The sequence below is a fragment of the Geobacter sp. PheSNFMC genome, from assembly GCF_059620965.1.
This window is the reverse complement of record NZ_JCAMRN010000007.1, coordinates 1-56764: the sequence shown is the minus strand read 5'-3', so window position 1 is coordinate 56764 and position 56764 is coordinate 1. Positions and strand designations below refer to the sequence as shown.

55 protein-coding genes and 1 other annotated feature (1 of these 56 cut by a window edge) are annotated in these 56764 nt (G+C 59.5%); of the genes, 11 read left to right on the top strand and 44 right to left on the bottom strand.

From position 1 onward, the window contains the following. Positions 1-1017: the 5' portion of a GGDEF domain-containing protein gene (locus AC6CDK_RS02950; protein WP_066357326.1), read on the bottom strand. 42 nt of this gene lie to the left of the window's left edge; only the first 1017 of its 1059 coding nucleotides appear in the window; the start codon lies at positions 1015-1017; its stop codon lies off the left edge, out of view. Positions 1018-1273: 256 nt separating this feature from the next. Between AC6CDK_RS02950 and AC6CDK_RS02945 the strand changes: the two genes are divergently transcribed. From AC6CDK_RS02945 to AC6CDK_RS02935, 3 genes are all read left to right on the top strand, one after another. Further along, complete coding sequence (locus AC6CDK_RS02945) at positions 1274-3505, top strand: vitamin B12-dependent ribonucleotide reductase (RefSeq protein ID WP_039644325.1); 2232 nt, start codon at positions 1274-1276, stop codon at positions 3503-3505. A gap of 26 nt (positions 3506-3531) precedes the next feature. Next, positions 3532-4125, top strand: coding sequence for a DUF4410 domain-containing protein (locus tag AC6CDK_RS02940; RefSeq protein ID WP_039644323.1), 594 nt, complete (start codon positions 3532-3534; stop codon positions 4123-4125). Positions 4126-4197: 72 nt separating this feature from the next. After that, a complete protein-coding gene (locus AC6CDK_RS02935) occupies positions 4198-5988 on the top strand; it encodes a M3 family oligoendopeptidase (protein ID WP_192905005.1) in 1791 nt (596 codons plus the stop codon). A gap of 77 nt (positions 5989-6065) precedes the next feature. Here AC6CDK_RS02935 and AC6CDK_RS02930 read toward each other — a convergent pair whose 3' ends face one another. The 4 genes from AC6CDK_RS02930 to AC6CDK_RS02915 all read right to left on the bottom strand — a co-directional run bounded on the left by AC6CDK_RS02930 (position 6066) and on the right by AC6CDK_RS02915 (position 10237). Continuing rightward, entirely contained in the window at positions 6066-6815 is a 750-nt protein-coding gene (locus tag AC6CDK_RS02930) for a TIGR04219 family outer membrane beta-barrel protein (protein ID WP_226048182.1), read from the bottom strand. Between the two features lie 153 nt (positions 6816-6968). Further along, entirely contained in the window at positions 6969-8396 is a 1428-nt protein-coding gene (gene ahcY / locus AC6CDK_RS02925) for an adenosylhomocysteinase (RefSeq protein WP_039644318.1), read from the bottom strand. Between the two features lie 158 nt (positions 8397-8554). Beyond that, positions 8555-9013: a cache domain-containing protein gene (locus tag AC6CDK_RS02920; RefSeq protein ID WP_039644316.1), complete on the bottom strand. Its 459-nt coding sequence runs from the start codon at positions 9011-9013 to the stop codon at positions 8555-8557. Positions 9014-9151: 138 nt separating this feature from the next. Beyond that, a complete protein-coding gene (locus AC6CDK_RS02915; RefSeq protein WP_039644314.1) occupies positions 9152-10237 on the bottom strand; it encodes an NAD(P)H-dependent flavin oxidoreductase in 1086 nt (361 codons plus the stop codon). 125 nt (positions 10238-10362) lie between these two features. On the opposite strand from AC6CDK_RS02915, the gene AC6CDK_RS02910 reads away from it, so the two are divergent. Further along, a complete protein-coding gene (locus AC6CDK_RS02910; RefSeq protein ID WP_192905006.1) occupies positions 10363-11316 on the top strand; it encodes a sensor histidine kinase in 954 nt (317 codons plus the stop codon). Then, positions 11313-12053, top strand: a complete 741-nt coding sequence (locus tag AC6CDK_RS02905) for a response regulator transcription factor (protein WP_039644311.1) — start codon at positions 11313-11315, stop codon at positions 12051-12053. Before AC6CDK_RS02910 ends, AC6CDK_RS02905 begins: the two co-directional genes overlap by 4 nt. 95 nt (positions 12054-12148) lie before the next feature. Here the strand turns inward: AC6CDK_RS02905 and metK are convergent, their stop codons facing one another. The 17 genes from metK to kdsB form a co-directional block, all read right to left on the bottom strand. Continuing rightward, on the bottom strand, positions 12149-13312 hold the full coding sequence (metK, locus tag AC6CDK_RS02900) for a methionine adenosyltransferase (RefSeq protein WP_039644309.1): 1164 nt from the start codon (positions 13310-13312) through the stop codon (positions 12149-12151). Between the two features lie 102 nt (positions 13313-13414). Continuing rightward, positions 13415-15181, bottom strand: a complete 1767-nt coding sequence (gene ptsP / locus AC6CDK_RS02895) for a phosphoenolpyruvate--protein phosphotransferase (RefSeq protein WP_066357325.1) — start codon at positions 15179-15181, stop codon at positions 13415-13417. Continuing rightward, positions 15162-15428, bottom strand: a complete 267-nt coding sequence (locus AC6CDK_RS02890; protein WP_039644305.1) for an HPr family phosphocarrier protein — start codon at positions 15426-15428, stop codon at positions 15162-15164. Before AC6CDK_RS02890 ends, ptsP begins: the two co-directional genes overlap by 20 nt. Before the next feature lie 18 nt (positions 15429-15446). Next, a complete protein-coding gene (locus AC6CDK_RS02885; protein ID WP_039644303.1) occupies positions 15447-15839 on the bottom strand; it encodes a PTS sugar transporter subunit IIA in 393 nt (130 codons plus the stop codon). A gap of 4 nt (positions 15840-15843) precedes the next feature. Further along, positions 15844-16701, bottom strand: a complete 858-nt coding sequence (gene rapZ / locus AC6CDK_RS02880; RefSeq protein WP_039644302.1) for an RNase adapter RapZ — start codon at positions 16699-16701, stop codon at positions 15844-15846. Between the two features lie 2 nt (positions 16702-16703). Beyond that, positions 16704-17663, bottom strand: a complete 960-nt coding sequence (gene hprK, locus AC6CDK_RS02875) for an HPr(Ser) kinase/phosphatase (RefSeq protein WP_066357324.1) — start codon at positions 17661-17663, stop codon at positions 16704-16706. Positions 17664-17834: 171 nt separating this feature from the next. Then, entirely contained in the window at positions 17835-18380 is a 546-nt protein-coding gene (gene hpf / locus AC6CDK_RS02870; protein WP_039644298.1) for a ribosome hibernation-promoting factor, HPF/YfiA family, read from the bottom strand. Between the two features lie 129 nt (positions 18381-18509). Next, positions 18510-19955 carry an RNA polymerase factor sigma-54 gene (gene rpoN / locus AC6CDK_RS02865; RefSeq protein WP_039644296.1) on the bottom strand — a complete coding sequence of 482 codons (1446 nt, stop codon included), beginning with the start codon at positions 19953-19955 and terminating at the stop codon, positions 18510-18512. Positions 19956-20042: 87 nt separating this feature from the next. Then, positions 20043-20783, bottom strand: coding sequence for an LPS export ABC transporter ATP-binding protein (gene lptB, locus AC6CDK_RS02860; RefSeq protein ID WP_039644294.1), 741 nt, complete (start codon positions 20781-20783; stop codon positions 20043-20045). After that, a complete protein-coding gene (lptA, locus tag AC6CDK_RS02855) occupies positions 20764-21267 on the bottom strand; it encodes a lipopolysaccharide transport periplasmic protein LptA (protein WP_039644292.1) in 504 nt (167 codons plus the stop codon). The genes lptB and lptA overlap by 20 nt, the downstream gene beginning before the upstream one ends. Position 21268: 1 nt before the next feature. Next, positions 21269-21844, bottom strand: a complete 576-nt coding sequence (lptC, locus tag AC6CDK_RS02850) for an LPS export ABC transporter periplasmic protein LptC (RefSeq protein ID WP_192905007.1) — start codon at positions 21842-21844, stop codon at positions 21269-21271. A gap of 87 nt (positions 21845-21931) precedes the next feature. Beyond that, positions 21932-23071, bottom strand: a complete 1140-nt coding sequence (locus AC6CDK_RS02845; protein ID WP_039644288.1) for an HD domain-containing phosphohydrolase — start codon at positions 23069-23071, stop codon at positions 21932-21934. 161 nt (positions 23072-23232) lie between these two features. Then, positions 23233-23748, bottom strand: a complete 516-nt coding sequence (locus AC6CDK_RS02840) for a KdsC family phosphatase (RefSeq protein WP_192905059.1) — start codon at positions 23746-23748, stop codon at positions 23233-23235. A gap of 20 nt (positions 23749-23768) precedes the next feature. Beyond that, positions 23769-24734, bottom strand: coding sequence for a KpsF/GutQ family sugar-phosphate isomerase (locus AC6CDK_RS02835; RefSeq protein WP_039644286.1), 966 nt, complete (start codon positions 24732-24734; stop codon positions 23769-23771). A 42-nt stretch (positions 24735-24776) separates the two neighbouring features. Beyond that, positions 24777-25595, bottom strand: coding sequence for a 3-deoxy-8-phosphooctulonate synthase (gene kdsA, locus AC6CDK_RS02830; protein ID WP_039644284.1), 819 nt, complete (start codon positions 25593-25595; stop codon positions 24777-24779). 33 nt (positions 25596-25628) lie between these two features. Continuing rightward, positions 25629-27239, bottom strand: a complete 1611-nt coding sequence (gene pyrG / locus AC6CDK_RS02825; RefSeq protein ID WP_039644282.1) for a CTP synthase — start codon at positions 27237-27239, stop codon at positions 25629-25631. An 18-nt stretch (positions 27240-27257) separates the two neighbouring features. Further along, the gene (gene kdsB / locus AC6CDK_RS02820) at positions 27258-28010 is read right to left on the bottom strand and encodes a 3-deoxy-manno-octulosonate cytidylyltransferase (RefSeq protein ID WP_039644280.1); all 753 of its coding nucleotides are present in this window, start codon (positions 28008-28010) and stop codon (positions 27258-27260) included. Between the two features lie 272 nt (positions 28011-28282). Here kdsB and AC6CDK_RS02815 point away from each other — a divergent pair, with 272 nt between their 5' ends. Next, the gene (locus tag AC6CDK_RS02815) at positions 28283-29107 is read left to right on the top strand and encodes a phosphorylase family protein (RefSeq protein WP_192905008.1); all 825 of its coding nucleotides are present in this window, start codon (positions 28283-28285) and stop codon (positions 29105-29107) included. Here the strand turns inward: AC6CDK_RS02815 and AC6CDK_RS02810 are convergent. The 6 genes from AC6CDK_RS02810 to AC6CDK_RS02785 form a co-directional block, all read right to left on the bottom strand. Beyond that, positions 29065-29937 carry a carotenoid biosynthesis protein gene (locus tag AC6CDK_RS02810; RefSeq protein ID WP_039644276.1) on the bottom strand — a complete coding sequence of 291 codons (873 nt, stop codon included), beginning with the start codon at positions 29935-29937 and terminating at the stop codon, positions 29065-29067. The genes AC6CDK_RS02815 and AC6CDK_RS02810 overlap by 43 nt on opposite strands. An 83-nt stretch (positions 29938-30020) precedes the next feature. After that, entirely contained in the window at positions 30021-31070 is a 1050-nt protein-coding gene (locus AC6CDK_RS02805; protein WP_039644273.1) for an MlaD family protein, read from the bottom strand. Positions 31071-31110: 40 nt separating this feature from the next. Next, positions 31111-31884, bottom strand: a complete 774-nt coding sequence (locus AC6CDK_RS02800; protein ID WP_039644272.1) for an MlaE family ABC transporter permease — start codon at positions 31882-31884, stop codon at positions 31111-31113. After that, complete coding sequence (locus tag AC6CDK_RS02795) at positions 31884-33407, bottom strand: hypothetical protein (protein WP_192905009.1); 1524 nt, start codon at positions 33405-33407, stop codon at positions 31884-31886. Before AC6CDK_RS02795 ends, AC6CDK_RS02800 begins: the two co-directional genes overlap by 1 nt. A gap of 155 nt (positions 33408-33562) precedes the next feature. Continuing rightward, the gene (locus tag AC6CDK_RS02790; RefSeq protein ID WP_039644268.1) at positions 33563-34090 is read right to left on the bottom strand and encodes a 3-isopropylmalate dehydratase small subunit; all 528 of its coding nucleotides are present in this window, start codon (positions 34088-34090) and stop codon (positions 33563-33565) included. Positions 34091-34120: 30 nt separating this feature from the next. Continuing rightward, a complete protein-coding gene (locus tag AC6CDK_RS02785; RefSeq protein ID WP_039644267.1) occupies positions 34121-35404 on the bottom strand; it encodes a 3-isopropylmalate dehydratase large subunit in 1284 nt (427 codons plus the stop codon). Positions 35405-35567: 163 nt separating this feature from the next. Here AC6CDK_RS02785 and AC6CDK_RS02780 point away from each other — a divergent pair, with 163 nt between their 5' ends. Further along, positions 35568-36596 carry an LOG family protein gene (locus tag AC6CDK_RS02780; protein WP_039644265.1) on the top strand — a complete coding sequence of 343 codons (1029 nt, stop codon included), beginning with the start codon at positions 35568-35570 and terminating at the stop codon, positions 36594-36596. A 220-nt stretch (positions 36597-36816) separates the two neighbouring features. Further along, positions 36817-37017, top strand: a complete 201-nt coding sequence (locus AC6CDK_RS02775; protein ID WP_010942550.1) for a cold-shock protein — start codon at positions 36817-36819, stop codon at positions 37015-37017. Between the two features lie 152 nt (positions 37018-37169). On the opposite strand, the gene AC6CDK_RS02770 is transcribed toward AC6CDK_RS02775, so the two are convergent. The 16 genes from AC6CDK_RS02770 to rpsB form a co-directional block, all read right to left on the bottom strand. Further along, on the bottom strand, positions 37170-38708 hold the full coding sequence (locus tag AC6CDK_RS02770) for a 2-isopropylmalate synthase (RefSeq protein WP_039644263.1): 1539 nt from the start codon (positions 38706-38708) through the stop codon (positions 37170-37172). 106 nt (positions 38709-38814) lie between these two features. Then, positions 38815-39085 (bottom strand) — a binding site (T-box leader). 118 nt (positions 39086-39203) lie between these two features. After that, positions 39204-39983, bottom strand: coding sequence for a CDP-diacylglycerol--serine O-phosphatidyltransferase (gene pssA / locus AC6CDK_RS02765; RefSeq protein WP_039644261.1), 780 nt, complete (start codon positions 39981-39983; stop codon positions 39204-39206). Then, a complete protein-coding gene (locus AC6CDK_RS02760; RefSeq protein ID WP_039644259.1) occupies positions 39980-40636 on the bottom strand; it encodes a phosphatidylserine decarboxylase family protein in 657 nt (218 codons plus the stop codon). Before AC6CDK_RS02760 ends, pssA begins: the two co-directional genes overlap by 4 nt. A 117-nt stretch (positions 40637-40753) precedes the next feature. Then, positions 40754-41770: a ketol-acid reductoisomerase gene (gene ilvC, locus AC6CDK_RS02755; protein WP_039644257.1), complete on the bottom strand. Its 1017-nt coding sequence runs from the start codon at positions 41768-41770 to the stop codon at positions 40754-40756. A gap of 60 nt (positions 41771-41830) precedes the next feature. Beyond that, positions 41831-42322 (bottom strand): acetolactate synthase small subunit, encoded by a 492-nt coding sequence (gene ilvN, locus AC6CDK_RS02750; protein ID WP_010942555.1) that lies wholly within the window; start codon positions 42320-42322, stop codon positions 41831-41833. A 70-nt stretch (positions 42323-42392) separates the two neighbouring features. Next, the gene (gene ilvB / locus AC6CDK_RS02745) at positions 42393-44093 is read right to left on the bottom strand and encodes a biosynthetic-type acetolactate synthase large subunit (RefSeq protein WP_192905010.1); all 1701 of its coding nucleotides are present in this window, start codon (positions 44091-44093) and stop codon (positions 42393-42395) included. Between the two features lie 32 nt (positions 44094-44125). Beyond that, entirely contained in the window at positions 44126-45787 is a 1662-nt protein-coding gene (gene ilvD, locus AC6CDK_RS02740; RefSeq protein WP_192905011.1) for a dihydroxy-acid dehydratase, read from the bottom strand. 140 nt (positions 45788-45927) lie between these two features. Next, positions 45928-46620: a tRNA (adenosine(37)-N6)-threonylcarbamoyltransferase complex dimerization subunit type 1 TsaB gene (gene tsaB, locus AC6CDK_RS02735; RefSeq protein ID WP_039644248.1), complete on the bottom strand. Its 693-nt coding sequence runs from the start codon at positions 46618-46620 to the stop codon at positions 45928-45930. Between the two features lies 1 nt (position 46621). Beyond that, a complete protein-coding gene (rseP, locus tag AC6CDK_RS02730; RefSeq protein WP_039644246.1) occupies positions 46622-47689 on the bottom strand; it encodes an RIP metalloprotease RseP in 1068 nt (355 codons plus the stop codon). A 20-nt stretch (positions 47690-47709) separates the two neighbouring features. Next, the gene (locus tag AC6CDK_RS02725; protein ID WP_039644244.1) at positions 47710-48870 is read right to left on the bottom strand and encodes a 1-deoxy-D-xylulose-5-phosphate reductoisomerase; all 1161 of its coding nucleotides are present in this window, start codon (positions 48868-48870) and stop codon (positions 47710-47712) included. A 16-nt stretch (positions 48871-48886) separates the two neighbouring features. Further along, the gene (locus AC6CDK_RS02720) at positions 48887-49717 is read right to left on the bottom strand and encodes a phosphatidate cytidylyltransferase (RefSeq protein ID WP_192905060.1); all 831 of its coding nucleotides are present in this window, start codon (positions 49715-49717) and stop codon (positions 48887-48889) included. Positions 49718-49719: 2 nt separating this feature from the next. Next, a complete protein-coding gene (uppS, locus tag AC6CDK_RS02715) occupies positions 49720-50460 on the bottom strand; it encodes an undecaprenyl pyrophosphate synthase (RefSeq protein WP_039644240.1) in 741 nt (246 codons plus the stop codon). Between the two features lie 124 nt (positions 50461-50584). Next, positions 50585-51142, bottom strand: a complete 558-nt coding sequence (frr, locus tag AC6CDK_RS02710) for a ribosome recycling factor (RefSeq protein ID WP_039644239.1) — start codon at positions 51140-51142, stop codon at positions 50585-50587. A gap of 1 nt (position 51143) precedes the next feature. Continuing rightward, the gene (pyrH, locus tag AC6CDK_RS02705) at positions 51144-51863 is read right to left on the bottom strand and encodes a UMP kinase (RefSeq protein ID WP_039644237.1); all 720 of its coding nucleotides are present in this window, start codon (positions 51861-51863) and stop codon (positions 51144-51146) included. Positions 51864-51954: 91 nt separating this feature from the next. Then, positions 51955-52605 (bottom strand): translation elongation factor Ts, encoded by a 651-nt coding sequence (tsf, locus tag AC6CDK_RS02700; RefSeq protein WP_039644235.1) that lies wholly within the window; start codon positions 52603-52605, stop codon positions 51955-51957. Between the two features lie 75 nt (positions 52606-52680). Next, positions 52681-53436 carry a 30S ribosomal protein S2 gene (rpsB, locus tag AC6CDK_RS02695; RefSeq protein WP_039644233.1) on the bottom strand — a complete coding sequence of 252 codons (756 nt, stop codon included), beginning with the start codon at positions 53434-53436 and terminating at the stop codon, positions 52681-52683. A gap of 205 nt (positions 53437-53641) precedes the next feature. On the opposite strand from rpsB, the gene lptF reads away from it, so the two are divergent. The 3 genes from lptF to AC6CDK_RS02680 all read left to right on the top strand — a co-directional run. Then, a complete protein-coding gene (gene lptF, locus AC6CDK_RS02690; protein ID WP_039644231.1) occupies positions 53642-54808 on the top strand; it encodes an LPS export ABC transporter permease LptF in 1167 nt (388 codons plus the stop codon). Further along, positions 54805-55881 (top strand): LPS export ABC transporter permease LptG, encoded by a 1077-nt coding sequence (gene lptG / locus AC6CDK_RS02685; protein ID WP_039644229.1) that lies wholly within the window; start codon positions 54805-54807, stop codon positions 55879-55881. The genes lptF and lptG overlap by 4 nt, the downstream gene beginning before the upstream one ends. An 85-nt stretch (positions 55882-55966) precedes the next feature. Further along, positions 55967-56764: IPT/TIG domain-containing protein (locus AC6CDK_RS02680; RefSeq protein WP_496639706.1), on the top strand; the 798-nt coding region annotated here is incomplete at its 3' end.

Here is a 56764-nt window from a genome sequence, read left to right as displayed (position 1 = left end):
GTACTCCTTTGCCCGGTAGAGAAGATCATCGACCCGCTTGAGGAGTTCCCCGCGGCTTCCCCCGTCGCGGGGGAAGGAGGCAACGCCGACGCTGACCGTAATGCCGTGGGGAGCTATCCCCTTGAGCACGTCGAGGCTCTGCCGCTCCACCAGTTCACGCAGCCGCTCCGCCACTTGGAGGGCACTGTCGAATTCGGTTTCAGGCAGCAGGACAATGAACTCCTCCCCTCCGTAGCGGAAGGCAAAATCCGAGCTCCGCAGGGCCTCGCCGAGGAAGTCGCCCATGGCTGCCAGCACCTTGTCTCCGTGGGGGTGGCCGTAGGTGTCGTTGAACCGTTTGAAGTCGTCCACGTCAAGCATGATGATGGCAAGAGGCTTTTCGTACCGCTTGGCCCGGTTCAGCTCACGATTGAAAACCTGCTGGAAATATCTGTGGTTGTACAATCCCGTAAGGGAATCGGTGATGGCCATCAGTCGCGTCCGCGCGTGAAGCTGGGCATTGTCGATGGCCATGGCAGCGAAGGATGCGAGTACCGACAGGAGCTTCATCCGCTTCTGGTCGAACTGCCGGGGGACGAAATCGTCCAGGTAGAGGATGCCGACAATGCGGTTCTGGATCATGAGAGGAACGCAGATCAGGGATCGTATCCCCTCGTTGAGGGCGGTGGGATTGTGGAAGAAGCTCGTGTCGGCCGTGTCGTTGACAAAGAGAATCTCGCCACGGGTCAGCACCTGCTCCGTGAGACCGCCGGGCTGGACGTTCCAGCGCTCGGTCTTGACGAACTCCGGAGTCAATCCCTTGTGGGCATGGAGGGTAAGATCGTGACGGTACCCGTCGTAGAGGGCTATGCTGCCGGCCGGTGTTTCGGCGAAGCGCATGGCGCTCGTCAGGATGTGCCTGAGCACCGAATCGAGGTCAAGGGTGGAAACCACGGCACCGGCCACCTCGATCAGGTCCTTCAGCGCGCTCACCTCGGCTTCGAGCATTTCCCGCGTGCGCTCGGGGCTGCGTTCCATAGGGATCCTTTTCCTCCTGAAATGGTAATTAGTAGCACAGCAGGCCGGCAAAGTAAATCGGACAGTCTGCCAGGGCATACGGAACAGGGCCCGCGCACCTGCCTCGGCAGAGCATTGCCCCGTCGATTCAACCTGTTATGAGATTCTATTTTTACCGCTTGACACACCATATATATTGTGGCTATCTTTTCACCGCAACACAACATATATGGTTCCTACCAACAAGACATCCCCACGAACCAAGGAGAATGAAATCATGGCAGAAACGATGACAAAGGCCGCCGATATCCCCGGACTCTCGAAAAATGCAGTGACGGTCCTCGAGAAGCGCTACCTCAAGCGCGATACCGGGGGCAACGTGCTGGAAACTCCGGTGGACATGTTTCAACGGGTGGCCCGATCCATCGCCGAAGCCGACAAGAACTTCGACAAGAAGGCGGATGTCAAGGCTCTTGCCGCACAATTCTACGAGCTGATGACCTCCTTCGAGTTCCTCCCCAACTCGCCGACTCTCATGAATGCCGGCCGGGAACTGGGCCAGCTCTCCGCCTGCTTCGTGCTGCCGGTGGGCGATTCCATGGAGGACATCTTCGACGCGGTCAAGTACACGGCCCTGATTCACAAATCAGGCGGCGGCACCGGCTTTTCCTTTTCCCGCCTCCGTCCCGCCCACGACGTGGTCCGCTCCACGTCGGGAATCTCCAGCGGTCCCATTTCCTTCATGCGGGTCTTCGATGCCGCCACCGAGACCATCAAGCAAGGGGGCACGCGGCGCGGCGCCAACATGGGAATCCTGCGGGTTGATCACCCGGACATCATGGATTTCATCATGTGCAAGGACGATCAGAAGCACCTGAACAACTTCAATATTTCCGTGGGGCTCACCGAAGCCTTCATGGAGGCGGTGGAGCGGGACGCCGACTATGACCTCAACAACCCCCGTGACGGCAAACCCTGCGGCACCCTGAACGCCCGCAAGGTGTTCAGCCGGATCGTAAAGCAGGCATGGAAGAACGGCGAGCCGGGCATCATCTTCCTGGATCGCCTCAACAAAGACAACCCGACCCCCCACGTGGGCGTCATCGAGTCCACCAACCCCTGCGGCGAACAGCCCCTGCTCCCCTATGAATCGTGCAACCTGGGCTCCATCAACCTGGGCAAGATGGTGAAGGACGGCGACGTTAACTGGGACCGGCTGCGGGAAGTGGTGCGGCTTGCGGTGCACTTCCTGGATAACGTGATCGAGGTGAACAACTACCCCCTCCCCCAGATCAGCGAGATGACCCGCGCCAACCGCAAGATCGGCCTCGGCGTCATGGGCTGGGCCGACATGCTCATCCTGCTGGGCATTCCCTACAATTCACCGCAGGCCATCAGCCTGGGCGAGAAGGTGATGCGCTTCATCAACGACGAAGGGCATGTCTATTCCCGCGAACTGGCAGCCGTGCGGGGATCCTTTCCGAACTTCGCCGGCTCCATCTACGACCGGGCCGGCGAAGGCCCCATCCGCAACGCCACGGTGACTACCATTGCGCCCACGGGCACCATATCCATCATCGCCAATGCCTCCAGCGGCGTGGAACCGCTTTTTGCGGTCTCTTTCATCCGCCAGGTGCTCGACAAGAACATTCTGGTGGAAGTCAACCCGATTTTCGAGGAAGTGGCCCGCCAGCGGGGTTTTTACTCCGAGGAGCTGATGCAGAAGATCGCCCGGCACGGCACCATCCACGATCTGCCCGAGATTCCGGAAGATATCCGGAAAATATTTGTCACCGCCCACGACATCACGCCGGAAGACCACATCGAGATGCAGGCGGCCTTCCAGAAGTACACCGACAACGCCGTGTCCAAGACGGTTAACTTCCCCAATAGCGCGGCCATCGAAGATGTGGAGAAAGTCTACCGGCTGGCCTACAAATCGGGCTGCAAGGGTGTAACTATCTACCGCGACGGCTCCCGCGACGAACAGGTCCTCTCCACCGGTGTCAAAGAGGACAGGGAGAAGGTGGTTCAAACCGAGGAGAAACGGGCCGTGAAGCGCGATCGTCCCAAGGCGCTCAAGGGGTGGACCTACCAGATGCAGACGGGGTGCGGCCCCCTGTACGTGACCATCAACGAGGACAAGGCCGGCCTCTTCGAACTCTTCACCACCATGGGCAAGGCGGGCGGATGCGCCTCTTCCCAGTGCGAGGCCATCGGCCGGATGGTATCGCTGGCTTGGCGCAGCGGCGTTCAGGCCCGCCAGGTGATCAAGCAGCTCCTCGGTATCTCCTGTCACCTTCCCGCCGGCTTTGGCGACAACAAGGTGCTGTCCTGCGCCGATGCCGTTGCCAAGGCGATTCAGGCCCACATGCAGGCAGCCGGTTACGATGTCAGCCTGGAAACCCAGGCCCCCGAACGCGGCGCCTGCCCCGAGTGCGGCGGCATTGTTGAGCATGAGGGCGGCTGCGCGGTCTGCCGGGTCTGCGGCTATTCGGAGTGCGCATAGCACCACCCATTCCAGAAGGAGGCGTTATGAAAAGAATCCTCGTGGCTCTCGCCCTGACGTTCGTTGCCGGCTTCGCGTTTGCTGCCGATGAGAAACCACTCCCAAAACCCGATGTTCTTACCGAGGAGACGGTGTACACATCGCAGCGCCTCTCCGCAGTCTATGACACCATCATCATCCGCGACCTCACCACCGACGGCGCGGAGCTGTCGAACCTGGACAGCGAAGAGATGACAAAGCTTGAGGCCATGAAGCCGTTACTGGTCCGCACCGTCACCGACAGCATCGAAATGGAGCTCAAGCTGAACAAGCTGTTCAAAACCATTCAGAAAAACACTCAGCCCAAGGGCAAGGCAGTGATCCTCGAAGGAGCCTTCACCGAGTTCAATGCGGGCAATCGTGCCGTGAGGTTCTGGGTGGGCTTCGGGGCCGGCAAGACCTACCTGAAGGTGAAGGGACGGCTGATCGATGCCGAGTCGGGCAAGGAACTCGCCACCTTTGAGGACCGCGAGACGGGATACCGCGGCACCATGACCCTGGAAAACTTCGCGGACCTTTTCCCTCACCAGGCCAAGAGCCTGGGGGAGAACATCGTCAAGTTCATCCAAAAGCTCTATTGATTTCTCTTCTCCCTGTGGTAACCAAGAATGGGAGCGCCTGATGCGCTCCCATTTTTTTGCGCGAGGATACCAATGACAACAGATTTGAATTCCCTGCTCTGGGATACGTCGCCCCTCTACGCATCCGCAACCTGTGAAGACATAGACCGGGACCTGTCCCGCGGCGCTGCGGAGGCCCGGGCGTTCCGTGAACGCTACGCCGGAAAGGTGGCAACCCTTGATGCGGCTGAGGTGGCAGAGGCGGTGCGTCGCTACGAGGACCTCGGCGAGCTTCTGGCCAAACCCCAGTTGTACGCCCACCTCCTCTTTGCCGCCGACTCGGAGGCCGACGATCACAAGCGGCTCTCCCAGCGAACTGCCGAGTTCGGCAATCTCATGAGCCGCGAGCTTCTCTTCTTCGACCTGGAGATCATGGAAATAGCCGATGATCGCTTCGCCGGGCTGCTGTCCAACGAGCTTCTCGCCCCCTACCGGCACTACCTGGAAAGCGTGCGGCGGTTTCGGCCCCACACCCTGAAGGAACGGGAGGAACAGCTCCTGAAAATGAAGAGCCTCACGGGCACCGATGCCTTTTCGCGGCTCTTCGACGAGCTGTCGGCCTCTCTTAGCTATCGGATGGAACTTGACGGTGAAGAGCGGGACTTCACCGGCGAGGAACTCCTCGGGCTCCTCCACCACCCCGAGGCCGGGGTGCGTGAACGTGCCTTTGCCACGTTCCTCAATCGCCACGAGGAAAACGGCATCGTTTTTTCGAGCGTATTCAACAACGTTGCCCTGGATCACTCCCAGGAACTGGAGTTGAGGGGGTACCGCCACCCCATGGAGCCGACGAACCTGGGCAATGAGATCCCCGAAGAGGTGGTCAACCGGCTGATGGACGTGTCCGAGGCCAACTATGGGCTGGCGCGCGATTACTTCCGCCTGAAGGCCCGGCTCCTGGGACTGCCGAAACTGAAGAACACCGACGTCTATGCCCCCGTTGGGGACAGCGACCGGACGTACTCCTTTGACGAGGCACGGGAACTGGTGCTTGAAGCCTACGGCCGTTTTCACCCCCGATTCGGGGAGATGGCCGCGGCATTCTTCGACGAGCGGCGCATCGATGTCCTCCCCCGCCCCGGCAAGAGCGGCGGAGCGTTCTGCATGGGGATGACCCCGCACCTCTCTCCGTACCTGCTCCTGAACTACACCGGCAACCTGCGCGACGTGGCCACCCTGGCCCATGAACTGGGGCACGGCCTCCACTTCGAGCTGGCCCGGAAACAGACCATGCTCAACTACCATGCCCCGCTTCCTCTGGCGGAAACGGCGTCGGTCTTCGGCGAGATGCTCCTGACCCGCTTCCTCCTCCAGCGGGAGAGCGACCCGAGTGTGAAGATCTCGCTGCTGTGCGCCAAGATCGAGGACATCATTGCCACGACCTTCCGTCAGAACGTGCTCACCCGCTTCGAGGAGAGGATGCACCGGGAGCGGCAGGGGGGCCTTCTCACCTCATCACGGCTGTGCGATCTCTGGTGGGAGGAAAACGGGAGGCTCTACGGCGATGCCGTGGACATGATCCCCCCCTACCGCTGGGGCTGGAGCTACATCTCCCACTTCATCCACGCGCGGTTCTACTGCTACTCTTACACCTTTGCGGAGTTGCTGGTTCTTTCCCTCTACCGCAACTACCTGGAACAGGGAGACCGGTTCATCCCGACGTATCTGTCCATCCTGGAAAGCGGCGGTTCCCTCTCGCCCGCCGATACGGTCAGGCCCGCCGGCATCGACCTGGCCGACCCGCATTTCTGGCAGAAGGGATACGATTTTCTTGCGGAACTGATCGAAGAACTGAAGGGGCTGGTGGAACAGCGTCAGCATTGACGAACAACAAAGGCCGCCGGGGGATACCCACCGGCGGCCTTATCGCGTAACGTTGTGAGATCCTGTGTTACCGTATCCTAGAACTGAAATCCCACCTCGGCAAAGGGTCCGCCGAAATCGACATCTGCCTTGATGTCGCTCTCATCGATCTCGATTTTCTCGTAGCGATACCCTGCCGCGGCGAAGAGGTGATCGAAGAGGATCAGCTTGCCCCGGGCAATCAGGTCATAATAGCGGTTGTCGCCGTACGCCATGCCGCGGGCCTCTCCCTCGGCGGCAAACCACGAAAGCGGCTTGACCTGGACTCCGGCGTAGATCATGGGAACACCGAGTACCAGCGATTTCGATTCGGTGACACCACCCTGGACGACCTCGGCCTTCAGGTCGATCAGCCGGGCGTCGATGCCCAGGTCAACGTTCAGGATGCCGGCGGTGGCGGTCTTGAGCAGCGGGACCCCCCAGTAGAGGCCCAGGTCGTAGTGATCGAGCTTTAACTCAGAGGTAAAGGGGATGGTGCCGTCGAAGGTCACGTCCCCGAACTGGAACGTGCCGCTCTTGCTCCCCTGGCCGTTGAACTCCATGGGGGTAGCCATAAGATAGAGGTTGGGGAAGAACAGAGGTGTTTCGATCTTCACTCGCCCCATGAGACGCGTCTCGTCGTCATATTTCAACTCGTCCTTAACATCGAGGCTCGTCCCCTTGTAGGCAAAGTTACCCCGGGGCGTAGTGTTCCAGCCGCCCACTGCCGCCTCGATCCCCATGGCGCCGGCGGATGCGGCGGTGGCCGCGAGCAGCAGTACCGCCCCGACCAGTTGCTTGATTCCCATGCTGTCCTCCCTGCTGGTGTGATGAACGAGAAGTTCGTATCGTCACCACTGAGCCACTTCTTGAGACAAATCTGCAGCGGGCGTCGGAATGTGACAAAGGCCGCCGCGTCATCCCGCCGGCGGCCTTGCCGTAACCTTCACGACCGCCCGTTGTCAGTAGCGGTAGTGGCCCGACTTGTAGGGGCCGTTTTTGGGCACCCCGATGTAGGCGGCCTGCTCGTCGGTGAGCTCGGTCAGCATGGCGCCCAGGGTCTTGAGCTGCAGCCGGGCAACCTTCTCGTCCAGTTCCTTGGGGAGCATGTAGACCCCGACCGGGTACTTGCCAGGGTTGCAGAAGAGCTCGATCTGGGCAAGAGTCTGGTTGGCAAAGGAGGAAGACATGACATAGGACGGATGTCCCGTGGCGCAGCCGAGGTTCACGAGGCGACCCTCGGCCAGCAGAATAATCCGCTTACCGTCCGGGAAGATGATGTGATCCACCTGGGGCTTGATGTTTTCCCACTGGTACTGCTTCAGCGCCGCCACTTCGATCTCGTTGTCGAAATGGCCGATGTTGCAGACAATGGCATTGTGCTTCATGGCCTTCATGTGGTCGTGGGTGATGACGTTGATGTTGCCGGTGGTGGTGACGAAGATGTCGGCCTTGTCGGCGGCATACTCCATGGTAACCACCTTGTATCCTTCCATGGCGGCCTGAAGGGCGCAGATGGGATCGATTTCGGTTACCCATACCTGGGCCTGAAGCCCGCGCATGGCCTGGGCGCACCCCTTACCCACCTCGCCGTAGCCGCAGATCACGGCAACCTTGCCGGCAATCATCACGTCGGTGGCCCGCTTGATGCCGTCCACCAGCGACTCGCGGCAGCCGTAGATATTGTCAAACTTGGACTTGGTCACCGAGTCGTTGACGTTGATGGCCGGGAACTTGAGCGTGCCCTTTTCATGCATCTGATAGAGGCGGTGCACGCCGGTGGTGGTCTCTTCCGTGACCCCCTTGATGGCGGCAGCGACTTTCGAGTACCACCCCGGCTTCTCGGCGAGACGCTTCCGGATGGAGGCAAAGAGGTACTGCTCTTCCTCACAGGTGGGGTTGGCAATGACCGAGGGATCCTTTTCGGCGTCGCTTCCCAGGTGCAGGAGCAGCGTCGCGTCCCCCCCGTCGTCGAGGATCATGTTGGGAGTGCCGCCGTCGTGCCACTCGAAGATCCGGTGGGTGAACTCCCAGTACTCCTCAAGGGATTCGCCCTTGTAGGCGAAAACGGGGATGCCGGCGGCGGCGATGGCGGCGGCGGCATGGTCCTGGGTGGAGAAGATGTTGCACGAGGCCCAGCGCACCTCGGCGCCGAGGGCCACAAGGGTTTCGATGAGCATGGCGGTCTGGATGGTCATGTGGAGCGAGCCGGCGATGCGGGCGCCCTGGAGGGGCCGGGTGGCGGCGTACTCCTCGCGGATCGCCATGAGGCCCGGCATTTCGGTCTCGGCAATGATCATTTCCTTGCGTCCCCAGGCGGCAAGGGAAATATCCCTGATGCAACAGTCATTGAACGTTCCGGCGGTATCCCGCGCAACGGGTTGGGTCATCTGAAGCCTCCATCCTGATGAGAGAGTAATTTAAACGAACTATATATCACGTCACATCCAATCCGGTCAAAAAAGAAACCATCCTGCAACGAAAAAGGCCGTCCGCCGGCTGGATGCCGGGGACGGCCCCGAGACGCGAACGTTCGCGGCGTCGAAGATCAGTGATAGACGCCGCAGCCGATGAAGACCGTGTCGTCCACTTTCTTCACGTAGGACGATTTCTTCTGCATCACCCTGGTTTTGGGATGGGGCCACTTGTAGTCGTACCACCCCTCCCCCTTGCGGGCAGTATCGATCAGGCCGATCGTTACGAGACGGACGTTTTCGTCCTTGGACTGGAGCTGGTTCTTGCCGATAAGGGTCGGATCGGATCCGTGGGCGAGAAATACGCCATTAAAGCCGACGGCAAAGATGTACAGATCGTTCTTGACAAATTTGCCCTTGGGATTGCTGAACTCCACGAACGCCTTTTCCTTGCCGTGTTCCTTGATGTAAGCGGCCGCCCTCTCCACCAGGGCCTTTGCCTCTTCCCGCGTTCCCGTGCCCCCCGTGGCCGCCGTGCAGATTGACGCAGTCAGACACAGGATTGCCGCCACCATTGCCAGGATTGTTCTCATGCGTTGGTCTCCTTACCGGAATGTCAGTGCTACACAACGGAACATAGTATACCACACCGCAAGCAGGTCAACAGCGCGGCAGCAAAGGGAAAACCCCGCAACGGCAACCGTCGCGGGGCAGGAAAATCATAGAAAGGGTCAGGCGGCTTTTACCGCCTCCTCACCCACTGCGAAGAGTTCGTCGAAGACCTCCTGAACCGTGGTGATCCGATCCGCCTTCCAGGCGTTGGTTCCGCAGAAGATCAGCCCGGTTTCCACATCGCCGCGCTGGGCCCGGTCAAGGGCGCTGACGATGCAGAACCGCTCGCCGGTTTCTTTATAGGAGCACTTTTTGAGACAGCCATTGCCGCAGGCAACCCCCTTGAGCTGATCGTGGAGCACGATCTGGTCCTGGTTGCGGAGGATGGCGCGCCCGGGCAGCCCTGCCGGGCTCATGATGAGCCCGATGTCTTCCCGGCGGCACTCGAGGTACGCCTGCTTGTAGGCCTCGTCGGCATCGCACTCGACGGTCGGCACGAACCGGCTGGCCATCTGCACGGCGTCTGCCCCCTGCTCAAGGGCATGGAGCACGTCGTCGCGATCCCAGATTCCTCCCGCAGCGACAACCGGCACCGAAACTCCGTATTCTTCGAGGAAAAAGGCCTTGATCGCCCTGATGGTGCCGTACTGGTCATAGGTGCCGGCGCCGATGTTTTCCAGTTTCTCGCCCAGGTGTCCGCCGGCGGTGTCAGGGTCTTCCACAACCACCGCATCGGGCAGACGGCTGAATCCCTTTTCCCACTTCTTGGCAATGAGCTGGGCCGCCCGGACCGACGAGACGATGGGGACCAGGGCGACCTCGGGGGCGTGGGCGGTCAGTTCCGGCAGGGTCAGGGGAAGCCCTGCGCCACAGACGATGACCTTGGCCCCGCCTTCGACGGAGGCACGGACCAGTTCCTCGTAATCGGTCAGCGCCACCATGATGTTCACGCCAATGACCCCGTCGGGAGCGATGGCATAAGCCTTGCGCAATTCCTGCCTCATGGCCTCGGGATTGCTCTGGAGGTAATTCGCGCCCGTGAACAGGCCGCTGTTGAGGGATATCCCCGCAGCAGCCACCAGGCCGACTCCGCCGCACTTTGCCACATGACCGGCGAGCCGTCCCCCCGATATCCTCACCCCCATCCCGCCCTGGATGAGGGGATACTTCACTTCATGCCTGCCGATTTTCAGCGGTCCGACCATGTACACCTCCGTGGTGCCGTTTGTATACGCCCGTTACACCATAGCAGAACCGGCAGGGTGCAGGTGTAATAGTTTTGTAAAAGGAAACCTTGCAAACCCGGCGCCAGGGTGCTACACACAATCCCATGAGATGGCTCAGGAAGCTAGCCAATCCGCTTTTCGCCCTCATCGGCATCCAGGTGGTATGGGGACTCTTCGTCTTCTACTGGATCTACTGGTTCGTGGGGCGGCACAAGGAGTTCCGGGAACTGGCCCTCCGCTACCGGCCCGAACTGCTCGTCCGCGGCTTCGACTGGATAGTGCTCGTGGAGGGACTCATCCTGCTGGTGCTCATCCTGGCCGGGGTTTATGCACTCTTCATCTTCTGGCGCCGCCAGTCCAAGCTCTACCGCGAACAAAAGGAATTCATCTCCCAGGTTACCCACGAGCTCAAGTCGCCGCTGGCATCCATCAAGCTCCACCTTGAGACGATCCGGCTGCGCAAGCCGCCGCCCGACAAGCTGGAGCGGTTCCTCGACACCATGCTTGAGGACACCGAGCGCCTCGACAACCTCATCAGCAATTTCCTCATGGCGGCCAAGCTTGAGCAAAAGTTCCGCACGACCCAGCAGACTGTCGTCGATTTTTCCGCCTTCCTCGTCCGCTCAATGGAGCGCCTGGGACAACATCTGCCCGAGGGAGGAAACCTGACGCTCCAGATAGACGAGGGAATCCGGGCAGCCATCGATGCGGAGGCCATGGAGACGGCGCTTCGCAACCTCTTTGAAAATGCGATCCTGTACAGCCCCGGAGCTCCCGATATCAGGGTTGCCCTGACCCGCTCCGGCGGGGACTGCGTCCTCACCTTCAGCGATCAGGGCATTGGCATCGCCCCCCACGACATCAGGAAGATATTCAGGATGTTCTACCGGGTTCGCAGACCAGGAGAAACCATCCGGGGAACCGGCCTGGGACTCTGGATCGTCAAATCGGTGATCCGGGAGCATGGGGGACGGATCGCCGTTTCGAGCCGGGGAAACGGCATGGGGACGACCTTCACCATTACACTGCCGCTGGCCCGCGGAGGGGATCGTCAATGACTGAGGAAAAACCGCACATTCTGCTGGTTGAAGACGAAATCCACCTGGCTCGGGGGATCTGCTTCAACCTGGAGATGGAAGGATACCGCGTCAGTCATGTGGAGAGCGGCGAAGCTGCCCTGGAGCGGCTGGCCTATGACCGGTTCGCGCTCATCATCCTTGACGTCATGCTGCCGGGCATCGACGGGTTTACCGTATGCGAACAGGTGCGCGCCACCGACGCACGCGTGCCGATACTCATCCTCACCGCCCGGGCCGATGACGGCGACCGGATCACGGGCCTCGACCGGGGCGCGGACGATTATCTGACCAAGCCGTTCAATCTGAACGAATTTCTTCTTCGCGTGCGCGGCATGCTGCGCCGCTCGGCCTGGTACCGGCCGGAACCGGTGGAAGAGGGATACCGCTTCGGCGACAACGAGGTTTTTCTCCTCTCCTACCATGCGCGGACCGCCCAGGGCGAAGTGGACCTGACCGAACTGGAGGTCAAGATGCTGTCGCTCTTCTTTCACCGTGAAGGGGAAGCGATCCCGCGGGGAGATATCCTGGAAAACGTGTGGGGCTACAGCTCCGATGCCGAGACCCGTACGCTCGACAACTTCATTGTCCGACTGCGCAAGTACTTCGAGCCGAACCCGGCAAAACCGCTCTATTTCCAGACCGTCAGGGGGGTGGGATACCGCTTCAGCAGGAAACCCGGGACCGGGGACCGGGAATCGGGGACCGGAAACATCTGAAGGAGCCATGCAGGACGAGAAAACTAAAAAAGGCCGGAAGGTATCCCCTCCCGGCCTTTTGCCATTGCTGGTCCGGTCCCTCCTGGCCCCGGCCCTTAGGCTTTCTGACGAATGATGTCGACCCTGTCGGTCCGCTCCCAGGTGAATTCGGGGAGTTCACGTCCGAAATGGCCGTAGGCAGCGGTCTTGCGGTAAATGGGGCGAAGCAGGTCAAGCTGCTCAATGATGGCGCGGGGGCGCAGATCGAAGACCTCGCGGATGATCTCGGCGATTCGGACAGAGGGGATCTTGCCGGTGCCCGCGGTGTCGACCATGACCGACACGGGCTCGGCAACGCCGATGGCGTATGCCACCTGCACCTCGCAACGCTCGCACAGCCCCGCCGCCACCAGGTTCTTGGCCACGTAACGCCCCATGTAGGCAGCCGAACGGTCGACCTTGGAAGGATCCTTGCCCGAGAAGGCGCCGCCGCCGTGGGCGCCGTGGCCGCCGTAGCTGTCGACGATGATCTTGCGGCCCGTGAGGCCGCAGTCGCCCATGGGGCCGCCGACCACGAACCGGCCGGTGGGGTTGATGAGGAAGCGGGTCTTGTCGTCCATGAGCTCCGTGGGGATGATCTTCTTGACGACCTCCTCGATGATCCCCTCCTTGATGGTTTCATAGGAGACTTCCGGCGTATGCTGGGACGAGATGACCACGGTGTCGATCCGGACCGGCTTGTCGTCGACGTACTGGATGGAAACCTGGGATTTGGAGTCGGGGCGAAGGAAACCGAGGGTTCCGTTCTTGCGGACCTCGGCCAGCTTCTGGGTCAGCCGATGGGAGTACATGATGGTCATCGGCATGAGCTCGGGAGTTTCATTGCAGGCATAGCCGAACATGAGCCCCTGGTCGCCCGCGCCCTGCTCCTTGAACATGCCCTCCCCCTCGGTGACGCCCTGGGAGATGTCGGGGGACTGCTTGTCGATGGAGACGAGAACCGCGCAGGTTTCCCAGTCGAAGCCCATGGCTGAATCGTTGTAGCCGATCTCCTTGATGGTCTCGCGCACGACCTTCGGATAGTCAACCACAGCGGTGGTGGTGATTTCGCCGGCGATTACCGCCATGCCGGTGGTAACAAGGGTTTCACAGGCAACCCTCGCCGTTTTGTCCTGAGTAAGTATCGCATCGAGAACGGCGTCCGAAACCTGGTCGGCAACCTTGTCGGGGTGGCCTTCGGATACCGATTCGGACGTGAAAATATAATCCTTCATCTCCATCGCGGTTCATTCCTCCTCGTGTGGGTATGGGGGTAGCGGTTGAAAAAGACGATGGATTGTATCGATTGGGGGAGAGAAAATCAAGGGCTAAAACCGGGACGATCAGTCGAAACTCTCGGAAAAACGCGCTGAAATCTCGCTTTTCACAAAGGACTCCACCTCGGCTGCGGTGGCAAAGGTGAGTGCGCGGGCAACCAACCGCTCGGCGTCGGCGCGCCTGGCGCGTCGAAGGATCTTCTTGACCCGGGGAATGGAAACGGCTGTCATCGACAGTTCGTCAAACCCGAGCCCGAGCAGGATCGGCAGGTAGAGGGGCTCGCCCGCCATTTCACCGCACATGCAGACACGGATTCCCGCGGCATGGGCCGCATCGACCACGGTTTTGAGCGAACGGAGAATGGCGGGGTGAAGCGGCTGATACAGGTGCGCCAGATGCTCATTGGTCCGGTCGATGGCCAGCGAATACTGGATCAGGTCATTGGTCCCCACGCTGAAAAAATCCACCTCCCGCGCCAGCAGGTCGGCGATGGTCACCGCGGACGGCACCTCGATCATGATGCCCGTCTCGATCTCCTCGTCAAAGGGGATGTCGGCCGAACGCAGCTCTTCCATGCATTCACGGAGGATTGCCTTGGCGCTCCGCACTTCCTCGATACCGGAAATCATGGGGAAGAAGAGCCGCACCGTACCCTTGCGGCCGGCCCGTAGAATCGCCCGCAACTGGGACTTGAAGACTTCAGGCCTGCGAAGGGACAGCCGGATGGCGCGCAGCCCCATGGCAGGGTTCATCTCGTCTTCCAGGTGCAGATCGGTGGCCAGCTTATCCCCGCCGATGTCGAGGGTCCTGATGGCGACCGGGTCGGGTGCGACATTCTCCACAATGGCTGCGTAGGCCCGGTACTGCTCTTCCTCGTCAGGGAGCTCCGGCCGGTTCATGTAGAGCATCTCTGTGCGGTAGAGCCCCACGCCCTGGCCACCGTGGCTCGTGAGGGAAGGAATTTCCTCGGGAAATTCGATATTCCCCATGAGTCTCATGCGGTGACCGTCCTGGGTCTCGGCGGGCAGGTCCTTGAGCTTCAGGAGCTCCTGTTCCAGGTAGTCGTAATGCTGTTTTTTCCGCAGGTAATCGCGGAACATCTCTTCGGAAGGATTGACGACAATGGTGCCGGTGGTGCCGTCGATGATGACCGGCAGGCCATCGATATCCTCAGCCGTGATGGTTTCAAGGCCGACCACTGCCGGGATCTCGAAGGCACGGGCCAGAATGGACGTGTGGGAGGTCCTCCCCCCCAGATCGGTGACGAAACCGACGACTTTCCCCTTGTCCATCTGGAGGATATCGGTGGGGGAGAGATCATGGGCGACAATGAGCCGTTTTCCCTCGTCAATGGCGTCGATACGCTCATGACGTTTGCCGACCATGTGACGCAGAATCCGCTCGACCACGGTTTCCACGTCCCCGAAACGCTCCCGCAGATAATCGTCGTCGATCCCTGCGAAGAACTCCTTGAACTTGTCGAGGTTTTTCTTGAGCGCAGCCTCGGCGTTGATCCCGTCCCTCTCGATGAGATCAATCGTGCCCTGGCGCAGCATGCTGTCGTCGAGGATCAGAAGGTGGGCGTCGACCACATAGAGGTGCTCTGCGCCCCTGCGGGCGGCGAGAGATTCCTTGAGAGCCAGCAGGTCGTCCCGCGAGCGTGACAGGGCAGTGGTGAATCGTGCCACCTCCGCCGGAATATCCTCGGGCGGCACCGCGGCTTCGACCACAATAACGCGGCTGCGGTCAGTGACGCGGGCAGTGCCGATGGCGATCCCCGGCGACGCGCCTATGCCGCTGAATACCCTGGTTTCACTCCTCGCCGAACCCATTGGTGATTATCTCGCCGAGAGAGGCCATGGCCTCCTCCTCATCGTCTCCTGCCACCCGTACTCGGATGGTCGTTCCCTTGGCAGCGGCGAGCATCATTATGCCCATGATGCTCTTGCCGTTCACCTCGACCCCTTCCCGCTCGATCTTGATGTCCGAATGGAACCGGCTGGCCGTTTTGACCAGCAGGGCAGATGCCCGTGCGTGGAGGCCGAGTTTGTTTACTATGGTGAATTCCCTCTCAAGCATTTCGCTGGCTACCTCGGATCATTTCAGATAATCGCCGGCAACGGCTATGCTCTCCCGTCCGCAGTCCCTGAGCAAACCCGCCAGTTCCGCGACGGTAGCTTTCTGCCGCTCGCTCGCGAATTTGATCACCATCGGGAGGTTGACACCCGTGAGGACCTCTACCCGTTCTCCTTCGAGAAAGGACAGACTCATATTGGAAGGAGTGCCGCCGAACATGTCGGTCATGATGATGGCGCCATTGCCGGACACCTGCTTGACGGCAGCGGAAATCCTGTCCATGATGCCTTCCACCTGATCGCCCTGTTCGATACCTATTGCCTGGGCCTCTTCAATGGAGCCCACTATCATTTCGGCGGCCCTCAGCAGTTCCTTTGCCAGGCCGGCGTGAGTTACAAGAACAAGTCCTATCATTATCTCATCCTTTTTCCTTGTCCCGATGGGACACCTTCGCAGCCAGTCCGAGCCCGGCGAAGAATGTCCGCAGTTCTTCGACAATGGCGACTGATCGATGCCGGCCGCCGGTGCATCCCACGGAAACGGTCAGGTATGATTTCCCCTCGCGCTGGTAGGAGGGAACGAGAAACTCCAGCAGCCCCTTGAACCGTTCGAGAAACTGCCTGGTTTCCTGCTTTTCCAGAACATAGGTGCGGACGTTCTCGTCCAACCCCGTCCCCGGCTTCAGTTCCGGCACGAAATGGGGGTTGGGAAGAAAACGGACATCCATCACGATGTCCGACTCCAGAGGAATCCCGAACCGATAGCCGAAGGATTGCAGGTGAATTGTCATGGGGCGTGTTCCCGACTCGCCCTTGATGCGGGCGTGGACCAGTTCCTTCAACTGGTGCACGTTCAGCTCCGACGTATCGATCACATGCGTGGCCAGCCTTCTGAGCCCGGCAAGTTGTTCCCGTTCATAGCGGATTCCCTCCGGCACAGACCCGCTTTCCAGGGCCGGGTGGCGACGGCGGGTCTCAGAGAACCGGCGGACCAGCACTTCATCGGTGGCATCGAAAAAGATTACCTCAACCGAGTGCCCCGCTTCGTCGATCTGCTGAAAAATGTTCTCAAATCCCTTGATAAAGTCCCGGCCGCGGATATCCATGACCAGTGCCACGCCAGCCACATTCTCACCCGAGCGGCAGACCAGATCGATGATGGTCGGGAACAGAAGAACCGGAAGGTTGTCGACGCAGAAGAACCCTTCGTCCTCCAGCACGCGTACCGCCGTTGACTTGCCGGAGCCCGAAAGCCCTGTGATCACAAGAACGCGCATGGCTATTCAACCTCGTTCCCGAGGGGACGGACTTCCATGCGGGCCAGAAGTTTTTCGTGGAATTCACGGGCGGAATGATAGCCCATGCCCTTGAGAAGGTGGTTACGGGCCGCCACTTCGATGATGGAGGTAAGGTTGCGGCCCGGACGCACGGGAATCTTGATGTGGGGCAGATCCACATCGAGGATGGCGTACACCTCGTCATCCAGGCCGAGCCGGTCGTACTCCTGGACAGGGTCCCAATCGATGAGTTCGATCACCATGTCGATGATCTTTTTCTCGCGGATGGAGGAGACGCCGAACAGATTCTTGACGTTGATGACCCCGAGCCCCCGGATCTCCATGTGATGCTGGATCGCTTCGGCTGCCTGGCCCACCAGCGCCGCCGGCATCTTCTTCTTGACATACACCACGTCGTCCGCCACCAGGCGGTGCCCCCGGATCACGAGGTCAAGGGCGCACTCGCTCTTGCCGATGCCGCTCTTGCCCAGGATCAACACCCCTACCCCAAGGACATCAACCAGGACGCCGTGAATGTGGGTGGTGGGAAGAAGGCGTTCCTCCAAGAATTTCGTGATCAGCGAAATGAACGTGGAGGATTGGTGCGGCGTCACCAGCAGGGGAATGCCGGCCTTTTCCACTTCGGCCTTGAGAAAGGCCGGCGGATCGAGCCCCTTGGTGACGATGAAGCAGGAGATGGGGTAGCCGCAGAGCTTCTGGATGTGGGTGAGCGCCTGCTGTTCCGCTATCTGTCGGAGATACGAAATCTCCGTGTTGCCGAGCACTTGGACCCGGTCGGGGTGCAGGTGTTCCGTATAGCCGGTGAGGGCGAGCCCCGGCTTCTGGATGCGGGAACTGTGAATGCGGTGCCCCACACCCGCGCCACCGGCGAGCAGCACGAGTTCGAGCCCGTACTCCGTATCGTCGAGGAGATCCTGAATAGCGAGACTGATGCTGTTCAACGGTGGTTTTCCTGGGCGCGGGACCGTGCCAGCCCGCGCCGGTGACCGGGAGAGCACACATCCGGCGAGCTGCCAGGCAACTCGCCGGATGATGAGAATCCCTGCAATGATCGACATCCCATGGCCGGATTCACGAAATCTCCCGAATTCCGGCCGCCGACAGGGGACAGCCTACTTGCGCTGGGGCTCGATGAGGCCGTAGTTGCCGTCCTTCCTGCGATAGACAACATTGATGGCCTCGGTTGACGCGTCGGTGAACACGAGGAAATCCTTGTGCAGGAGATCCATCTGCATCACAGCCTCTTCCACGGACATGGGCTTGATGGAGATGGTCTTGCTTCTGATCACGACGGGTTCGGTCCGCTGCTCGATGCTTTCGGCCGTAACGACGCTCTTCTGGATTTCCAGGGCCCGATCGTCGGCAGACGGCTTGTGCTCCTTGAGCCGCTCCTTGTAGCGGCGAAGCTGCCGCTCGATCTTGTCGATCACCGCATCCAGCGCGGCATACATGTCATTGGTTTCTTCCGCGGCCTTGATGGTAACTCCCTTGGCGGTAAGGGTCACTTCGGCGATGTGGCGGATCTTCTCCACCGTGAGAAATACCTGAGCGGTAATCGGCTCGTCGATATATTTCTTTACCCTCTCCAGCTTTTCAGCGGCGTAGCTCTTAAGGGCCTCGCTCTGCTCCATGTGTCTGAATGTCGTGGTAATCTGCATGACTTCCTCCTTGCTGTAATGGCCGCGTTCCGGGACTAACCGCCCTTCGTGGTCTTCACTGTAATCAAAGCACGAAATGACGATCCTTCAACCCGGAACATCGAAAGAATAACTCAAAATGTAAGCTGGTCAAAAATGACGTTTGCGCTCTGATGATGAGCCGATTTTCAACATCTCGCGGTATTTCGTTACGGTTCGTCGGGCGATGTTGATGGTGTGCGCCGAAAGCAATTCAGCGATACGCTGGTCGCTGTAGGGCTTCCGGGGATCCTCGGAATCAACGATTTCCTTGATCTTGTTCTTGACGCTCTCTGAGGCGATGAAATCTCCTTCGGTAGTTGAAATGCCGCTGTTGAAAAAATACTTCATCTCATAGAGCCCCTGGGGGGTCTGCATGTACTTGTTGGTGGTGACGCGGCTGATGGTCGACTCGTGCATGCCGATATCCTCAGCCACATCCCTGAGCACCAGGGGGCGGAGGTGTTCGATGCCGCGGTCGAGAAACTCGCGCTGGAATTTCACGATGCTCTTCGCGACCTTGTAGATGGTTCTCTGCCGCTGATGGATGCTCTTGATGAGCCACATGGCGGATCGGGACTTTTCGTTGATGTACTCTTCGGCCTTGGCGTCGACGGCAGCGCCGTTCTTGATCTCGCCGGCGTAAAAGGGGCTGATTCTCAGGTTGGGCAGGCCTTCGTCGTTAAGCACCACAACATAGTCATCAGCGATCTTGTGGACAAAGATATCAGCCGAAATGTAGTGGACATCTTCGGAGCCATAGACGCGGCCCGGCTTCGGATCCAGGCCGGCGATAATCTTGGCTGCCATGAGGATGCTGTCCACGTCGACCCCGAGAGACTTGGCAATTTGTTTGTACTTGCGGGTCTCCAGGTCGTGGAGGTGATTGCGGAGGATGCCGTCCACAACGCTTCCGGCCATACCGAGCTGCTCCACCTGGAGCAGGAGGCATTCCCTCAGGTTGCGCGCCCCCACGCCCATGGGGTCGAACTCCTGGATCTTCTTCAGGGCCGACTCTGCCACGGATTCGCTCACGGAGCACGCCTGGGCGATTTCCTCAACCGTGGCGCGCAGGTAACCGTCTTCATCGATGTTGCCGATAATCTCCGCGCCGACCCGCGCCTCATCATCGTTCAGCTTGGTCATATTGAGCTGCCACATGAGATGATCGGCAAGGGTTCCCTTGCGGGTCAGGATGTTTTCATAGGATGGACGATCTTCATCGTCGTAGTACTGTTCGCCGGAACTGTAATTGTAGCCCTCAAGATAGCTGTCCCAGTCCGACTCCCGGGTCTCTTCCCCCGTGGTGACCTCGCGGAAATCCTGTTCAGCCGGAGCGGGAGCATCCTCCTTTTCGGAAAGTTCTACCAGATCCTGCTCCTTGACCTCCTCAGCCTCCAGAGACTCTTCCAGAAGTGGATTCTCCTCCATCTCCTGACGGACCAGATCCTGAAGCTCCAGCCGCGAAAGCTGGAGAAGCTTGATGGCCTGCTGCAACTGGGGCGTCATCACCAGTTGCTGGGTCATCTTCATCTGTTGGCGCATTTCAATGGCCATACACGACACACCTTTGATGGAAGATCCGGCTGTAAAACCGGCTCGCTCTCCCTCGTGAACGGGTTGCGCACCGGACTCCGACCGCTGCTAGAGCCTGAATGATTCTCCCAGGTAAATCTCCCGGGCTGTCCTGCTTTCGGCAATGGCGACCGGATCGCCATGCTCTATGACCTCTCCGGAATTCATGATGTATGCGCTGTCGCATACACCGAGGGTTTCGCGCACGTTGTGATCCGAGATCAGAATGCCTATGCCGCTCTCCTTGAGGGCCGTAATGATCCCCTGGATATCGATGACCGCAATGGGGTCAATGCCGGCGAAGGGCTCATCAAGGAGAATGTACGACGGATTCGTTGCAAGGGCGCGGGCGATTTCGACCCGCCTCCGTTCGCCGCCGGAAAGGGAATAGCCCTTGCTCCGCGCGATATGGCTTATCTTGAACTCCACCAGAAGCTCGTCGGCCCTCTCCCTCCGTTCAGCCGGGGAGTAATCCATGGTCTCCAGGACCGCGAGCAGGTTCTCCTCAACCGTGAGCTTGCGGAATACTGACGGCTCCTGGGGGAGATAGCTGATGCCGCGCCGCGCCCGCTGGTACATGGGCAACGCCGTGATATCCTCTTCGCCGAGAACGACTTGGCCGCCGTCGGGACGGCAGAGCCCCACAACCATGTAAAACGTGGTCGTCTTGCCCGCACCGTTGGGGCCCAGCAGGCCAACCACCGTGCCGGGAGCCACCAGGAGATCGACGCCGTTCACCACCGTACGCTTGCCAAAGGATTTTTTAAGGCCGTGCGCCCTGAGGGCCGTTTCAGCGTTTCGTGCCGCCATTCTTCCCCTTGTCCTTCGGATGGATGACAGCCTCGACCCGGGAGTCGCCGCCACCGGTCACGATGCTCCGTTCTTCGTTGACAAAGTAGGTGATGACCTTGCCGGAGATCATGTTTTCCCCCTGATACACCTTGGGCTCACCGCTCAGGACGATTTTCTGTTCCGTGTTGTAGTAAACACCCTCCCTGGCCGTTGCAAGGCGGTCGCCCTGGACGATCTTCACGTTGCCGACCGCCTCGACCTTTTCCACGTCGCCGCCGTCCTCGCGGTAGTGAATGACGAGCCGATCGGAGTAAATGGTCAGATCGCCCTGCCTGGCCGTGACCTTACCGCTAAATGTGGCGGTCCGGCTGCGGCTGTCAGTGGAAAGTTCGTTGGATTTTACAGTGATCGGCTGCCCTCCCCGACTGGCCGGCAACGGTCCGGCAACGGCAGCCGCCGTCACGGCCAGCAGGAAAAGCGCGGAGATGAGCGTCCGCTTCATTTCAATCCTTTGGGGCGGGCGCGATGGTAGCCCGCACATCATTCAGTATCCGCAAGGTGCGGGTCGGGACGAGAAACTCCATTCCAACCCCTTCGACGATAAACCGGGCATCCCGGAACCTGACCCGGTCATCGGTCACCACAAGCTGGCGCGACGCCCGGTAGAATGCCTTGCCGGTCGTAAACTCCATGCCGGATGTGCTTCGGGCATTGATGTTTCCTGTAAGCGTCACGTCCTTTGTGGCGTTGAAGTACTCGGCCTTGTCCGACCTGAGGGTGATCTCCCCAGTTTTGTCCGTGCCGGGAAATACGATCCGCACCCCCGTCAGGAGCGTCACGTCGCGTTGCCGATCGTACTCGCCCCTGTCGGCATAGAGGTCCCACTTCTTTACCCCCTCCCGCGTTTCGGCATAATGAAGGGTCTTCAGCGAGAGATCTATGTTGCGGGGAAGCTTGGGCAATCCCGTCTCTTTTTCATTGCCGCCCACCAGGCGAATGGCGAGCGCCGCCGCGAGATAGAGCGTCGTGAGAACGATGACAACGGCAAGAATATGCCTGATTTTATTGGTCTTTACCATAAAAACAGGGGCAGTATACCATCTCACCCTTACCCTGTAAAGGAATTTCAATGCGCTTATGCCTGTTTTGGCACAAAGATTGTAGTGCTAGTACCTCATGTTCCGCAACTCCGCACCCGCAGCCGCGCAAGTCCCCACGGCCCCGCCCGTATCAGACTGGTTTTCCCCTTCGAATATCTCATCGAAACGGCCGGCACTATTCCGAAAGGCCCTGAGCAGTGCCGGATCAAAGTGTGCCGGCATGGTCCGACCGTCACCTTCAAGAATGATCCTGCACGCGGTTTCATGGTCGTAGGGGGGCTTGTAGACCCGTGGGCTGCGCAGGGCGTCATACTGATCCACGAGCATGACAATGCGCCCTTCCACGGGGATATTCTCCCCCTTCACCCCGTAGGGATAGCCTGTTCCGTCCCACCGCTCATGGTGACAGAGGGCAATCGACTCGGCCATCCGGAGCATGCCGTAGGACGATCCCCGAAGGATGTGCGCCCCGATCACCGTATGAGTGCGGATCGTTGCGAATTCCTCACTGGAAAGCGGCCCCGGCTTGAAGAGAATTGAATCGGGAATGCCGATTTTGCCGATATCGTGCATGGCGCTCGCCAGCGTTATCGTATCGACGAATTCATCGCTCATGGCCAGCTCACGCGCCATATGATTGGCATAGAGCCCGATCCGGGAGATGTGGGCGCCGGTGTCCTCGTCGCGGAGTTCCGCCGCAGCGGTGAGGCGTTGCACAACCTCCTTGCTCATGTCTTTAAGCATCTGCAGGGTGTCGGCCAGCTCTCCGGTCCGCTGCCTGACCGTATTTTCCAGTTCGATCTTGTAGTTCTTTTCGATCTTAAGCAGGCGGTAATAATTGATTCCCTTTTCTACTGCATGAAACAGATAGAGCGGATCGTAGGGCTTGATAATGAAGTCAAAGGCGCCCTGCTTGATCGCTTCCACCGCCACGGACAATTCCGCATAACCGGTCATGAGGATCACCGGCACATCCTGGTTGGAGGTCCGAATGGCCCGCAGGACTTCTATCCCCGTCATCTCGGGCATATTGATGTCGGTAATGACAATGTCGATCCCGCCGCCGGCGAGGCGACGCATGGCATCGGCCCCCCGGCCGAAGGGATGCACGGCATAACCGTAGGCAACGAGAAGCGCCGACAGGCTTTCGAGCACGTAGGGGTCGTCATCGATGACGACTATGGTTCCATCGTGTCGCTTGAGCATGGTGATTGCTCCTTACGGAAGGACGGACACGCTCCGGCGCCGCCCCCGAGAACAAGGGGAAGATGATGGGAGATACTCTCTTTTCGGACAAAACGGACGGGGCTTTAGGCGCAGGCTTACTGAAGGAGGAGCGTCAGAAGAAGAGCATGATGAATACCGCTCTAGCGGTAATAGCGTGCGGTGATCTCGTCCCACTTTCCCTGGGCCCTGAGAAGGAGATCGCAGACCTCGCGGACGGCTCCCCAGCCGCCGCGATTGCGGGTAATGAAATGCACGAACGGCAGCACTTCCGGGACGGCATCGGCGGGGGCGGCGGCAAAGCCGACCCGCCGCAGCACCGGAATATCGATCACATCGTCACCCACAAAGGCGACCTGCGAGTCCTCCAGGCCGGTGGCACTGAGAATCTCCCCGTACGGTGTCAGCTTGTCGATGGCCTTCTGATAGAGTATCGGGATATCCAGCTCTGCGGCCCGATTGGCAACCACCACCGACTGCCGGCCCGAAATGATCCCCACCTGAATGCCGGCCCGCTGAATCATCTTGATGCCGTGGCCGTCCTTGACGTTGAAGAATTTGCTTTCCACCCCGTTGGAGTCGAAGATGATCCGGCCATCGGTCATGACGCCGTCCACATCGAGCAGCAACAGCCTGATCCCGGCAAGGCGCCCGTTCATGAGTTCCCGTTCCCCGGCGGTCATGCCAAGCCCGCCCGCAACAGGTCATGGAGGTGAATGATCCCCACCGGCCGGTTAGCGGCCGCATCGTCGAAGACGAACAGGGACGTTATGGAGTGGGACTCCATTACCTGGAGAGCCTTGGCAGCCAGCTCGGAACGATTGATTCTCTTTGGATTGCGGGTCATGATCTCCCCGGCGGCCTGATTAAGGACATCGACCCCCTTGCCGAGAGAGCGGCGCAGGTCCCCGTCGGTGACCACCCCCACCAGGGAGCCGTCTTCCGCGCAGACGCCGGTGATGCCGAGCCCTTTGGCCGTGATGACGAACAGGGCGTCGCGGATCGGCGTGGCAGTGTCCACCAGCGGCACGGCGTCGCCCGAATGCATCAGGTCTTCCACCGTGAGGAGAAGTTTCTTTCCCAGGGAGCCGCCCGGGTGGAACAGGGCGAAATCTTCGGGCCTGAACCCGCGCTCAATGAGGAGAGCCACCGCAAGTGCATCACCCATGGCAAGGGTTGCGGTGGTGGATGCGGTGGGGGCCAGACCGAGGGGGCAGGCCTCCTCGGCAACCGAAATATCGAGGAACACGTCGCCCGCCTTGGCAAGCGTGGACGAGGCATTGCCCGACATGGAAACGAGGGCAGCACCGAGTCGCTTGATGATCGGCAGGATGCGCACCACCTCTTCGGTTTCACCGCTGTTGGAGATGGCAATGACCACGTCCCCCTTCATGATCATCCCCAGGTCGCCATGAACCCCTTCCGCCGGGTGAAGGAACAGGGCCGGCGTGCCAGTGGACGCCATGGTTGAGGCTATTTTCTGGCCGATGAGCCCCGACTTCCCCATGCCGGTAACGACAACCCGTCCGCGGGTGTCGAGAATGAGGCGCAACGCCTTTTCAAACTCGCCGTCGATGGAATCGGCAAGGCGCATGAGTGCTGCTGCTTCGACCCGTATGACTTTTCGCGCTTCTTCAAGAATCATTGTGCTTCCGTTTCAGGAACCGGCCAATGGCGGGTCCGGGTTCTATTTCACGATGGCGTCGATTGCCTTCAGCTTCTTGAGCAGCGCGGGCAGATCGTCGAGCCTCACCGAGTTGGGGCCGTCGCACAGGGCCTTGTCCGGGTCTTCGTGGACTTCCATGAAGATACCGTCGATTCCGGTGGCGACCGCGGCCCGGGACAGGTACTCCACGAACTCGCGCTGTCCGCCTGAGGAACCGCCCTGGCCGCCGGGTAGTTGAACGCTGTGGGTTGCGTCGAAGACCACCGGGAAGCCGATGCGGCGCATGATGGGGAGACTCCGCATGTCGGAAACGAGATTGTTGTAACCGAACGATACCCCGCGCTCAGTCAGGATGATGCGCTCATTGCCGGTCGACAGGATCTTGCCGACCACGTTCTCCATGTCCCAAGGGGCCATGAACTGCCCCTTCTTGACATTGACCACCCGGTTCGTCCGGCCGACTTCCACCACCAAGTCGGTCTGGCGGCAGAGAAACGCGGGAACCTGGATGATGTCGAGTACCTCGGCGGCCGGCTTTACCTGCTCGATTGAGTGGATGTCCGAGATGACCGGGATACCGAGGGAGTCTTTCACCTTCTGGAGAATGCGCAGCCCCTCCTGCATACCGGGGCCGCGGAACGAGGTAACCGACGTGCGATTCGCCTTGTCATAGGATGCCTTGAACACGAGCGACAGGGATACGCCGTTGCAGATGGTCATCAGGCGCTCGGCGCAGCGCAGGGTTGCCGCCTCGTTTTCGATCACGCAGGGACCGGCTATGAGCACCAGCGGACGATCGCCCCCAATCTTTACGGAGCCTATGGTAATTTCTCTGGTCATACAAACCTCTCGTTGTGGGAATAGGTTGACAGCCTATCGCCTTTTGTCCCTCTGTTCAATGGCTGCTGCGATGAACGCCCTGAACAGAGGATGAGGGTTGAGCGGCTTCGACTTGAACTCCGGGTGGAACTGGCAGCCGAGGAACCAGGGATGATCGGCGACCTCCACGATCTCCACCAGGTCTCCTTCCTTGTAGAGCCCCGAAATGACGAGGCCGTTGGCCACAAGGGTCTCGCGGAAGACATTGTTGTACTCGTAGCGGTGGCGGTGCCGCTCTGATATTTCCAGTGAACCGTATGCCTTCTGGGCAAAGGTCCCCTTGGTGAGGCTGCAGGGATAGGCACCGAGCCGCATGGTGCCGCCCAACCGGTCGATGTCGCGTTGCTCCTCCATCAGGCTGATGACCGGGTGGGTGCAATCGGGACGGAACTCGCTGGAACAGGCATCGTCGAGCCCGCAAACGTTGCGGGCGTACTCCACCACCGCCATCTGCATGCCGAGACAGATGCCGAAGAACGGAATCTTCCGGGTGCGGGCATATTCGATGGCCTTGATCTTGCCCTCGGTTCCCCGTTCGCCGAAGCCACCCGGCACCAGGATGGCATCTACGTCGTCAAAGGCGCTACCGACCCCTTCGCTCTCGATCCGCTCGGAATCCAGATAGGTGAGAGCCACCCGGCAGTCGTTGGCGATTCCGCCGTGGGTAAGGGCCTCGGACAGGGACTTGTACGACTCGGTGAGATTGACATACTTGCCCACGATGGCAATGCGGACCTCTCCCCTCAGGGGCGAGCGAAGCTTCTCCACGACGCTGTGCCAGGGGCTGAGATCAGGCGCTTTGGTCCAGATGTTCAGTTTTTCGACCACTTGCTCATCGAGACCTTCCTTGTGAAGCGCCAGGGGCACCGCGTAGATGTGTTCCGCGTCGGTGGAGGTGATGACCGCCTTCTCTTCCACATTGCAGAACAGGGCGATCTTGGCCTTCATGTCCCGGGGCAGCTCCATCTCGCAGCGGCAGATGAGGATATCGGGCTGAATGCCGATCTCCCGCAGTTCCTTGACCGAGTGCTGGGTCGGCTTGGTTTTCAGTTCGCCGGCTGTCTTGATGTGCGGCACAAGGGTCACATGAAGGTAAAGGACATTCCCTACCCCCCGGTCTGCCTTGAATTGACGGATCGCCTCCAGGAACGGAAGCGACTCGATATCGCCGACCGTTCCTCCGATCTCCACGATGGCCACATCGGCCCCCTTGGCGTTCTCCAGGATCTTGTGCTTGATCTCGTCGGTGATGTGGGGAATGACCTGCACGGTCCCACCCAGGTAATCGCCGCGCCGTTCCTTTTCAATGACCGAAAAGTAGACCTGACCCGTGGTGAAATTGCTCCGTTTGGAGAGACGGGCTGAGGTGTACCGCTCGTAGTGCCCCAGATCGAGATCGGTCTCGGCACCATCGTCGGTGACAAAGACCTCGCCGTGCTGGAACGGCGACATGGTGCCGGGGTCGACATTGATGTAAGGGTCCAGCTTCTGCATGGTGACCCGCAGACCGCGGGACTCCAGCAGTGCCCCGAGCGACGCCGAGGCAAGCCCTTTGCCGATGGAGGACACGACGCCGCCGGTTACGAAGATGAACTTGGTTTTCATGCACACTCCTGAGTCAGATTATTTCAACTTTTCGAGAACCTTTTCCAGGTCGTTGGGGGTGTCGACACCGATCGACTCGTGCGCTGTTTCAACCACCCTGATCCGGCAGCCGTTCTCCAGCGCCCGGAGTTGCTCGAGCTTTTCCGCCAACTCGAGGACGGTGGGTGGCATTTTTGCGAACTCCAACAGGAAATCGCGCCGATAGACATAGAGCCCCACATGCTTGTAGCAGAGCAGCCGCCCCGATGCAAAGGACTCGTCTTTCAAGTCATTCCACTTGTCCCTGAAAAAAGGAAGCGGCGAGCGGGAGAAGTAGAGCGCATACCCCTCCAGATCGGTCACAACCTTCACGACGTTGGGACTCAGAAAGTCGTGAAGCGTCCGGATGCGGCTTTTGAGGGTCCCCATGCGAACGGCAGGATTCTCCGCAAGCGGAGCAATCGCCTCGTCGATCATGGCGGGCTCAATGAGCGGTTCATCACCCTGCACGTTCACTATGATCTCGGCCCCGATGCGCGAGGCCACCTCGGCGAGACGATCCGTTCCCGTCTCGTGGTCCCGGGAGGTCATTTCGACCCTGCCGCCGAAGCCGCGGACCGCCTGGGCGATCCGGTCGTCATCCGTTGCCACGACAACCTCAGACACAAGACGCGCCCGTGCGGTTCGCTCGTACACATGCTGAACCATCGGCTTGCCCGCAATATCGGCCAGAGCCTTGCCGGGAAAGCGGGTCGACGCGAAGCGGGCGGGGATTATGGCAGTAATGTTCATACAAAGTCCCCCACATACCTGCACTCGCCCTGAACGGCATGCGCGAACGTCACGCGCCCTGCAGGGGCGAAACGTGCAACTGGCTGAAATGACGCTACCAACGAGATTGACCGAGTGAAGGCAAGAGATGTACTGCAGAGTGTGTCCCTTCCGACAGGTGGGACGTATAACGCTACCGCAAAGGCAGGGGCGTGTCAAGGAGTGAAATGCGTTGCCCGGGGCGCACCAGCTCTGATAGAGTGCCCTCATTCACCTTCATGCGGAGACCGGTCATGCCCCCCATAACCATCGGCCTCATGGCTGCCATGCCGGACGAAACCCGCCCCCTGCTGCGCCTCTTGCGCGGGGCAACACTGCTTGCGCACCAGCCCTTTCCCATCTGGCGCGCACAGATGGGCGATGCGGCTATCTGGCTCGCCCAGTCGGGCATGGGGCCGGAGCGGGCGGAATCGGCGGCGGAGCGGCTTGTCGGGCTGGCCTGCCCCGACGTGGTCGTCTCATTCGGATTCGGAGGCGGCGTGCTGCCGGGATTGTCGGTCGGCGACCTGGTGATGGGAACCGGGTGCCTGAACTATGACGGAAGGGATTTCACCCCCGCAGCCGGGATAGACGCCCCCCTCGCCGCCAGTGCCATGAAGTCCCTGGCACAGCGCACCTCCGTTGCATTGACCGCCGGCACCATCATTACCGCCGGCACAATCCTCGCCAAACATCTCGTCGCGCCACTGATTCCGGCCGCTGTGACATCACCGGTGCTCGACATGGAAACGGCCGCCGTGGCGGGCGTTGCCGCCCGGCACGGCATCCCGCTCCTGGCTTTGCGGGCCATTACCGACGATGCCGGGGAAGAGTTCGGCTTTTCGCTGGACGAATTTACCGATGCCGGCCTGAATATCAGGCCGCACCGGGTCATGGCCACCCTGCTCCGAAAACCCTGGATCATGCCGCAGCTCGTCAGGCTGGCGCGTTCATCGAGACGGGCCGGCACACTGCTGGCCGCGGCCGTCATCGCGCTGGCGGAAACGCTGCCTGCCATTACCGCGTCCCCCCGATCCTACTCTTTTGCGCTGCGTCCCGATACGGCGGACCAGGGATAATCACTCAGATGCTCGGCCAGCTCCTCCTTCCGGTAGCGGTTGGTCCGGCGCACAATGGTAACAATCGCAATTGAACCCGCCAGGACATAGATCAGTATCCCGGTCAGCGCAATGAGGTATTCACCGAGCCAGAGGGTCACTGCCAGGTTAAAGACGAGCACCGACAGATAGAGGATCGGCCCGTAGAGCGAGCGCAGGGGCGGATTGGCTACCCCTGCGGGCTTCCCTCCCTTCCCTTCGCTCCATAAATCTATCCGCTGCAGGACGAACACCATGATCACGCTCACGACCCACCATCCCACGTAGTTCGAGAGCGGAACGCCGAAATGGATGCCGGGCTCCCGGTAACCGTAAATCTGGCCCAGGAACCAGCGATACCCCTGGAGGGCCACCGGATCGATGATAATGTCGAGGAAGACCTGAAACAGGGAGCCGAGAAAGAGAACCGCAAAGGATCCCCGGATAGACCGCGATTCGAGCGTAACGACATCCCATCGCCACGCCTTGACCGGTGACACAACGAACAGTGCGGTGGCATAGCTGCAGTAGGCAAGAAACACGTAGGAAAGGGAATCGAAAAACGGTACCCCGGCGATCCACAGCTCACGATCGCGGGTCGCGTCGATGTAATAGTACCAGCCGTAGGGTATTCCCGTATTGATGGAGCTGAACTCGGACGCAAAGGAAATCAGATAGCCGGCCGCGGTGAACAACAGGGTCTTGCGCCAGCCGAGGTGCGGCACCGCCGCCACCAGGTACGCTGCAAAAAAGGCAAATACGTAGGGCCGCATGGTCACGGTTCCCACCGCGATTCGCAGAACGTCTTCCATAGTTCCTCCTGACGAACAAACGCGGAGCCGCACCACACGGCTCCGCGCTCACGTCATTACAGTATTGCTCCAGCTAGTACCCGTTAAAACAGCGTGCCGACAACACTTCCAAGCACCGAGATCGGCCCCGAATCGGAGAGGCCGTCGGCTGCCTTGTCCAGTTTCTTCATGGCGGCGGCGGTATCACGGTAGAGCTTGTCATCGTTCACCAGCTTGCCGAGAGTGCCCTGCCCCTCGTTGATTTTGCGTGCCACGTCACTGATGTTTCTGGAGGCGTCACGCAGCTCGTTGTAAAGAGTCTCATCATTGACGAGCTTGCCGACGCTCCCCTCACCCTTGTTGATCTTGGCCGCGATTTCCTTGATATCCTTGGCGCCGGCATTCAACTCGGCCAATGCCCCCTTGGCTTCGACATACAGCGCATCCTCGTTTACCAGCTTGCCCAGCGAGCCCTCGCCCCGCTCTATCTTCGCGGTGACGGTCTTGAGGCTCGCAGCGAGCTCGTTGGTGTTGTGATAGAGGGCCTTGTCATTCAGCAGCATTGCAAGTGAGCCTTCGCCCCGGTCCATCTTTGCGGTGATGCTGTTGAGATTCTGGACCGCGCCCTTGAGATTCCCCCTGTTTTCGTCGAGCATGGTCGAGATTTTCCCCAACACCTCGTTCTGGTTGGTGTTCAGATCGTTGAGGAACGTCCGCGCATCTTTGGTCAGATCGCTCACGTTGTCGACGATGATGTCAATATTGGCAATTTCCCTGCTCTTCACCTCGGAGCCCGGCGCAAGGATGTCAGCGGTCTGAGTACCGAAGGAAATCCCCAGAAACTGCCCCCCCAGAAGGTTCGTCAGCCGGATGGTCGCCACTGAATCGGTTCTGATCCGGGTCCCGGGTTTGACCTCGAAACCGACCTTCACTCTGCCGTCCTCGATATCGATCCGGGTAATCTTCCCGACCTCAACACCGGCCAGGCGAACAGGGTCTCCCACCTTGAGGCCGGTGGTGCTCGAAAGATAGGTCACATAGGGGATGCTCTTCTCAAAGGGGTTCCACCGCTCGCCCAATTCGAGCATCACCCCCAGGACCACCAATCCGGCCATGAAGAAAAAACCCACTTTCTTTTCAGTCGACAGCGCCATGAACTCTCCCCCCCGTCTCCCGACAGGTCAATCCTCTTAGCTACATCAGAATCCTGGTGAGGAAATAATCGGCCACCAGAATCAGCATGAACGACAAGACCACGGCCCGGGTCGTTGCCTGCGCGATGCCCCGGGCGCCACCGCTGGTCTTGAATCCCGTATAACAGGCAACGAGCGCGATGATCCCGCCGAAAACCGTTGCCTTCACCAGGCCGGCCCCCACCTCCTTCAGCTTGAGGGCCGTATTGAGACTGTCGTAATACGTCGAGTAGGAAATGAATATCTTCGGGTGGAGGTGGCTCATGATGGCCCCGCCCACGATTCCGACGGCATTGGCGAAGATAACCAGGGCCGGCACGCACACCAGGCAGGCGATGAGCCGCGGCATGGCCAGGTAGCGCACCGGGTTGATATCGAGGGTCTTGAGCGCATCGATCTCCTCATAGACCTTCATCACGCCGATCTCCGCCGCCATGGCCGAACCCACCCGACCGGCCACGAGAAAACTGGTCATGACCGGTCCCAGCTCGCGCACCATGGAAAGCCCCACGATGCCGCCGATGATGTTCTGGGTTCCGTACTTCTGAAGTTCGACGCCGGTCTGGAGCGCCAGGACCATCCCCACGAAAAAAGCCATGACCGACGCAATGGGCACGGTCTCATAACCGATGATCGCCATCTGGTTGAAAATGCTCGGCAGGTTCCGGGGGGCTTCCCGGAAAAACCAGACCGTTCTGCCGAGCAGCATCAGCATTTCACCCAGTACCTCGTGGAAGGACAGAACTTTTTTGCCAACTCGTTCAAACATGCCCATCAGGGTTCATACCTCGCCTCGATACGGGTTTCGCCGGGAGGCGTCGCGCCCTGCGCCTCGTGGCTGCCTTCCGTCCATTCCAGGCCGAAGGGAAGCCAGAACAGGCGGAGCATCCTCTTGTCACCTGACGAACGATAACGTACGAGGCCTTTCAGGATCGACACATCTGAACCTTCGCCCCGGGTGCGATACGCGAGAAGCGGAAAAACCTCATACGCCAGATCATTGCCCCGCTTCTCATGCCAGTAAAGATTCCAGAGAAAGGAAACTGCCGAATCGCCACCATCGTTCCACTTCTGGATATAGAGACGCCAGAGTGGCGCCCAGTTCTGCTCAATGCCCTCGCGGGGTGTCAACGGCTCCAGCGGAGCCGGGAAGCTGAAACTCTTCACCCCCCGTTCGTTGCGGTGGAACGTGAACAGTGGCCAGAGCGCCGTGGTTCTCCGCTCCGCGCCATCAATCGGCCATCGTTCGATGCTGTCGGAGTACAGGAAGAACAGAAGCCGGTCCCGATCGCGGCAGTAGGTGTCCGACGTGATCTCGTCATGATTGACCAACGGCCAGAGATACCACTGTTTGACCGACTCCCTGGTCTGTTCGCGGGAATAGAACGGCAAAAAGCGATCGACTTCCCGCTTCTCCCCCCGGGCGGTCATGATGAAGGGCCACAGGTAATAGCGCTCCTCCTGACCGGTCGCGTGATCGCTGGACCATCCGGCAAAGGGCCAGAGATAGGAGCGGGACGATAGCCGGGGCGACTCCGTCGATGCATAGAAGGGAAACATCGTGAGTCGCTCGGTCGGATTGTCCGTATCGAGACCGGCGCGCTCCCTGAGGTACAAGGGCCACAGCACGAACTGCTTATCATAGCGCCCTTCGCCGCTCGACCTGCCGTAGAGGGGCCAGAATTGCCAACCGGACTCTTCTTGTCCCTCGATGGTGGCAAAGAACGGATAGAGATAATGACGCGTCGTAGTCCCCTTTGCCACGGTGCGTCCGTACAGGGGAAAGAGCACATAGTGTATCTCGTCCCGGAAGAGCCGATTGTACAGCGTTCCATAAAAGGGGAAAACCGACGTGTACGTGCCGTGCTCACGGGACTCCCCCCTGATATAGAGGGGGAACAGCATGGAAGTGTCCTCGGTCTCGCCCGGTTCATCCCTGCGGAACGCATTTACCTGCAAAAGCTGGAGCACCTGGAGATTCCACTGCTCCGGCGCGCTGGTGACCGAAGCCAGGGGATAGAGGATGCTTGTCCCGGCGGCATCGTCCCGCTCCACGGATGTGCGATACACCAGCGGACGAAGGGCAGTGACCGTCTCATCCCCCTGACGCTGGATCTTGACCAATGGGCCGAGGATCGACAGGTTGCTGAACTCCTCGGCCGGACTTTCCCGGTAATCGATCAGGGGCCAGAAGGTGAATATCGTTCCTTCCCTTCCGTTGTCATCGGCGGCCCGGAGCGGCGATGCCGCAATTATGGTTGCCAGGGTTGCCAGGAACAGGAGACGAAAGCACTTCACGTATAATCCGCCGTGTCAAAATAATGTATAGACAGCTTTAATACCCTTGGCAACCCGGGGAGTCAACAGAAAAGACCCCAGCCCGCGCGAACAGAAAAAAAGCCCGCGTGCGGCGGGCCTTCGAACAGCTTCAATCCGATGCAATGTAACGATGTTCAATACTTGCTGTCGGCGTAGTCAACCCAGCCACCGGCAAGGACGAGGGCCTTGTCGAAGGGCGAAATATCGAAGGAGTGGGTTTCCGACGTGCCCCCACCCGAGATGGTGAGCGTTTGCCCTGTCACATCAATGGAGATGGCCGCGTCGGCGCAGCCGGCATAGGTGAACAGCCCCTCGATCGTATCGGCTGAGAGTTCAATGGCAGCCATGCCGCAGTTGAACATGTTCTGACGGAAGATCCGGGCAAACGACTCGGCAATCACAGCAGTGATGCCGTTCACCTCGAACACCCACGGCGCGTGTTCGCGGGATGAGCCGCACCCGAAATTGGCCCGGGAGACAACGACACGCGCAGCCTTCGTCTTTTCCCCCTTGGGATCGAAGCCGGGCAGCTTCAGATCTTCCAGGATATACGGTTTGAGGTCTTCCTTGGTGATCTCGGTCAGATACTTGGCCGGGATAATTTCGTCGGTATTGATATCAGAGCGGTCGAGAAAGAGCACGGGGCCGCCAAACTGTTTCATCGGTCTGTCTCCTTGCTGGGAATATGGACGCTACAGATACTTCCGGGGATCGGCTATCTTACCCTCGATAGCGGTTGCGGCACTCGTTGCCGGAGACATGAGGTGGACCATCCCCCCCTTGCCCATCCGCCCCATGAAGTTACGGTTCGTGGTCGATGCGCAGACTTCTCCTTCGGCCAGGACGCCGTTGCTCATGCCGAGGCAGGCGCCGCAGGTGGGGTTGGTCACGCAGAAGCCGGCTTCCATGAAGATATCGATCAGCCCCTCACGCATGGCATCCTGGTAGATCTTCGGCGTAGCGGGAGAGAGTATGCCGCGTACCGTGGGCGCAATCTTCTTTCCCTTGAGAATGCGTGCGGCAATGCGCAGATCCTCCAACCGGCCGTTGGTGCAGGAGCCGAGATAAACTTGGTCCACGGGGGTACCGGCAATCTCAGAGACCGGTTTCACCTGGTCCGGCTTGTAGCCAAACGTGACGATGGGCTCGAGGCTCGACACGTCAAAATCGAGCACCTGTTCGTAGACGGCGTCTTCATCGGACCGCCACTGGCTGAATGCCTCACGGGCGGCTTCCCGGGACGAATACTCATCCTTGATGAAGGGCCAGAGGTAATCGACCGTCACCATGTCGGGCATACAGATCCCCGAGGTGCCCCCCGCCTCGATGGCCATGTTGCACAGTGTCATCCGCGACTCCATGGTCATGGCGTCAACCACCGGCCCGCGGAACTCCATTACCCGGTCGGTCGCCCCGTTCACGCCGACCCGGCCGATGACGTGGAGAATCACGTCCTTGGCATACACCCCTTCAGGCAGGGAGCCGTTCAGGTTAATGCGGATCGTTTTCGGTTCGCGGAAGGCGCAGACTCCCTTGAGAATGCCGACCTCGAGATCGGTGGTACCGATGCCTGCCGCAAACGCGCCGAACGCACCGTGAGTACAGGTGTGGGAATCACCCATGATCACCGTGTAGCCGGGACGGATGAACCCCTTCTCGGGAAACAGCGCATGACAGACGCCATTGGCGCCCACGTCGAAAAAGTCCACGATGCCGTGGCGCCGCGCCCAATCGCGCAGCATCTTCGCCTGGGTGGCCGTCTTGGAGTCCTTGCTGGGGGTCACGTGATCAATGACCGCCTTGATCTTTGTCGGGTCGAAAACCCGGTCCTTGCCGCGCGCCATCAGGTCGGCAATGGCGATGGGCGTGGTGATCTCGTGACACATCACCACGTCGAGCCTCAGCACCTTAGTGCCGGCAAAGGGTTCATCAACCAGATGACTGGCAAAAATCTTCTCCGCAATAGTTTTCCCCATTTCGCACTATCCTCGCGTCTAACATGATGGAATGTGGTGCCAATGTAAACAAACAGGGTCTATAAATCAATGTAATATTTGTTCGATGTGGTTTAACATTTGCTTGCACCGCAACAGACATGCTAGGATACGCAAATTTTTCACGGGGAGACGTCAGCGAGACATGGAACTGAGCTTTACGCGCACCAACGGCGAAATCGACACACTCATCGACACCCTTATGGAGAAGGTCGGAACCATCCATCACCCGGCCCTGATACGTGAAATGATCATTTCAGCCCTCAAATCGGGCCTGGAATCCAGCTATCCGGCAGATCTCAAGCTGCTCAACAACACCATGAAGGAGATGCGCTACACGACCAACGTGTTCGCCCCCTACCGCACCAGCCGGAAGGTGACCATCTTCGGTTCGGCTCGCACGGAGCCCCAGGAACCGATCTACCAGACCTGCATCCGCTTCAGCCGGAAACTTGCCGACAAGGGATACATGATTATCACGGGCGGAGGCCCGGGTATCATGCAGGCCGGGAATGAGGGCGCGGGCAGCGACCGCTCTTTTGCCGTGAACATCCGCCTTCCCTTCGAGCAGAAGCCCAACCCCGTGATGCTCCAGAATCCGCGGCTCATCAATTACAAGTACTTCTTCAACCGCAAGGTCGCCTTTGTCAAGGAGTCGAACGCCATCGCCGTTTTCCCCGGAGGCTTCGGCACGCTTGACGAGGCCATGGAAGTCTTCACCCTCATCCAGACGGGCAAGACCTCTCCCAAGCCCCTCGTCCTCATCGACGACAGCGACGGCTACTGGGATCGCTGGTTCGATTTCGTCACCTCGTGCATCCTCGGCAAAGGATTCATCTCTGCAGAGGACTTCTCCATTTTCACCATTACCCGCGACGAGGACGAGGCCATCAGGGTCATCGAGGAGTTCTACCGCAACTACCACTCCCTCCGCTTCTTCGAGGAGCGGCTCGTCATCCGGCTCAACAAAGAGCTCACCCGGGAACAGATCGAAGAGCTCGAAAATGAATTCCCCGAGTTACGCCAGCCGGGTACCCGCATCAGTTGCTGCCCGCCACTTCCCGAAGAGGCGGATGAGCCCGACCTGCTGAAGCTGCCACGCATTTCGCTCCAGTTCGACCACCAACACTACGGCCTCCTCGTTGCATTCATCAGAAAAATCAACATGTTCTGACACAAAGAATTCATCCATGAAACGGGCCAAAATTTTGTTGACAGGATGAATTGCCGGTGTTAGTGTGACAATGCAGCAAGTTTCGGAAGTTGTTGCAGCCCTTGAAAACTGAGCAAAGTCCCCCCGACTCTCACGGTTTTCCTGCCTCAAAACTCCGGAAACTTAAGCAGCATCCCCACGAAGTCCGGCACAGATCCGGAGGCACAAAGGAGGTAGGACAATGGCTATCGGAAGAGTTAAGTGGTTCAATGACGCCAAAGGCTTTGGTTTCATCGAGCAGGACAATGGCGAGGACGTGTTCGTGCATTTCTCCGCCATCCAGCAGGATGGTTTCAAGTCCCTCGCCGAGGGTGAGCAAGTTTCCTTCGACGTGGTGAACGGCCCCAAGGGGCTCCAGGCCGCCAACGTCAAGAAGGCCTAGACAAGGCCCACATAGCCTAACCGACAAAAAGCCCGCTGGCTCATCCAGCGGGCTTTTTGCGTTTCATCGTGCCGATTCGCATCACCGGTCGCGACCGCTGCATTACGTGTGTACATTCATTGGAACGTAATACAGCGATCGCGACAATCCGGTTACAGGCTCTCCGGTGCCCGCTCTTTCCTGAAGTGAAGGCGGTTGAGGGCGTTGATGTAGGCTTTTGCCGATGCTTCGATGATGTCAGTGGATGAACCGCGGCCAACCACTGTCTCGTTGCCATCCACGAGGCGCACGGTCACTTCGCCCTGGGCATCGGTACCGCCGGTGATGGAGCCCACATTGTACTGCTGGAGCCGGGCCTTGGTCTTGGTGAGCTTTTTGATGGCCTTGAGTGTGGCATCGACAGGACCATCTCCCAACTCTGCGGTACGTACGGCAACCCCGTCGATCTCCATCTGCACTGTCGCAGTTGCCACAGCAAACGATCCGCAGGTCACCGTAATATGTGCCAACCGATACTTTTCGGAGGGGCGCATAACTTCATCCGCCACAATGGCGTCCAGATCTTCGTCGAAAACCTCTTTTTTCATATCCGCGAGGGCCTTGAAACGCTCGAAGGCTTTATTCAGGTCCTCGTCACTCAACTCATAGCCCAGTTCGGTAAGGCGCTTTTTGAAAGCGTGACGACCGGAATGCTTGCCAAGAACCAGAACGTTAGCCCGGAGTCCGACCGATTCCGGGGTCATGATCTCATAGGTGGACTTTTCCATCAGGACGCCGTGTTGATGGATGCCCGACTCGTGGGCAAAGGCATTGGCGCCGACAACTGCCTTGTTGGGCTGGACGCCGATACCGGTGATGGTGGAAAGGAGCCTGCTGGCCGGCACAATCTGATCCGTGGCCACATTGGTCTTGAACGGAAGGATGTCGCGCCGGGTCCGGATTGCCATGACGAACTCTTCCAGTGAGCAGTTGCCTGCACGCTCACCAATACCGTTGATGGTGCACTCAACCTGGCCCGCACCGGCCTGCACCGCAGCGATGGAGTTGGCAACCGCCAAACCGAGGTCGTTGTGGCAGTGGACGGATATGACCGCCTTCTCGATGTTGGGAACGTTATCCTTCAGGTATTTGATGATGTTGAAATATTCGAAGGGAATGGTATAGCCCACCGTATCGGGGATGTTCACGGTAGTCACCCCCGCATCAATGACCGCCTCCACCACTTCGGCCATGAACTTCAGGTTGGTGCGCACGGCGTCCTCGCAGGAGAACTCCACGTTGGGGGTGTACGACTTGGCCCGCTTCACCGCCTTGACCGCCGCCTCCAGTACCTGTGAGGGGGACATCTTCAGCTTGTGCTTCATATGGATGTCCGAGGTGGCGATGAAGGTATGGATTCGCCCTTTCTCGCCGGCATACTTCAGGGCATCCCAGGCCCGGTCTATGTCCTTGTCGTTGGCGCGGCACAGGCCCGCGATCTCGGGGCCCTTGATGGTCTGCGCCACCCGCATGACCGCTTCGAAGTCACCCTCGGACGCGATGGGAAAGCCGGCTTCAATGACGTCCACGTTCAGTTTTTGGAGTTGCTTGGCAACCCTGAGCTTTTCCTCGATGTTCATGCTGTTGCCGGGAGACTGTTCACCGTCACGCAGTGTTGTATCGAATATCTTGATAATTTTCTGCTCTGCCATGGCATACCTCCTCATTGGTGATAGACGTTTCATACCAGTTGCAATGCCAAATGCAACCGTCGCTTGGCCGGAAAATCGGCCGGATACAAAAAAGCCTCCGCCCTGATAAAGGGGCGAAGGCTTACGCTCGCGGTACCACCCTTTTTCGTCCTCGCACGCGCCGATAAACGGCGGCACAAGAACCTCATTTTCCCTTAACGCGGGATACGGCCCCAACTACCTGCGGATCGTCAATCGGCAACGACCGATTTCGCGGGGGCGGCTCCGAGGCGAGTTCATCCTTCCTTATACCGGTTTGCACCACCCACCGGCTCTCTGGCGTCGGCATTTCGACAAGGATAAGGGGTCGGACTACTACTCCTCTTCATGGCCTTTTTCTAAATTGTTTAGTGATAATAGAGAACGACTTCTCGGCCTGTCAAGACATTTTCTTCGTAATTATGACATGTTCCAAGATACCAAACATTGTTTGATACAAGAAAACACCTAGACAGGTCAGTGGTCATCCTTGGCATGCCGATGATGGAGCGCTTTTTCCAGGCGGCGACGGCGCGGCAGGCTCATTAAAAATCCGATGATCCCTGAGAATGTGTAACAGAAAAAGATGACAAAGAGCATGACGACCGGCTCAGCCGCTATGACGATCAAAAGCAATACGGCCAGCACCAGCATGGCGAAAGGTTGCCGTTTGATCAGCTCCGGATCCTTGAAGGAGTAGTAGCGGAAGTTCGATACCATGAGAAACGCCAGGAGATAGATGAGCGCGAGTATCGCTACCTTTTTGTACGAACTTGGCCAGCCGAAATGGTAGAAAAGAAGCACCGTTGCGGAAACCATGCTCGCTGCGGCCGGAATGGGAAGTCCAACGAACCGCTTGTTCTCCACCGTATTGACCTGCACATTGAAGCGGGCAAGACGCAAAGCGCCGCAAACCACGAAAAGGAAGGCGGCAAGCCAGCCGAGGCGGCCGAAAGGCTGGAGCGCCCACTTGTACATGAGCAGACCGGGAGCAACCCCGAAGGCAACAACGTCGGCCAATGAATCGTACTCGACTCCGAACTTGCTCGATGTGCCGGTAAGCCGCGCAACCTTTCCGTCGAGCCCGTCGAAAATGGAGGAGATGAGGATCCAGAGGGCTGCCGTCTTGAAATCGCCGTTCATGGTGGCGACCATGCCGTAGAAGCCAGCAAAGAGGCTCCCTGTGGTGAAGAGGTTGGGAAGGATGTAAATACCCTTGCGCATGCTCTCCGACATATCGATTTTTTCACCATTCATGGCAGAATCCCCAGGACGGTCTCACCGGCTACCGTCTTTTCACCCATGGTGACCTTGATCTCGGCAGTGGTCGGCAGATAGATGTCGAGACGCGAGCCGAAGCGGATCAGGCCATAGCGTGTTCCCCTGGTGAGCCGGTCCCCCTTCCCTGCGTAGCAGACGATGCGCCGGGCAATGAGACCTGCCACCTGCACGACAGCCAGCCGAAGGCCACGGGCCGTCTCAATGACCAGCCCCGCCTGCTCATTCTCAAAAGTGGCCCGTTCGTCTCGCACATCGAGAAATTTGCCCTTCACGTAGAAGGTATCGAGCACCGTGCCACTCACCGGTGCCCGGTTGATGTGGACGTTGAACACCGACATGAAGATGCTGATTTTCGTGGTTTCCACTCCCAGGTGCTCTTCGCGGGCAGGTCCGAGATAGATGACAACGCCGTCTGCGGGTGCAACTACGGCATTCTCGTCACCGGGGGTTATCCGTTCGGGATTGCGGAAGAAAAAGGCAATGAACAGCGTAATTGCCAGAAAGAGAGCCGTCCCCGACCAGACAACGGGAACATGCCAGGATACGGCGGCAAGGATGAGCGTCAGAACGCCGGCAATGGCGATAAAGGGATACCCCTCGACTGCTATGGGGGTGTTTTCATTCCGCATCAATGGACCTCGGGTCAACACCGGATGCCACCCGTCAAACGGCAAATGAGGCCGGATGCGACCGTGGAGTCAGAACTCCCGTCGTATCCGGCCTCACCGTGGGTGCAGCCGAGTGTATCAGTTTTTGGATTTATCGACGATCTTGGACGAACCGATCCACGACATCATGGAGCGGAGCCGTGCGCCGACGTCCTCGATGGGATGCTCCATGCCCTTGCGGCGCAACGCATTGAAGGTCGGCGTGTTGGCCTTGTTCTCCAGCATCCACTCCTTTGCGAACTGTCCGCTCTGGATTTCCCAGAGGATCTGCTTCATTTCCTTCTTGGTCTCGTCGGTGATGACGCGGGGACCACGGGTCAGGTCACCGTACTCGGCAGTGTTGGAGATGGAATAGCGCATGTTGGCGATACCGCCCTCGTAGATCAGGTCCACGATGAGCTTGGTCTCGTGCAGGCACTCGAAGTAAGCCATCTCCGGAGAATAGCCCGCTTCCACCAGGGTTTCGAAGCCCGCCTGGATCAGGGCCGAAATCCCGCCGCACAGCACGGCCTGCTCACCGAACAGGTCGGTCTCGGTCTCTTCCTTGAAGGAGGTCTCGATGATGCCAGCGCGACCACCGCCGATGGCGGAAGCATAGGCCAGAGCCACATCGCGGGAGTTGCCGGACGGATCGTGGTGAATGGCGATAAGGCAGGGAACCCCGCCTCCTCTCGTGTATTCGTGACGCACCAGGTGACCGGGCCCCTTGGGAGCAGCCATGATGACGTTGATGTCCGGGCGCGGAGTGATCTGACCGAAATGGATATTGAAACCGTGCCCGAAAGCCAGATAGGCCCCCTGCTTCAGATAGGGGCCGACTTCCTCGCGGTAGACATCGCCCTGAATCTCGTCCGGCAGGAGAATCATAACCACGTCGGCACCCTTCACCGCATCCGCGGTGGGGAGAACCGTCAGTCCGGCGCCGGTGGCCTTGGCCACGGAGGGAGAGTCGGCCTTGAGGCCGACCACCACGTCGACACCCGAATCCTTCAGGTTATTGGCATGGGCGTGGCCCTGGGAGCCGTAGCCGATGACGGCAACCCTTTTCCCCTTGAGCACGCTCAGATTGCAGTCCTTGTCGTAATAAATCTTCATCACTTTCCTCCTTGTATTTGTTCGATCGACACCTGAAACGAACGGTGAATGTAATCGGCCCTACCCTTTCCACCCCTTGGCGCCGCGCCCGATGGCCGCCGGACCGGTTCTGACGAGCTCCTTGAGCCCCAGGGGGCGGAGCAGTTCAAGGATCGCATCGATCTTGGCCGGCGTTCCCGTGGCCTCGATGGTAAAGGAACGGGGGGTCACATCAATGATTTTGGATCTGAAAATATCGACGATCCGCAGCACTTCAGCCCGGGCATCGTCCTCGGCGGTCACCTTGATGAGCGCCATTTCCCGTTCAATCACTTCCCCGTCGGTAAAATCAATGACCTTGATGACATCGATGAGCTTGTTGAGCTGCTTGGTGATCTGCTCGAGAATCTGGTCGTCCCCCCGGGTGACGATGGTCATGCGGGAGATGGATTCGTCATTGGTGGGCGCAACCGAGAGTGAGTCGATATTGAAGCCGCGGCCGGAGAAGAGACCGGCCACGCGAGAGAGAACACCGAATTCGTTTTCCACCAGAACGGTGATCGTATGTCGCATGTATGAAGCCTCCTGAGGAATGGGAGAGCGGGTCGGGCGTCACCGACGACGACCGACCCGACTTGCACGATTAGGCGTTGAGCACCATTTCATTGAGAGAAGCCCCGGCAGGCACCATGGGGAGAACCTTTTCCTCCCGCGCGATCTTGAACTCCATGATAACCGGTCCGGGCGTCTCGAATGCCTTCTTGATGGTGCCTTCCACTTCGTCCACCTTGGTTGCCTGGAGGCCGGTCGCACCGAAGGCCTCTGCCAGCTTGATGAAGTCGATGGGCAGCTCCATGCAGGTCTGGGAGTAGCGGCGGTCGAAGAACAATTCCTGCCACTGCCGGACCATGCCGAGGAAATTGTTGTTGAGAATGCAGATCTTGACCGGCAACCGATTCTGGACCAGGGTCGCCAGTTCCTGCATGTTCATCTGAAAGCCGCCGTCACCGCATATGGCGATGACCTGGCGATCGGGATACGCAGCCTGAGCGCCCATGGCGGCAGGCAGTCCATAGCCCATGGTGCCGAGTCCGCCCGACGACAGGAGGGTCCGGGCCCTGGTGAAGGTGAAAAACTGGGCAGTCCACATCTGGTGCTGCCCCACGTCCGTGGCGATGATGGCGTCGGGCTCGGAAAGCTCCCGAAGCTTCTGGATAACGTACTGGGGTTTGATGACCGAGGTTGTCTGCTTGTAGGTCATGGGATGCTTCTGTTTCCATCCCTCGATCTCGGCCATCCAGGGTTCAATACCCGTGAGGAAGCGCTCCACCTTGTCCCCCTGCTCCTCCAGCACCTTGAGCATCTGGGACAGGACCTTCTTCACCTCGCCCACGATCGGAAGGTCGACCCGCACGTTCTTCCGGATGGACGTGGGGTCCACGTCCACATGGATGATCTTCGCGTGGGGGGCGAAGGTGGCGACCTTACCGGTTACGCGGTCGTCGAACCGGGCGCCCACGGCAAACAGCATATCGCAGTTGGTTACCGCCATGTTGGCGTAGTAAGTCCCGTGCATTCCCAGGAGTCGCAGAGCCTGATGATCATCCTCGGGAAAGGAGCCGAGCCCCATGAGGGTCGTGGTAACCGGCATATTGAGCCGTTTGGCGAAATCATACAGCTCGCCGGCTGCATCGCCGGAGATCACCCCCCCACCCACGTAGATCACCGGCTTCCTGGCCTCAAGCATGAGGGAGACGGCCTTTTCGATCTGTTTGGAATGCCCCTCCACCGTCGGCTTGTAGCTCCGCAACTCGATGGAGTCCGGGTAGTGAAACTCAGCGGTGGCGATCTGCACGTCCTTGGGAAGATCCACGAGGACCGGCCCCGGGCGGCCCGTGCGGGCGATATAGAATGCCTTCTTGATGATGGACGGGATATCTTTCACGTCCTTTACCAGGAAATTATGCTTGGTGCACGGCCGGGTGATGCCGACAATATCGACTTCCTGAAACGCATCGTTGCCGATAAGGGCCGTGGGTACCTGGCCGGTAATGACCACCACGGGGATGGAATCCATGTATGCGGTGGCAATGCCGGTGACGGTGTTGGTGGCACCGGGGCCGGACGTGGCGATGGCTACCCCCACCCGTCCGGTGGCACGTGCAAAACCGTCGGCCGCGTGGACGCCGGCCTGTTCGTGCCGGGGAAGAATGTGACGTATCTCCTTGAAAGAAAACAGCTCATCATAGATGTTGATTACCGTGCCGCCGGGGTAGCCGAACACGGTATCGACCCCTTCGAGCTTGAGGCATTCGAGTAATATTCTCGCTCCTGTCATTTTCATGCAAAGCCTCCTGCGGGCAAATGGAAAAAGTTTCAGTCGGCCGAGGTCACCGCACCGGTGTAGGCGGATGTCACCACCTTGGCGTAGCGGGCGAGCCAGCCGGTTTTGATCTTCGGCTCGGGCGCCGACCAGCGGGAACGACGCTCTTGCAGAACCGCCTCGTCAACGAGGAGTTCCAGCCGACGGTTGGGGATGTCGAGCAGGATGCGGTCACCCTCCTCCACGAGGGCAATGGGTCCGCCTTCAGCGGCCTCGGGAGAAACGTGCCCAATACAGGGACCGCGGGTGCCCCCGGAGAACCTGCCGTCGGTGATGAGCGCAACCGAGTCACCGAGACCGAGCCCCATGAGGGTCGCCGTGGGTGCCAGCATCTCCCGCATACCCGGTCCTCCCTTGGGACCCTCGTAGCGGATGACCACCACGTCGCCGGCAACGATACTGCCCCCCATGAGGGCCGCCATGGCCGCCTCTTCAGAATCGAAGCAACGGGCAGTCCCCTCGAATGTCATCATGGCATCCGAGACGCCGGACTGCTTGACCACGGCGCCCTTGGGCGCCAGGTTGCCGAAGAGGACGGCAATCCCCCCCTCCTTCTTCACCGGGTTCGACAGGGGACGAATGACTCGTTCGTCCACAGACTCCACGGTTGAAGCGAGCTGGAGGGTGGAGAGCCCCATGACCGTCGGGTTGTCGCGGACCAGGGAACCAAGCTGCCGGAGTACACCCATGACGCCGCCACCGGCGTCCAGATCCTCCATGAAGTACTCGCCCGCCGGATTCATCGAAGATATCTGGGGGGTTTCCTTGGCTAGCGTGTCGAATGTTTCCAGCGGCAGGTCAACTCCAGCCTCCCGGGCAATGGCCAGGAGATGGAGCACCGTATTGGATGAGCCGCCCAACGCAAGGTCCACGCGGATGGCATTCTCAAAAGCGTCACGGGTAAGGATCTGGCGCGGGGTGATATCGTTACGGACAAGATCGACGATCTTCTCCCCGGACGCAAAGGCGATGCGTCGCTTGAGGGCCGACACCGCCAGAGCCGTGCCGCAACGGGGGAGACTCATGCCCATGGTCTCGGTCAGAATCGCCATGGTATTGGCAGTGAAAAGCCCCTGACAGGATCCCATGCCGGGACAGGCATTGTCCTCGCAGACTCCGAGCTCACGCTCGTCGATGACCCCGGCCTTGTAGCGGGCCATGGCCTCGAAGGTATCGGTAACGAATGAATAACGGCGTCCTTCCGTACCGCGACCGGCCATCATCGGACCCGCGGTAACCACGATCGAAGGAATGTTGAGCCGTGCCGCCGCCATAAGCATGCCGGGCGTGATCTTGTCGCAATTGGTGAGCAGCACCAGGCCGTCGAGCCGATGAGCTTCAGCAACCGACTCCACCATATCGGCAATGAGTTCACGGGTGGGAAGCGAGTAGTGCATCCCCTTGTGTCCCATGGAGATGCCGTCGCAGACCCCGGGAATGCCGAAGAAAAAGGCGTATCCACCGCCCGAGTGGATGCCTTTTTCGATAAAGCGCTCCAGATCGCGCATCCCCACATGGCCGGGGATCAGGTCGGTGAAACTGGTGGCCACGCCGATGAACGGCTTGTCCATCTGGCTCTGGGGGACGCCGGTGCCCTTGATGAGAGCGCGGTGCGGCGTGCGTTCAATGCCCTTCTTTATGGTATCGCTGCGCATGGGAACTTACCTCGCGACTGGCAAAGTATGGACCGGCACCAACCACCCTCTGCGGAAGGGGAAGAATCTGACGTGGCCGGTAAGGTAAAGTGTGAACATAATACAACCGGGGGTGCGGTGTCAACTCCAATAAAATGGCGTTATACCGCCTTTTGGCACATCCTGGCGAGCTCCGCCTCGGAAGGTCTGATGTAGGTGGGATTGAGAAGCGGCAGCGGGACAGCGGCTCCTGTGCGCAGCAGTTCGCCCGCCAGGAGTGCTCCGGCTGAGGCTCGGGGCTGGTGACAGTGTGCAGGGGCGAAGAAAGCGCGATGTCCCAGGATCGACTCGATGGCTTCCCGGTACCGGATGGCCCCGTCTCCCACGAATATGGCCTCCCCTTCGATCGCCTCCAGGAAGCGTTCGGGCGGCGCAACGCAGTCGGCAATGATCGGCTCGGGAGCGGCCGTCACCCGGTAGAGCCCCCCGTACACCTCTTTTTTTCGAGCGTCGAACAGGGTGCAGACCGGCAACGAACTCCAGGGGAGGTTCAGGGCGAGCATGGCGAGGGACGAGAACCCAACGGCAGGCTTGCCGGTTGCCAGGGCCAGGCCCTTGACCGTGGCTACTCCGATCCGGACACCGGTGAACGATCCCGGCCCCAACGCCACGCCGAAACCGTCCAGTTCCTCCAACTCCATGCCGGTATCCCGCAGCAGAAGATCTACGGCTGCCAGCAGCCGCTCCGAAGGATGACGCTCGGCCTCCAGCAGGTATTCGCCCGCGCATCGGCCGTTGATGCTCAGTGCCGCACTGCACGTGGACGTGGAGGTGTCAACGGTGAGGATCTTCACGCTATCCCTGTCCCACGATGTAGCGGGCGATATCGTTGTAGAACGCCAACACCATCAGACCGATAAGAAGGGCAAGCCCGACCTGCTGAGCGATCTCGCGCGCTCTCATGCTGACCGGTTTGCGGAAGATCAGCTCCCACAGGTAGAAAATCAGGTGGCCGCCATCCAGAATCGGGATGGGAAGAAGGTTCAGGACGCCCAGGTTGATCGAGAGAAGCGCCATGAATGCCAGAAAGCTGACTCCTCCTGCTTCGGCCTGCTGGCCGGCCATCTTGGCGATCATGATCGGTCCGCCGATGGTATCGAGGGGGACGGCCCGCTCGATGATCTTCACCAGGGAAACGACCGTAAGCCGGATCACGTTGCCGGTCTGAACGGTTCCCCGCTGCAGGGCGTCGCCGACGGGATACGTGTCAATGACCGTTTCGCCCGAGGCAACCACGCCGATGACCGGGGTGGTGACGGTTTCACCGAGAAGGTTCTTGCCGGTCCGCGTTTCGGGCGTCACGCGGAAGGTCTTGATCTCTTCCCCCCTCTTCACCTCTATGACAAGGGGAGCGCCCTTTCCCGCGGATATCTCGGCCGCCATCTCCTCCCAGCGGGAGACAGCCTTGCCGTTAACGCCGGTAATGACGTCGCTTGCCATGATGCCCGCCTTGGCAGCGGGCTTGTCCTTGACGACCTCGCCGACCTTGGAGGTTACCGAGGGAACGCCGATCATGAAGATCGCAATGAACACGAGCCAGGCAAAGATCAGGTTGAAGCCCGGTCCGGCCACAACGATCCCGATTCGCTTGAGGGGAGGCTTTTCGGCAAAGGAACGGGCCTTGTCCTCGTCGGAAAGTTCACCTTCGACGCCTTCTCCCACCATCTTCACGTACCCGCCCAGGGGAAACGCGGAGATAAGGTACTCGGTTTCGCCCACCTTCCTCCCGATGAGCTTGGGACCGAAGCCGAGCGAGAACTTTTCGACCCCCACACCGAAGAGTTTGGCGAAAATGAAGTGCCCCAGTTCGTGAACGAAGATCAGTATGCCTAAAACGATGACGGCGGAGATGATGCTGACCATGGTCTCCTCTCGTGCTGCGGTTAGCGGCGGACAAGCCCCACGAGCTCGCGCGCCTTCTCTCGCGCCCAGCGGTCGGTGATGAGCACCTCCTCGATGGTGGAAAGGGTGTGCGATTCATGGGCGTCCATGGTTCGGGCGATAGTGGCGGCAATGTCGATGAATCCGATCGCCCCGGACAGAAAAGCCTCTACCGCCACTTCATTGGCGGCGTTCATGACCGCGGGCATGCTTTCCCCGGCGGCTAACGCGTCGTAGGCAAGCTTCAGGGCGGGGAAGCGGCGATAGTCCGGCTTGAAAAAGGTGAGCCCGGACAGAGTAGTGAGGTCAAGGGGATTCACCCCGGTGGGAACCCGCTCGGGATAGGTCAGCGCATAGGCGATGGGGGCCTTCATGTCGGGAACGCCCAACTGAGCCATGACGCAGCCGTCCACATACTCGACCATGGAATGGATGATGCTCTGGGGGTGAATGTTCACGTCGATCCGCTCCGCCGGCGTATCGAAGAGCCAGCGGGCCTCGATCACCTCCAGCCCCTTGTTCATCATGGTGGCCGAGTCGATGGTTATCTTGCGGCCCATGGACCAGTTGGGGTGGTTGAGGGCGTCGTCGATCGACACCCGGGAGAGCTGATCGAGCGGCAGGTTCAGGAAAGGCCCGCCCGAGGCGGTAAGGATGATCCGCAACACATCCTTGCGGCTCTGCCCCTCCATGGACTGGAACACGGCACTGTGCTCGCTGTCAACGGGATAGAGCCTGACATTCTTGTCCCGCACCAGATCCATGATAAGCCGGCCGGCCGTGACCAGGGTTTCCTTATTGGCAAGGGCCACATCCTTGCCGGCCCGTATGGCTGCGGCGGTCGGAACCAGCCCGGCGGCACCGACTATGGCGGCAACAACCATATGGGCATCCCCAGCCGTGGCTGCGGCGATAAGCCCTTCAACGCCATGATGGATCTCCGGCTTGCACCCCGACAGACTCCGGTCCAGTTCAACGGCCAGTTTTTCGCTCAGAACGCTGACCATTTGCGGCCGGAACGTCTCGATCTGCCGCTTCAGCATCTCAAGGTTGTTGCCGGCAGTAAGGGCAACGACACGGAAGCGGTCGGGATGGGCGGAGACGACTTCCAGCGTGCTGACCCCAATGGAGCCTGTTGATCCGAGTATGGTGATGTTTTTCATGGATACCCTGCCAAACCTATCGGTTCATGAACACGAAAAGAGCGTAGTAGTAGGCAGCCGGCACAGCAAACAGAATGCTGTCCAGCCGGTCGAGGATGCCGCCGTGACCGGGCACGATCGCCCCCGAATCCTTGACGCCGAAACTGCGCTTGAGCAACGACTCGAAGAGATCGCCGACCTGGCCGAGAACTCCCAGCAGGAGCGCCGTGGCAATGCAGTCAAGCACGGTCAGCCCGGGGAAAAAGGTAAGACGCGCCACAAAGGTTCCGGCAAGGCTGCCGAGTAATCCGCCGATCGCCCCCTCAACGCTCTTATTGGGGCTGACTGACGGATAGAGCTTGCGTCGGCCCAGATTGCTTCCCACATAGTACGCTGCCGTATCTCCGGACATGACGATAACGAGAACGAGGAAGATCCAGTCGACCCCGTCCGGAAGGGCACGCAACCATACCATGTGGGTCAGGAGCAGCGGCACGTAGAGAAACCCCGTCGCGAACAGGGCCGTTTCGGCAGCGGCTGCCCTGATATCGCGGAAGCTGAAGAGAACCCTGAGCGCGCATGCCAGGAAAACAACCGTCAGGACAAAAGCGAGCAGGGTTGCCGACGTGCGGAAAGGAACCATTTCAACGAGACGATCCTGGGCAGCCAGGACCGCCGGAACAAGCGCCCCGGCCAAGGAAGCCGCCACTCCCTCCACCCTGCGGTCAGGAAGAGCCATGCGGTAGTATTCGCCGAGTCCCAGGAACGTGAGGACAACAACGAACGAGGCAAAAAGGACATAGCTTGCCTTGAGGATGAACAGGATCAGCAGAGGGAGGGCAATAATCCCGGTAATGACGCGCTTAATGGCTAGCTCCTCGTGTTGATCTGATCGCTCGTGCGGCCAAAGCGCCGCTCGCGTGCCTGGTAGTCGCTTAACGCCCGGTACAGTTCCTGCGGCGTGAACTCGGGCCAGTTGACCGCGGAAAAGTAGAGCTCCGTATAGGCCAGTTGCCAGAGAAGGAAATTGCTGATCCTCATTTCTCCGCTCGTGCGGATGAGGAAATCGGGATCCGGGAGTCCGCCGGTGAACAGATACGAGGAAAAGGCGGTCTCATTAACCTCATCGGCCTTGAGCACGCCGGAAGCGATATCAGAGGCGATCCGCGCGGCTGCCGTCATGATCTCCTGGCGCGCGCCGTAGGAAAGTGCCAGGGTTAGGATCATGCCGGTATTGCCGCTGGTCCGGTCGATGGCCCCCTGAACGGCTTTGTTCACATCCGGCGGCAGTTCATCGCGGTTGCCGATGACGTTGAAGCGGATATTGTTCGCATCCATCCGCGCAGCCTCGGATGCTATGTACTTCTTCAGCAGAGCCATGAGCGCCTTGACCTCGGTCTTCGGCCGGAGCCAGTTCTCGGCTGAAAAGGCGAACAGAGTCAGATAACCGATACCGAGCCGGGAACACTCCTCAACAATGACCCTGACCGTCTCCACCCCCTTCTGGTGGCCGATGATCCGCGTGAGCATCCGTTCCTGAGCCCAGCGGCCGTTACCGTCCATGATAATGGCCAAGTGCCTGGGGAGTTTATCGGGTATGAGGCCGTGCATATCTTCACCAGAAACAAAAAATCCCCTTTAAACGGGGGGTTAAAGGGGATTAAACCATAAAAGCAGTATGGGCGCAAGGGAAAAAACGAAATGACGAGGTTGCGCCGCCATTGCCCGCGCCTCCTCACACCTCCATGACTTCCTTTTCCTTGTGCGCCAGGACCTCATCAACCTTGGCGACGTAGACGTTCGTCACATCCTGGACCTCTTTCTCGGCGCGTTTGAGGTCGTCCTCGGATATCTTCTTGTCCTTCTCCAGCTTTTTGAGGCCGTCAATGGCATCGCGACGGATGTTCCGGATGGCTATCTTGGCATCCTCGGCCGTCTTTTTGAGCGACTTCACGATTTCCTTGCGACGTTCCTCGGTGAGGGGAGGAAGGCTGATCCGGATGAGCTTGCCGTCGTTGGATGGTGTAAAACCGAGGTTGGCGTTCAGGATCGCCTTCTCAATGACCGAAATCATCTTTGCTTCCCACGGTTGGATGGTGATGGTCCGCGGCTCGGGCACGGCAAGGGTCGCCACCTGGTTGAGCGGAGAGGGATTGCCGTAGAAATCCACCCTGATCTCGTCAAGAAGACCGGTGTTGGCCCGACCGGTGCGAACCTTCTGGTATTCGCGACGCAACGATTCGACCGACTTCTCCATGTGTGACTTCATATCGTTGATGACGTCCTTTGTCATGTCATTCTCCTTTCACAATGGTGCCGATCTCTTCGCCGCACACCACTTTCTTGATATTGCCGTAGGTGGTGATATCGAACACGATGATGGGAAGATTATTGTCCATGCAGAGCGAGGTTGCCGTGGCATCCATGACCTGTAGCCCCTTCTTGAGCACCTCAAGGTAGGTAAGCCTGGGGTACTTCATAGCCGTCGGATCCTTCTTGGGGTCGGCCGAATAGACGCCGTCTACCTTGGTCCCCTTGAGAATGACGTCCGCCCCGATTTCCATGGCCCTCAGGCTTGCCGCCGTATCGGTCGTAAAATAGGGGTTGCCGGTGCCGGCGCCGAAGATGACGATCCGCCCCTTTTCCAGGTGGCGGATGGCCCGCCTCCTGATGTAGGGCTCCGCCACTTCCTGCATGGCAATGGCCGACTGGACCCGCGTGTCGACGCCGACCTTCTCCAGAGCATCCTGCATGGCCAGAGAGTTGATCATGGTCGCAAGCATGCCCATGTAGTCGGCGCTGGCACGGTCCATTCCCTTGGAAGAAGCGGCAAGCCCGCGGAAAATGTTGCCACCGCCGATCACCAGGGCCAGTTGGGAGCCGGTGGCCACAACTTCCTTGATCTCGGCAGCGATGGCGGTAATGGTCCGGGGATCAATGCCGTATCCCTGGTCTCCTGCCAGGGCTTCTCCGGAAAGCTTCAGCAGCACTCGTCGGTAATAGGGTGTACCCATGATGTTCTGTCCTCGTACACGCTGTTAAGGCGCCTGGCGGCGCGAACGCAAAAAAGGCCGGCCATGTTCCATGACCGGCCCGTGTGTCGTGCTACAGACCCGCTGCGGCGGCTACCTCCGCGGCAAAGTCGGTGTCCTTCTTTTCGAGCCCTTCACCCAGGACGAAGCGCGCGAAACGCCGAACCGAGATGTTCTCGCCGATGGAGGAGATGGTCTCGTTAAGGAACTGCTGAACGGTCTTGTCCGAATCCTTGACGAAATTCTGCTCCAGGAGGCATATCTCGGCGTAGAACTTGTTGACCTGCCCCTCGATGATCTTCTCGATAATATTTTCCGGCTTGCCCGTTTCACGGGCCTTGGCGCGATAAATCTCCTTCTCGCGCTCGAGAATCTCTGCGGGAACTTCCTCGCGACGCACGAACTGGGGGGAAGCGGCGGCGATGTGCATGGCGATGTCCTTCACGAACACCTGGAAATTATCGTTGCGCGCCACGAAATCGGTCTCGCAGTTTACCTCCACAAGGACCCCGATCTTGCCGCCGGCGTGAATGTAGGAACCAACGGCACCTTCGGTGGCTGCCCGGCCAGCCTTTTTCGAAGCGGCAGCAAGACCCTTTTTCCTGAGGTAATCAACTGCCTGCTCGATGTCGCCATTGGTTTCGGTGAGGGCCTTCTTGCAGTCCATGAGGCCGGCACCGGTGATTTTACGCAGTTCGTTGACCTGTGCAGCTGTAATGCTCACTGTATCCTCCCTGGTGAAGGGACGGACGCCGAAGCGCCGTCCCGATCAATATGCGATGTGATGAATCGGGCCGGATCAGGCCTCGGCGCCACTCTCTTCCGCCACGGCTTCCACAGCCTCCTCGTCACCGGTCTGAAGAGCGGCGTCCCGAGCCTGGGAACCCTCGATGACCGCATCGGCCATCTTGGAAGTGAGCAGACGGATGGCACGGATGGCGTCGTCGTTGCCGGGAATGACGTAGTCGATGGGATCAGGGTCGCAGTTGGTGTCGACCACGGCCACCACGGGAATACCGAGCTTCTTGGCCTCACTGATGGCGATGGTCTCATTCTTGGGATCGATCACGAAGAGCGCGCCGGGAAGCTTGCCCATCCCCTTGATGCCGCCGAGGATCTTTTCGAGCTTCTCACGCTCCTTTTCGATCTTCAGGGCTTCCTTCTTGGTGTACGCCTCAATGGAGCCGTCGGCGAACATGGCGTCCAGCCGCTTGAGGCGGTCGATGCTCTGCTTTACGGTGACGAAGTTGGTCAGCATGCCGCCGAGCCAGCGCTGGTTGACGAAATACATGCCGCAGCGGGCTGCTTCTTCGCCGATGGCGTCCTGTGCCTGCTTCTTGGTGCCCACGAAGAGCATGGTCTCGCCGGCCTGGGCATTCTCGCGAACGAAATTGTACGCATTCTTGAAGAGGCGTACGGTCTTCTGGAGGTCGATAATATAGATACCGTTACGCGCCCCGAAGATATAGGGCTTCATCTTCGGGTTCCATCTCTTGGTCTGGTGGCCGAAGTGAACGCCGGCCTCCAGAAGCTCCTTCATGGTGATGTTCGACATGCTTTCTCTCCTTTTCGGTTGTGCCTCCGCCTTCCTGCTGATGGCCGGAATCCGCTTGGGACACCGCCGGCCCGATGGAAGGCGTGCGTGATTTGAACAGCAAATCCATATACCATAGAGCACCCCGCTTTCGCAACACCAAAGATTGGCGCCGCCATGCTCTTATATTTACATGCCGCACCCCTTCGTGTATCATGGCAGCCCAATGTCCCGACTCCTGTTTCGCTATATCTGCGCTGAAACCGCAGTCCCCTTTGCACTCGGCCTCACGGTATTCACCTTTGTCCTGCTGATGGGACGCCTCCTGAAGCTCGCCGAGATGGTTTTCGCCCGCGGAGTCCCGTTCCTCGACGTTGCCCGCCTTATCCTCTACATGCTCCCCTCATTCCTCCTGGTGGCGATTCCCATGGCATTTCTCCTGGCGGTGCTCCTGGCCATGGGACGGCTTTCGGCCGACAGCGAGGTGACCGCCATGAAGGCCAGCGGCATGAGCATCGGGACCATTGCCGTGCCGGTGATCGTCTTCGGGGTTATTACGTACGCCGTCACTACGTTTGTCTCGGTTTACGCGCTTCCCTGGGGCAATACCGCGTTCAAGAAGTTCCTCCACGGGGTCATAGAGACGCGCGCCGCCATGAGTATCACAGAAAAGGTCTTTAACGACGAATTCCCCGGCCTCGTGATCTACGTGGACGGCTTTGACCCCAAATCCGGACGGATCAGCGGCATCCTGATCCATGACGAGCGCAACCCCGACGAACCCTCGACCATCTTTGCCGCTTCCGGCCAGTTGGCAACCAACCCCGAGGAACGCATCGTTCGCCTGCGGCTGGATAACGGCGGCATTCATCGGGGCATAGGTACCGGCGGCTACCGTCTCGTGGAATTCACCAGCTACGACCTGAGCATTGCCCTGCAACAGGAGCAGAAAAAGGCTCGCCTCAACGAGGAGGATATGACCCTGGGCGAACTCCTCGCCCGTACGAAATCCCCCGAAGAACAGCCCAAGCTGGTCCGCGAGATGCACTTCGAGCTTCACAAGCGTTTTGCCCTTCCCTTCGCCTGCGTGGTGTTTGCGATCATAGCCGTTCCCCTGGGTATCCAGAACCAGAGATCCGGGCGTGCCGGAGGTTTTGCCTCGGGCATCATCCTGCTCATGCTCTACTATATTCTCATGTCCGCCGGCAAAACCGTCAACGAGAAGGGAATCGCTCCGGCATTCGTTGCTGTCTGGATCCCCAATGCACTGTTCCTGGGCCTGGGGATATTTCTCCTGAAACGGGCGGCCCTCGACCGGGCAATCCCGCTGGCGGGGTACGTGACAACGGCCCTGGCATGGGTACGGCACAGATTTGAGCGGAGGAAGACGTGACCATCCTGACCCGCTACATCGCCGGTGCCTACCTGAAAATTCTGGGGCTCTGCCTGGCGTCCTTCGTCGCCATTTACCTGGTCATCGACTTTCTGGAAAAAATCGGTCGGCTCCTCCGCTTCCAGCCCCGGTGGATCGATATCATCCAGTACTTCATCTGCAAGCTACCCGAGATCATCACCCAGGTCATCCCGCTGGCAGTGCTCATGTCCACGCTCCTCACCCTCGGCATGCTTTCCCGCAACAGCGAGATCGTCGCCATGCGCGGCTGCGGCGTGGGGCTCGGCAGAATCAGCGCGCCGCTCATCGTCATTGCCGCCGCGGTCAGCCTCATCACGATTTTTTCCAACGAATTCGTGCTGCCTTCCAGCTATCGACAGATGCGCTACGTGGACCAGGTGTTGATCCGCAAGCAGGGAACCAACACGTTTTTCCGCCAGAACAACATCTGGCACAAAGACGAGAGTGCGATCATGATGGCCAGGGTGTTTGACCCGGCCCAGCAGACGCTGCGGGGGATCACCCTCTGGCGTTTTTCGGACGGGATGCGCCCGGTCAGCAGGATCGATGCCGCCGAAGGGACGTGGGACGGTGCGAGGTGGACCTTCAAGACGGTGACGGTACGGGGGCTCGCCGGCCCTTCGGTGGAAACGAGAACGCTGGCCTCGCTCCCGGCGGAGCTCAACCTCAAGATTGAGGACCTTAAGGTGGTGGACAAGTATGCCGATAACATGGGCTTTTTCAAGCTGCGCGATTACGTGCGGAAACTGAAGGCGGGAGGATATGACACCACCCGCTACGAGGCCCAGATGCACTCGAAGATATCCCTTCCCTTCGCCTCGCTCATCATGGCGTTTCTGGGCATACCGTTCGCCCTGCGGGGAGGAAGGTCGAGCGGGGTCGCTCTGGGGATTACGGCGAGCATCGGCATCGGGTTCGCCTATTTCATAACCAACTCCATCCTCATTTCATTCGGCCAGACCGGCATCCTTCCGCCGCTGATCTCCGCATGGGCGGCGAACGTGCTCTTTGCCCTGTCGGGCATCTGGCTGGCAATGACCCTGGACCGTTGACACGACGCCGGGGCGTGGTCTACTTGGCACATCGGGACCGGGCACGATGGTCGTCCCGTCGAGGCGATGCGCGGAGGGAAAACCCATGATCCATCGAATGCTCGTACCGCTCCTGCTGGTAGCCGTTCTGGCGGCCGGCACCGCCGGAGGCGCCACCCGTCCGGCCAAACAGAAGCAAATTACTGCGGCCGCTGTCACCACAAAGGCACCGGAACCGGTGCCGGTCAACATCCTGAGCATCATTCCCGCCCAGGGCGAGCCCAACACGACCGTAACCCTCTCGGGGAGCGGATTCACCGCCGGCACCACGGCCTACCTCGGCAACACCGAGATCCCCGCGCGGGTTGTCGCTACGGACGTTCTCTCCTTCGAGATACCGCGCCTGCAACCCGGGCTCTACGCTCTTTTCGTCAAAAGAGGAGACGGCATCACGAGCCGCACCTACAACTTCTCTGTTCTCCCGCCAAAACCGGTCGTGGAAAGCATGTACCCCGAAACCGTGGACATGTGCTCCCCGGGGGGCGAGCGGTCCGTCACCATCACTGGCAGGAATTTTCAGGCCGAGAGCAGGGTCCTGTTCAACGGTGCAGTGGTGAAGAGCAGTTTCGGCTCATCCCAGACCCTCTCCTTCACCGTCCCTCCCGTCCAGGCGGGACTTCATCAGGTACAGGTAAAAAACGCCGAGGACACGGTTACCACTCCCGTCACCCTCGTGGTGCGCGGTACCCCGGAAATCTTCGGCGTGGTGCGCGGCGAGAGCTCGGTGAATTACTACAACCTGGTGATCGAGGGCAGGAACTTCCAGCCAGGGGCAACGCTGTCAATCGAGGAGAGCGGCCTGCAACTGGGGCTTAACGCGGGGGGGGGCAAACGCCTCAGGGCA

Excerpts from the sequence above, each read along its gene's own strand:
- AC6CDK_RS02910 (WP_192905006.1), top strand. The coding sequence starts at position 10,363 with ATGAGATGGCTCAGGAAGCTAGCCAATCCGCTTTTCGCCCTCATCGGC.
- AC6CDK_RS02790 (WP_039644268.1), bottom strand. The coding sequence starts at position 34,090 with ATGAAACAGTTTGGCGGCCCCGTGCTCTTTCTCGACCGCTCTGATATC.
- AC6CDK_RS02920 (WP_039644316.1), bottom strand. The coding sequence starts at position 9,013 with ATGAGAACAATCCTGGCAATGGTGGCGGCAATCCTGTGTCTGACTGCG.
- ilvC (WP_039644257.1), bottom strand. The coding sequence starts at position 41,770 with ATGAAGATTTATTACGACAAGGACTGCAATCTGAGCGTGCTCAAGGGG.
- AC6CDK_RS02725 (WP_039644244.1), bottom strand. The coding sequence starts at position 48,870 with ATGAAAAACATCACCATACTCGGATCAACAGGCTCCATTGGGGTCAGC.
- hpf (WP_039644298.1), bottom strand. The coding sequence starts at position 18,380 with ATGCAGATTACCACGACATTCAGACACATGGAGCAGAGCGAGGCCCTT.
- AC6CDK_RS02780 (WP_039644265.1), top strand. The coding sequence starts at position 35,568 with ATGGAACTGAGCTTTACGCGCACCAACGGCGAAATCGACACACTCATC.
- AC6CDK_RS02915 (WP_039644314.1), bottom strand. The coding sequence starts at position 10,237 with ATGGTCGGACCGCTGAAAATCGGCAGGCATGAAGTGAAGTATCCCCTC.
- AC6CDK_RS02835 (WP_039644286.1), bottom strand. The coding sequence starts at position 24,734 with ATGATTCTTGAAGAAGCGCGAAAAGTCATACGGGTCGAAGCAGCAGCA.
- AC6CDK_RS02840 (WP_192905059.1), bottom strand. The coding sequence starts at position 23,748 with ATGAACGGGCGCCTTGCCGGGATCAGGCTGTTGCTGCTCGATGTGGAC.
- AC6CDK_RS02845 (WP_039644288.1), bottom strand. The coding sequence starts at position 23,071 with ATGCTCAAGCGACACGATGGAACCATAGTCGTCATCGATGACGACCCC.
- AC6CDK_RS02905 (WP_039644311.1), top strand. The coding sequence starts at position 11,313 with ATGACTGAGGAAAAACCGCACATTCTGCTGGTTGAAGACGAAATCCAC.
- lptC (WP_192905007.1), bottom strand. The coding sequence starts at position 21,844 with ATGGTAAAGACCAATAAAATCAGGCATATTCTTGCCGTTGTCATCGTT.
- AC6CDK_RS02775 (WP_010942550.1), top strand. The coding sequence starts at position 36,817 with ATGGCTATCGGAAGAGTTAAGTGGTTCAATGACGCCAAAGGCTTTGGT.
- kdsB (WP_039644280.1), bottom strand. The coding sequence starts at position 28,010 with ATGAACATTACTGCCATAATCCCCGCCCGCTTCGCGTCGACCCGCTTT.
- AC6CDK_RS02785 (WP_039644267.1), bottom strand. The coding sequence starts at position 35,404 with ATGGGGAAAACTATTGCGGAGAAGATTTTTGCCAGTCATCTGGTTGAT.
- AC6CDK_RS02885 (WP_039644303.1), bottom strand. The coding sequence starts at position 15,839 with ATGATAGGACTTGTTCTTGTAACTCACGCCGGCCTGGCAAAGGAACTG.
- kdsA (WP_039644284.1), bottom strand. The coding sequence starts at position 25,595 with ATGACCAGAGAAATTACCATAGGCTCCGTAAAGATTGGGGGCGATCGT.
- lptB (WP_039644294.1), bottom strand. The coding sequence starts at position 20,783 with ATGGCGGCACGAAACGCTGAAACGGCCCTCAGGGCGCACGGCCTTAAA.
- pssA (WP_039644261.1), bottom strand. The coding sequence starts at position 39,983 with ATGAATGGTGAAAAAATCGATATGTCGGAGAGCATGCGCAAGGGTATT.
- AC6CDK_RS02810 (WP_039644276.1), bottom strand. The coding sequence starts at position 29,937 with ATGGAAGACGTTCTGCGAATCGCGGTGGGAACCGTGACCATGCGGCCC.
- ahcY (WP_039644318.1), bottom strand. The coding sequence starts at position 8,396 with ATGACCCAACCCGTTGCGCGGGATACCGCCGGAACGTTCAATGACTGT.
- rapZ (WP_039644302.1), bottom strand. The coding sequence starts at position 16,701 with ATGCGCGTTCTTGTGATCACAGGGCTTTCGGGCTCCGGCAAGTCAACG.
- AC6CDK_RS02760 (WP_039644259.1), bottom strand. The coding sequence starts at position 40,636 with ATGCGGAATGAAAACACCCCCATAGCAGTCGAGGGGTATCCCTTTATC.
- AC6CDK_RS02805 (WP_039644273.1), bottom strand. The coding sequence starts at position 31,070 with ATGGCGCTGTCGACTGAAAAGAAAGTGGGTTTTTTCTTCATGGCCGGA.
- AC6CDK_RS02930 (WP_226048182.1), bottom strand. The coding sequence starts at position 6,815 with ATGGGAATCAAGCAACTGGTCGGGGCGGTACTGCTGCTCGCGGCCACC.
- rseP (WP_039644246.1), bottom strand. The coding sequence starts at position 47,689 with ATGGTCAGCATCATCTCCGCCGTCATCGTTTTAGGCATACTGATCTTC.
- AC6CDK_RS02815 (WP_192905008.1), top strand. The coding sequence starts at position 28,283 with ATGCCCCCCATAACCATCGGCCTCATGGCTGCCATGCCGGACGAAACC.
- rpoN (WP_039644296.1), bottom strand. The coding sequence starts at position 19,955 with ATGGCCATTGAAATGCGCCAACAGATGAAGATGACCCAGCAACTGGTG.
- ilvB (WP_192905010.1), bottom strand. The coding sequence starts at position 44,093 with ATGAAAATGACAGGAGCGAGAATATTACTCGAATGCCTCAAGCTCGAA.
- AC6CDK_RS02935 (WP_192905005.1), top strand. The coding sequence starts at position 4,198 with ATGACAACAGATTTGAATTCCCTGCTCTGGGATACGTCGCCCCTCTAC.
- pyrH (WP_039644237.1), bottom strand. The coding sequence starts at position 51,863 with ATGGGTACACCCTATTACCGACGAGTGCTGCTGAAGCTTTCCGGAGAA.
- frr (WP_039644239.1), bottom strand. The coding sequence starts at position 51,142 with ATGACAAAGGACGTCATCAACGATATGAAGTCACACATGGAGAAGTCG.
- rpsB (WP_039644233.1), bottom strand. The coding sequence starts at position 53,436 with ATGTCGAACATCACCATGAAGGAGCTTCTGGAGGCCGGCGTTCACTTC.
- ilvN (WP_010942555.1), bottom strand. The coding sequence starts at position 42,322 with ATGCGACATACGATCACCGTTCTGGTGGAAAACGAATTCGGTGTTCTC.
- lptF (WP_039644231.1), top strand. The coding sequence starts at position 53,642 with ATGTCCCGACTCCTGTTTCGCTATATCTGCGCTGAAACCGCAGTCCCC.
- ptsP (WP_066357325.1), bottom strand. The coding sequence starts at position 15,181 with ATGGGTTCGGCGAGGAGTGAAACCAGGGTATTCAGCGGCATAGGCGCG.
- lptA (WP_039644292.1), bottom strand. The coding sequence starts at position 21,267 with ATGAAGCGGACGCTCATCTCCGCGCTTTTCCTGCTGGCCGTGACGGCG.
- AC6CDK_RS02800 (WP_039644272.1), bottom strand. The coding sequence starts at position 31,884 with ATGGGCATGTTTGAACGAGTTGGCAAAAAAGTTCTGTCCTTCCACGAG.
- ilvD (WP_192905011.1), bottom strand. The coding sequence starts at position 45,787 with ATGCGCAGCGATACCATAAAGAAGGGCATTGAACGCACGCCGCACCGC.
- AC6CDK_RS02945 (WP_039644325.1), top strand. The coding sequence starts at position 1,274 with ATGGCAGAAACGATGACAAAGGCCGCCGATATCCCCGGACTCTCGAAA.
- metK (WP_039644309.1), bottom strand. The coding sequence starts at position 13,312 with ATGGAGATGAAGGATTATATTTTCACGTCCGAATCGGTATCCGAAGGC.
- AC6CDK_RS02940 (WP_039644323.1), top strand. The coding sequence starts at position 3,532 with ATGAAAAGAATCCTCGTGGCTCTCGCCCTGACGTTCGTTGCCGGCTTC.
- AC6CDK_RS02770 (WP_039644263.1), bottom strand. The coding sequence starts at position 38,708 with ATGGCAGAGCAGAAAATTATCAAGATATTCGATACAACACTGCGTGAC.
- AC6CDK_RS02890 (WP_039644305.1), bottom strand. The coding sequence starts at position 15,428 with ATGCTTGAGAGGGAATTCACCATAGTAAACAAACTCGGCCTCCACGCA.
- uppS (WP_039644240.1), bottom strand. The coding sequence starts at position 50,460 with ATGCACGGCCTCATACCCGATAAACTCCCCAGGCACTTGGCCATTATC.
- pyrG (WP_039644282.1), bottom strand. The coding sequence starts at position 27,239 with ATGAAAACCAAGTTCATCTTCGTAACCGGCGGCGTCGTGTCCTCCATC.